Genomic DNA, 57,671 nt, shown 5'->3' with positions numbered 1-57,671 from the left:
TCGCGGTCGCTGAACCGCGGCCGGGCACCTCAGCGCGGTTGCAGCACCAACCAGGCAACCAGGCCGTGGTGATCGCTGCCGGGGGCACGGAAGGTGGCGGTGCGGGTGGCCCCGAGCTGACGGCTGATCAGAATGTGGTCCAGCGGCAGCACGGGCGGCAGGAAGGTCCACCAGTTCCAGGTCGGGGTGAAGCCCGAGCCGGCGTACTCCGGTGCGTCCCGCCAGCGGTTGCCCAGCAGCGCGCGGAAGGCCTGTTGGTCGCGACCGGCGTTGAAATCGCCCAGCATGATGGACGGCGTGGCGGGGTCCAGGGCGTGCGCCCTGGCGGTCACCTGTCGGTAGTCGCGCCGGTAGGCCGCGGCGCTGGACCGGCCGGTGCGGAACGGGTGCATGACGCGGACGACGACGTCCTGGCCGGCGACGCGAACGGTGGCGCCGGGCATGTGGTGCACGCCGTCCCAGTCGGGTCCGCGGCTCAACGGCCACCGGGACCACAAGCCGGACCCGTGCGCACGATCGCCCGGGCTGAGCACCTGATAGGGCAACATCGCGTTCAACCCCCCCGCCGCCAGCCGCGACACGGCCTCCGGGGTCAGTTCCTCCAAGGCCAGCAGGTCCACCCTGTCGGCGCGCACCCGGTCGATGATCTTGCTCGGCGCGGCCAACCCGTAGCGCATGTTCAGCGTCATCGCGACGATCTTCTGCCCGCTGCGTGGCGGCGGGTTGGAGATCCACAGGGGCGCCAACCACAGGGCGTTGACCAGCAGCACCACGCCTCCACACAGCGCGGTGCCGCGGTTGCCCAGCAGCGCCGCGAGCAGAGTGAGCACGACCAGCACCGGTATCAGCAGCGGCACCAGGACGGTGAGCATCACCGCCCACGGCGCTCCGTGGTCGCCGACCAACCGCACCACGCTGGGTACGGCCGCGGCGGCCAGCACCCAGGGCACCACCGTGCGCAGGGATCGAATCCCGGCACCGAGCCGGGCCCGCATCTCGTTCATCCGCGCCGCGGCGGCCAGGGCAGGAACGGCGAGGTGCGCGCGACGTAGGAATCGAAGCCGGGGCGACCCGCCATCCGCCGCTCGGTCAACGCTGCACCGCTGCCCTTGGTCAGGAACAGCGTCATGACGATCGGCGAGAGCACGGTGAACACGCCGGGCCGCGTCTCCGCCGCCACCAGCCAGATCCCCCACCACACGCAGGCATCGCCGAAGTAGTTCGGGTGGCGGGTGTAGCGCCAAAGCCCGCGGTCCATGACCGTGCCCTTGTTGGCCGGGTCGGCCTTGAACGCCTGCAGCTGCCAGTCCCCGACGGCCTCGAAGAAGATCCCGACGGCCCACAGCAACAGACCGAGCGCGGCGATCCAGCCGAGGCCGTTCTCGTGCGCCGTGACGCCGAACCCGTTGGAGCGCACGCCGAACGGGAGCTGGATACGCACCCCGATATTGAAGGACCGGTAGTACTGCGCCACCTGCACCGGCAACGAGATGAACAACACCAACAGACCCTGCAGGCCGTAGATCATCCGCAGTGCGTACCCGGTGCGCTGCTGCTCGGGCACCGTGGCCAACATCGCCGCGTACCGCGGGTCCTCGCCGTGCCCGGCGTTGCGTCGGCCGATGTGCCAGGCCAGCCGGGCGCCCCAGAGCACCACCATCGCGGTGATCAGTCGGCGCCGATCGGTGTTGCCCGCGTCCCCGGACACCGCCAGGCTCACCAGCGCGACGACGACGAAGCCCAATCCCCAGGCCACATCGACGACGCTGTGCTTGCCCAGCCGCCGCGCCACCGCGAAGGTAGCGCCCAGCAGTACCACCACGGCCGCGGCGCACGCCGCCAACCCGACGGCGAAACGGCTGCCGTCGAACGAGTGCATGCCCTCAGCGTGCCCCGGGCAGGTCGCGTCGAACGGGAGGCATGCCGGACACGCCGGCCGCGGAGCGCTTCACGCACAGGATCTGGTCGACACCCATGCGGCCTTCCTCGAACACCAGCGCGCCGCCCACCAGGTACAACCGCCACACCCGGGCGACCTGTTCGCCGACCAGGTCGACGACGGCCTCCCAGTTCTTCTCCAGCGTCTCCAGCCAGGCCCGCACCGTCCACACGTAGTGCTCCCGCATGGCGTGCACGTCGCGGACCTCCAGGCCCGCGTCCTCCAGCAGCCCGACGGTCTCCCCCACCGGGCGCATGTGCATGTCCGGCGCGATGTAGCTGGAGATGAACGCCCCGCCGCCGGGCCGGTCGCGCCGCGACATCTGCTGGACGAGCACCCGTCCGCCCTCGCGCACCGCGCGGTGCAGCACGGCGGCGAACGTCGGGTAGTTCTGCGCACCCACGTGCTCGCCCATCTCGATCGAGGTGACCGCGTCGAATCCCCCATACTCAGAAAGCACTGCCGGGATCTCGCGGTAGTCCTGCAACCGGATCTCCACCTGCCCGGTCAGCCCGCGCTCGGCGACCCGGGCCAACACGAAGTCCTGCTGCTCGCGGGACAGCGTCACCCCGACCACCCGGGCGCCGTAACACTGCGCGGCGTGCAGGGCGAGCGCTCCCCAGCCGCAACCGATGTCCAGCAGTCGGTCGCCCGGCGCCAGGCCGAGCTTGCCGCAGATCAGGTCGAGCTTGTCCCGCTGTGCGTCGGCCAGGGTGTAGCCGGGGTCGTCGGAGGCGAAATACGCGCAGGAGTAGGCCATGTGCTCGTCGAGCAGCAGCGCGTAGAACTCGTTGGACAGGTCGTAGTGATGGGAGATCGCGGCGCGATCGCGCAGCCGGGAGTGCAACACACCGGTCAGCTTCGCCTGCGACGCGGGTGCCACCGGGCGCGGTCCGATGGCGCCCAGCCGAGCCGCCGTGCCTGCCATTCCGGCAATCTGACGTGGACTCAGCTTCGGTTTGTTCAGCCCGCGGTCGCGGATCGCAGCCCAGAGCAGTTGGAAGCCCTCGGCGAGGTCACCCTCGACGTCGATCTCGCCGGTGATGTAGGCCTGTGCGAGCCCGAGTTCGCCGGGCTGCCAGAGCAGCCGCCGCAAGGCGCGCCGCGAGCGCACCACGACCGCGGGTGCGTGGGCCGGACCGACCTCGCTCCCATCCCAAGCGCGGATCCGGGTCGGCAACGGGCCGGCGAACAGCGGCTCGAGCAGCGCCGCGAGTCGTCCCGCCACGCCACCCCACGCCATCACCTCTCCCCCTCGGCCAGAACGAATTGATACACGTCCAGATACCGGGAACGGAAGCCTGCCTCGGAATAGGACAGGTAGAAGTCCCACACCCGGCGGAAGGTCTCGTCGAAGCCCAACGCCGTGACCTGCGCAGCCCGGGAGTTGAACGTCTCCCGCCACAGCCGCAGCGTTTCTGCGTAGTGCAGTCCGAATCCATGTCGGTCCACCACGTGCAACCCGGCCTCGGCTGCCGAATGCTCCACCGAGGTCACCGAAGGGATGAGCCCGCCGGGAAAGACGTACTTGTGGATCCAGGTATAGGTGTCTCGGGAGGGGAGCATGCGGTCGTGCGGCATGGTGATGGCCTGCAGCCCCACCCGGCCACCGGGCGCCAGGGTGCGGTGCAGGGTCGCGAAGTACGCGGGCCAGAACTCGAACCCGACCGCCTCGATCATCTCCACCGACACCACCGCGTCGTAGGTGCCTTTTACCGCGCGGTAGTCGCACAGATCCACCGACACCCGGTCGGCCAGGCCGGCGGCGGCGATTCGGCGCAGGGCCAGCGTTCGCTGTTCCTCCGACAGGGTGATCGAGCGCACGATGGCCCCCCGCGCGGCTGCGCGCAGGGCGAGTTCGCCCCAGCCGGTGCCGATCTCCAACACCAGGTGGCCCGCGCGGACCCCGGTGGCGTCCAGCAGTCGGTCGATCTTGTGCCGCTGCGCGGCGGCCAGGTCCGCGGGTCGGGCCGCGGCGGCCAGTTCGATCGAGCCGTCGCCGGGGCCGAACAGCGCCGCGGAGTAGGTCAGCGTCTCGTCGAGGAACAACATGAACAGGTCGTTGGACAGGTCGTAGTGCCGCGCGATGTTGTGCCGCGCGTTGGTTTCGGTGCCGCGGTCAGCCAGCGGATGCCGGTGCACCGCGATGTCACGCAACCGCTGCAGGGGCGGCGGGATCAGCGTGGCCATCCGTCGGCAGAACACGGTGAGCACCGCGGACAGGTCGTCCGCTGTCCAGTCCCCGGCCAGATACGCCTCGCCGAACCCGATCAGCCCGCTGTGGCCCAGCCGCCGGTAGAACGCGTCGGGCCGAACCAGCTCCATCACGGGGGTTAGCGATCCGCCGCCGCCGATGTTGCGGCCGTCGGGAAGCCTTACCCGAAAGGGCAAACGTGCTACCTGACGGGTAAACAGTTCTCGCGCAATGCGCGCCCGCAACCCGCCGGGTGGCACCGTTGCCACGTCCGGCCAGCGCACCGGGTCCACCGCCACGGGTGGGGCGAGTGACCGATAATCAGTCAGACTCATTGGACCTCCGGTTGTGCGTCGTGCTCCGGGCGCGGAACGACCGGCAGCCGCCGCGCCCACAACCTGATGCCCTGGTAACGGATCTGCACGGCCACGGTGAGCGTGGCCAGCGGTACCCGCAGCGCGGCGCGCAGCAACGTGGCGGTGCCGGCCGAGCGCCGCCGGCCGCGCACGGTGGCCACAAACGGTCGGTCGACGCCGCGACGAAGTTCCACCGAGATCGCCAACCGGTCGCCGGGTGCCGGCAGCCGCATCACGTACTGCCCGTCCACCGGGTAGAACGGCGAGACGTAGAACTTCTTGGGAAACTCCGCGCGCCCGGCGGCGTCCGGGCGGAGCAGGTAACAGTGCCGCTCGCCGTAGGTGTTGTGCACCTCGGCGATCACGCACCGCAGGCTGCCGTCCGGGGCGTGGCACCAGAACACCGACAGCGGGTTGAACACGTGCCCGCACACCCGGGCGTTGGCCAGCATCAGTACCCGACCGCCGTGCAGGTCGACGCCATTGGCCGCCAGATAAGCGTCCACGTTCGCCCGCAGCGTGCGATCCGGGCGGCCCAGGTGATCCGCGGCCCGGAACTCGGCCAGCCGCCACAGCGGCCGCGGTGGGCACGGCAGCTGGTCCAGGTCGACCAGCCAGCTGTAGCTGCGGTAGCGGAACGCATTGCGCAGCGGCGTCTGCCGCGCATGCGCGACCACCGTGTCGTAGATCGCCGCCCCACCCCAGCGCCCGCATTTCCTCCCCGAAAGCGCAGAAGCGCGCGGGGTACCCGTGAGTACGACGTACGCTTCTGCGCTTTCGGCGCAGGGTTGCGTCACCAGATCACCCCCAACCGGGCTGCGGCGCGCACGCCGGAGGCGGCGCCGTCCTCGTGGAAGCCCCAGCCGTGGTACGCCCCGGCGAACACCACCCGGTCGTCGTCGAGCTCCGGCAGCCGGGCCTGCGCGGCCACCGACGCGGGCGTGTAGATCGGGTGCTCGTAGACCATCCGCGCGATCACCCGGTCGTCCTCGATCGTCGGATCGTTCAGGCTGACCAGGTAGGACGTCGGCCCGGGCAGCGCCTGCAGACGGTTCATGTCATAGGTGACCAGCACCGCATCCACGCCATCGGCGCAGCCGGTCAACCGATAATTCCAGGAAGCGCGAGCCCACGGCCGGCGCGGCAGTGGCGACGGGTCGGTGTGCAGCACGGTGTGGTTCACCGAGTACGGGATGGCGCCGAGCACCGCGGTCTCCAGCGCCGTCGGGGCGGCCAGCAGATGCAGTGCCTGGTCCGGGTGGGTGGCGACCACCACCGCGTCGTAGTCGGCGACGGTGTCCGCGTCATCGCGCAGCTGCACGCCCCCGGCGGTGCGGCTCAACGCGCGGATCGGGGTGGCGGTGTGCACGGCGGTGAGGTCCTTGCCGATCGCCGTGACGTAGCTCCGCGAACCGCCGACCACGGTGCGCCACGGCGGCGAACCGGTGACCGTCAACATGCCGTGGTGATCCAGGAAGCGGAACAGGTACCGCGCCGGGTACTGCATGGCGGTGCCCGGCGCGCACGACCAGACCGCGGCCACCATCGGCGCCAGGAAGTGCGATACAAAATAGTCCGACCAGCCCTGCGTGGACACGAACTGACTCAGCGTCGGTTCCACAGTGGCGGGCGGCGTGCGCAGCAACGCGCGGGCGGCCCGATGAAACTGCGGCACCTCGGTGAGCAGGCGCAGGTAGGCGCCTCGACGCAGGTTCTGCGCAGCGGGGAACAGGCCGCGCAGCCCGCGCGCACCGGCGTACTCCAGCCCGCAGCCGTCGCAGCGCACCGACATGGACATGTCCGACGGCGCGGTCGCCACACCCAGCGCGGCGAACAGCCGCAGCAGGGTGGGGTAAGTGCATTCGTTGTGCACGATGAAGCCGCTGTCGACGGCGAGCGGGGCGCCGGTGGCCCGAGCCACGTCGTGGGTGTGCGCGTGCCCGCCGAGCCGGTCATCGGCCTCGTACAGCGTGACGTCCGCGGCGCTCTGCAGCACCCAGGCGGCGGACAGGCCGGAGATACCCGAACCGACCACCGCGATCCGACGACGATTGGCGCTGCGCATGAGCCCTTCCTGAACGGCGGTCGGTCTGTCAGTCGGGGTTCGGTGCAACCACGGGATCGGCTTGCCCGTGCAGGCAGTCCAGGCCGGCCACAAAATCCAGGATCACCCGACGCCACCGGTGCCGGGCGCGCAGCATGAAGTGCCCGACGTCCGGGATCGGCACCCAGACCGCCGGTGTGCCCGCCGCCGCCGCGGCCACGACGTAGGCCCGGGAGGCCACCGGATCGGTCCATCGGTCGTCGGTGCCGTGCACGACGAGCAACGGACGCGGCCCGAGCGCCGGGCGCGGCTCACCCGCGGGCAGCCACGGCGCCAGGCCCAACACGGCGCACACCGCGGGGTCATCGGCCACCCGCAGCGCGGTGCGCCCGCCCATGGAGTGCCCGATCAGCACGACGGGGACGTCGCCGTGTTCGACGCGGCTCCGGTTCAGTGCCCAGCGCGCGTCGGCCACCGGGGAGGCTTCGGCCCCGTTCCACCCGCGCAGCCGGTAGCGCAGGGACCACACCGCGATGCCGTTGCGGCGTTCCGCGCGGTGTACCCGGGCGGCGAAGAACCGCAGCCGAACCGCGGACAGGTGCCAGGCCCGGGCCGCCGCTCGACTCTCCGCCTTGCCGCCGGGCAGCATCAGCACCACGCCGCGGGTCCGCCCGGCCGCCCGCCGCACGTGCAACGCCGGCCCCGCCCCGATCCTCACGCCGTTAGTTCGGAGCCGAGGGCGTTATGGGCTGGGATCAGGCGTTGAGGCGTTGAACGTGCCAGACGGTGGCCAGCGTGCCGGCGGCGACGGCGGCCAGCGAGATGCTGCCGGTGAGAATCTCGACCGGTACCAGGTAGGGCGGCAGGTGCAGTACCCGCACCAGGTTCAGCCCGTGCACCGCACCGACCAGGCCGGCGCCGGCGATCGCCGCCCAGGCCAACCGGGCGCCCACGCTCGCGGGCGGCACTCGGGCCACCACCGGGGCACGGCGGTAGGTGGACGCCAGCGCGATCCCGATCACGACCAGTCCGAAAATGCTGCAGCCGACCTGGGCCACGGTCCACATGGAAAAACCGAGGTGGCGCTCCCGCAACAGGGCGCTGTGCTGCACGAACCAGCCGCCCTGGTGGGTGAACCCGTCCCAGAGGACGTGGGTCGCCGACCCCACCGCCAGCGCGGCCGGAAGCAGGAAGAAATCGCGCGGTCGACGCAGCCGAGCACGCGCGCCGATCGGAATGGCTCCCCACCGAGCGCGCACCCCCTGCGGGGCGGCGGCCAGGGCCGGACCGGACAACACCACGTGCCAGAGCAGCCACAGGGCCAACCCCAGTGCCACGTCCACGGTGAACACCCCCGTGGAGGAATGCGTGCCCCCGATGTGCGGCGCGAACGGCGCCGGGATGTAGCCGGGCGAATCCGGTGCCATCGATCCGATTACCAACGCCGATGCGGGCAGAGGCGTGCCAATCAGCGGTAGAACGGCCGCGGGATGACTCGCGGTGAATGGCATGCAACGGTCCGTTTCGCCGGCCCCCCGGCGGTTTCACCGTAAGGACCGGTTCTGGGTCGTCCCACACCGGATAGGCCAAGTTCTGCCCACGTTGTACGCGAAAATCTGGATCTTCACCGCGGTGGTGGATCTTCCCCGAATGCCTTCCCGTGCGGCTCCGCACACACCCTGTGACGGCACGATCACCCGGGGTGAGACGCATTCGGACATAGCGGAAATTCGGTCGCCAACTAGACAATTCGCCTATTCCGCATTTCGCGACCAGAATGCCAATATTTGATCTCGGCTGGTCAAAAAAATTTGCCATTTCAGGCCGTGAAATTTCGCCATCTCCCGCGTACACGCGCGAACCCTGCAACCCTTCTGGTTGAGTCAGAAGAAGTCCCGGCCGGCACCCGCCCGCCGGCCCAGGCCAGACCTGTCCGTGCCCGTGCTGATAAGGATCAGTGACCATGACCATGAACCCGAGCGCATCGACCTTCGACACCGCGATGCGCGGCTACGAGCGGACCGCGGTCGACTCCAAGGTGGCCGCGCTGGCCGCGGAGCAGGCGGCTTTCGAGCGTCGCGCCGCCGAGCTGGAGCGCGAGATCAACCGCATGCGCGGCGCGATGACCCGCGGCGAGAGCGCCCCCTACTACGTGACCCTCTCGCGCAAGCTCGAGGGCATCCTGCGGGAGGCCGACGAGGACGGTCGTCGCGCGTGCGACGAGGCCGCCGCCATGGCCCAGCGCGACCGTGACGCCGCCCAGGCCGAGTGCGAGGCCGGCTACGCGCGGATGGACGCGGAGGCGCAGCGCGCCGAGGCGACCGCCCGCGAGGCGATGGAGCGGATGATGGACGAGGCTCGTCGCGAGTCGGAGATGATCCGCCACCAGGGCGCCGAGAAGGCCTCGCAGACCGCGGCCGGTGCCGCCGAGGTTGTGGAATCCGCCCGCGCCCGGGGCGCGCAGCTGGCCACCGAGGTCGAGACCAAGATGACCGCGCAGCGTGAGCAGTTCGAGCGCGACGTGGTGACCCGTCAGGAGAGTGCGGAGCGTCGCCTGCAGGAGACCGCGCAGCTGGCCGCCCAGCTGAAGACCGAGTCGATCACCATCACCGAGGACTCGCAGCGCGCTGCCCAGGCGCTGATCGAGGCCGCGCGTGCGGCGGCCGTCGAGCTGGTCAGCGAGACCTGTGCCCGCGCCGAGAAGCTGCAGATGGAGGCGGAGCGTGAGGTGGCTGCGCTGACCCACCGTCGGGACAGCATCAACGCCCAGCTCCACGGTGTCCGCGAGACGCTGGCGAGCCTGTCCGGGGCGGCCAACATGGCTGCGCTGGGCCACGCCAACGGCAACTAGTACCTCCTAACGCCCGAAGGGGCGGCACCCGATACGGGTGCCGCCCCTTCGTCTTGTCGGTAAAACTCGATCTTCGACGGACATATGCGTCGATGTCGTAATAGCAACCCGTTAGCCCGGGAGAACAATGAGAATATGGCGTGGATCCGGTATGGCCACGTCAAGACGACGTTTATTCCACCTTCAGCCAAGCCCAGGATCTTCACCCTCGGATTGAACACAGCGCGCAGCGGCGGACGCGCATACCCCTGGGGAGGAGATCGGAATGCAAGACGTGCAACTAAAGGGGGCGGCGGTCGAAGTCCGCACCGGGCGCGGACGCAGCGGCGTGGCCCTGGGCGTGCGGGCAGGCCTCGTCCTGGCGGTGGCCGCGGGCACCACGCTCGCCGGCGGCACGGCGGCGCAGGCGAAGAGCAGCCCATCTTTGGCCGACCTGCAGATCGTCGGTCACCGCGGCGGCGACGACTACGGCACCGTCAACTCGTTGAACACGCTCCTGCACGCGCTCTCGGTCGCCGACGGTATCGAGTTCGACGTGATGTTCACCAAGGACCACCGCACGGTGGTGCTGCACGACGCGCTGCTGGAGACCACGACGACCAATTGCCACGGCGACGTCTCGAAGATCACCTACGCGAAGCTGCGCACGTGCAAGACCCAGGACGGCAGTCGGGTGCCGAATATCTACGAGGTGCTCAAGGCCGTCGCCAAGGAGCACAAGCAGGCCTATGTGCACGTGAAGGTCGCCGACACCCAGTCCGAGGCCAACAAGGTCATGCGCGCGATCAACAAGTACCACCTCAACGACGGCAAGACCGTCACCACGATCGCGTCGAACACGTCGATCCTGTACAGGCTCAAGAAAGCCGGCTCCCACCGTCGCGGCCTGGTGTTCAACGACCCCAAGTACTGGGACGCGAACTACTCGGTGCTGGTGCCGTACAACGTCACGGTGACTCCTTCGCTGGTGGCCAAGGCGCAGCAGAAGGGCCGGTTCGTGGTCGGCGTGGAGGGCCGCCCGATGAGCGTCGGCGACGTTCCTGCCCTGCACCTGAACGGCTTCATGGCCATGGACCTGTCCCGTGCCCTGCTCAAGCTCGAGGGCGCCCTGGCCGACGTCAACGACCAGCTCAAAAAGCTCACCCCCGGCTCCAGCGGCGACACTGCCACCGGCACCGGCGGCGCCTGACGCCACACTGCGCACGCGACGAGGGCCCGGTGGCAGCAGCCACCGGGCCCTGCTGCGTGCCGGGGGTGCGCCCGCCGCCCGATCATTCATGAGCGCAGCGAGTTCTCTCATACGCCAGGCGTCATCCGAAGGCCCAAATCCGCCCCGAGAATGACGCCCCGGGTATGACAGTGCGCGCTGCGCTCATGAATGAGCAACGGCACATGCCACGAGACGCGGGTGCCGAACCAGGGGCGACCGGGGGTCGCGCGCGAAGCGTCGCGACCCGTTCGCGATGCGGAGCATCGCGATGTGATCCGGAACGAGGTGGCTCGCGCTTTCCGCGAGCACACCTCACCCCGAGTGGAGGTGGCGGGAATTGAACCCGCGTCCTACGGCACCGATCCAGGCCTTCTCCGGGCGCATCCTGCCAACGATTTTCTCAGCCCCGAGGAGTCAGGCAGGCATGCTCCTCGACAGGCTCAGTCACTGTTTGATGTCCGCGTCCACCCCGTGACCGGGTGTCGGCGTGAGCCCTCTCGCTGATGCCAGACACCGGGTCGAAGGCACTCCCCGGGCTGACAGACCTCCTGTGGCTCTACTGACTAGGCAGCAAGAGCGAGGTCGCGCTGGTTATTAACCTTGGCGCTTATTTTTTTGCGAGGCATGGTTAACGAGATCGTCCCCGCATCCTCGGCCCGCTTCTCCTGCAACGACATCCGCAGTCGAAACCGATCACCCCCTGTTGAGTTGTGCAGTCAACGATAGCGCGTGGCGCCGGGTTGGGCAAACCGGCACAGGATCCGCATCTGCGCACGAATCCACCCACGGTGACCGCAAAATAATCGTCAGCAAATAGCTCGACGCATTTCCATTCCGCGCTCGGCGAATAACGTCGGATGGGCCGTGACCTGCGGCTTCTGAGTGCTAATCAGATGATGTGAGAAATGCATGTCGACTGATTATGAAATGCATGCGAAAAGGGCGATGGAATGAGCAAGCGCCAGCGGTGCCGACCCTGGGGCATGGGCTTGTTGGCCGGTGCGGTGATCACCACCACCGCGTTGGCCACCGGACCGGCGCAGGCGGTGCGTACTCACCGGATGTTGATCGTGGCCCACCGTGGCGGCGACGACTGGGGTCCGGAGTCCACGCTGGTCACCTTCCGGCACGCGATCGCCGCGGGCGCACAGGCCATTGAGTTCGACGTGTGGTGGACCGCCGACCACATCCCGGTGGTCATGCACGACCCCACCATGAACCGCACCACCAACTGCAGGGGCCCGATCGCCGACTACACATTGGCCGAACTCGAGCAATGCGACGCCGGTGGCGGCCAGAACGTGCCGACTCTGGACGAAGCCCTGCAGGTCATTGCGCAGGGCCACATCCTGGTGTTCGTGCACTGCAAGCTGGTCAACAACCAATGGCAGGCCGAGACCATCATGGGCGAGATCGACAAGTACGGTCTCAACGACGGCACCTGGGCGACCACCATCGCGGACAATCCGACGATCCTGCATCGGATGTACGAGGCCGGCTCCAATCACCTCGGACTGGTGTTCAACAACCCGGAGGGCTGGGATGCCCCGTACCCGGTCCTGCTGGCCTACAACACCGTGGTCACCCGCAGGCTGGTGGCCCGCGCGCACCGGCACGGCGCCTTCGTGATGACCGTGCAGAATCACGGGCTGACCCTCGACCAGCTGGTTCACCGCAACTACGGCCTGGATGGCTTCTTCGCCAACCACATCGACCAGGTGTTGGAACGGCTGGGCCGTTACCGACCCACCACGGACGGCCCGGCCGGGTACTCGCCAACGCTCAGCTCGAATTCCGACGACGGCGAGTCCTCGACCGGCACCGGCGACTCCTGACGGTACTCGCGACGTTCCGATAAGTCGCGATATCGGAGACAATCGCCCGTTGCGCCGTGACCGGCCGGAATTGGTTACGGCAAAAGGTCGAATTACTGCCGGCCACAGAGGGTTGATGACGGAATTCCCCTACGCACCCATTCGGTCCACATCAAGATCGTGGGGAGGCGATGGGGGGAGGGTCATGCGCCGGGGACCGCTGATCGGAACGAACTTGTTGGTCGCCGCGCTGGCGATGACTCCGCTGTTGGCATGGAACGCCTCGAAGGCCCAGGGCGGCACAGTGCCGGGCGCGTTCCACGCCGCCGACACCGGTCCCGTGGCCAAGCCGACCACCTACGACCTGTCGTACCTGCAGGTGATCGGCCACCGCGGCGGCAACGACTGGGCCCCGGAGAACACCCTGGCCGGCCTCGCCCACTCGTTCCAGACCGGCGCGCAGGCCGTGGAGTTCGACGTGCACTTCAGCTCCGACCAGGTCCCGGTGGTCATGCACGACGAGACGTTGGACCGCACCACGAACTGCTCGGGCGCGGTGGAGAAATACACCTACGCGCAACTGCGCCACTGCGTCTCCAAGCGCGGCGAGCCGGTACCGAACCTCTACGAGGCGCTGGCCGTGGTGGCCCGCGCGCACGGCAATGCGTACGTCCACGTCAAGCAGGCGGACACGGCGGCCCAGGCGCGCAGCATTGTGGCCGCGCTGAATCGCTACGGGCTCAACGACGGACACACCACGACCACCATCGCGGACGAAACCGCCATCCTCGACCGGCTGACGAAGGCCGGCTCCAAGCGCTGCGGGCTGATCTTCAGCCGGCCCAGCTACTGGCGGGCGAAGTACCCGGTGCTGATCCCGTTCAACACCCCGATCACCGCAGCCCTGGTCGCCCGGGCACAGCGCGCGGGGCACTTCGTGATCGCCGTGCAGAACCGCCCGATCCGGGTCGGCACGGTGCCCGGCCTGCACCTGAACGGCTACATGGCCAACTCGCTGGGCAAGGCCCTGTCGACGCTCGCCGACCACACCCAGAGCACCACGGGTTCGCGGGGGGCAGCGCCCGTGCCGCACAGCGACGGTTTCGGAAAGCGACCGGCCGAACGACGTGACAATGATCCGAGATCGGGTACTGCCGCGGCATGACCCGTCCCGGCTCGGATCAGATCACCTCTCACGTCTCAGTGCTCCCACAGGCCACAGGGGCCCTCTTTGTCCACGGGTGAGCCAAAAACCGGGCATTTTTCGCGAACCGGGCACCGCTCCCGCCGTGATTGGCCTCACCATCGACCTCACCGCGTCGCTGCATCGAGTCGAGTGAGGACGAAGAAGATGGCCATCAAGGGGTGGGGCGGCAAAGCCGCTCGTGGTTTGGCTCTGGCCGGCCTGGTGGCCGGTTCGGTGCTGAGTTTCGGCGCGGCCAACGCGTCCGCTTCGCACCACGGCGGGCTGGTCATCGCGCACCGCGGCGGCTACGACCGGGCACCGGAGTCCACCATCGCCGCGATTTCGCACTCCATCCGGGCGGGGGCCGATGGGGTGGAGTTCGACGTGCGGTTCACCAAGGACGGCGTCCCGGTGCTCATGCACGACGACACGGTGACCCGGACCACCAACTGCCGCGGCTTCGTGGACAGCTTCACCTATCGCGAGCTCGAGCACTGCGACGCGGGCAGCTGGTTCTCCGGCCGCTTCCGCGGCGAGCGGGTGCCCAGCCTGAACACTGCGATGGCGTTCATCCGCAGCCACTCCAACACGCTGCGCGCGTTCGTCCACGTCAAGGACTCCAGCCCGAGCGAGGCAGGGCGGATCGTCAACACGATCAGCGCCAACCGGATGGCCAACGACCGGACCACGATCATCGGCAGCACTGAGGCAACGCTGCGCACCATGCGGGCCGCGGGCGCGGGGCGGGTCGGCTACGTGTTCAGCAACCCCGACGGTTGGAACACCGACTGGCCGGTGCTCATCCCGTACAACGTCCCGGTCAGCAGCGGCCTGGTGGCCCGGGCCGAGCGGCGCGGCGCCGAGGTGTTCGCGGTGCAGGACCACCCGGACTCGATGAGCCGGATCTTCGGCCTGGGCCTCACCGGCCTGCTGGCCAATGATCTGACCGAGGCCCTGGACATGATGAACGGCGGCAGCGTGCCCGCGCACAGCTCGCACCGTTCGCATAGCTCGAGAGGGCACAGCCACTCCCACGCGGGCAGTGGCGGCGGCGACTCGCACGGCCACGGCGGGGGCGGCGGCGGTGGCGGCGGCTTCTAGTCGCTGAAGCAAGCAGCGCGACGGCCCGTCCGGATCACTGCGGGCGGGCCGTTCTCCGGCCCGGTCAGTCCTCGCGTTCCCGACCGCCGCGGTTGCGCCGGTTCAGTTCGCGGGCCATCTCCCGGGTGGCCTGCCGCTCGGCCAGCGCCTGCCGCTTGTCGTGCAGCTTCTTGCCCCGGGCCAGCGCGATCTCGACCTTGGCCCGGCCGTCGGAGAAGTACAGCGACAGCGGCACGACGGTCAGCCCCGAGTCCTTGGTCTTCTGCTGCCAACGATCGATCTCCGCGCGGTTCAGCAGCAGCTTGCGCACCCGGCGCGGCTCGTGGTTGGTCCAGGTGCCCTGGTTGTACTCGGGAATGTGCACCGCGTGCAGGAACATCTCGCCGTCGCGAAAGGTCGCGAAGCCGTCGACCAACGACGCCCGGCCGGCCCGCAACGACTTGACCTCCGTGCCGGTCAGCACCAGCCCGGCCTCGTAGACGTCCTCGATGTGGTAGTCGTGGCGCGCCTTCTTGTTCTGGGCGATCACCTTGCGCCCCTTCTCGCGTGCCATGGCGGGCAACTCTACGAGGGGCGAGGACCTAATGCAGCCAGCGCATGGGGTTGGTGAACTTGCCGTCCACCAGCACCTCGAAATGCAGGTGCGGACCGGTGGCCCAACCGGTGGCACCGGAGTAGCCGAGCACCTGTCCGCGCCTGAGGTGCTGGCCCTTGTGCACGATCCAGCGGCTCATGTGGTTGTAGGTGGTGACCAGGTAGACGCCGTTGACGAAGCCGTGGTCGACGATCACCCGGTAGCCGTAGGCGCGGTTGTAGTAGGCCTGCAGCACGACGCCATCCATTGCGGTGTGCACCGCGGTACCGGTGGGCACCCCGAAATCGGTGCCGGTGTGCAACTTCCAGCGGTGCAGGATCGGGTGGTAGCGCATGCCGAACGGCGAGGTGATCGGACCGATCACCGGGAAAGACAGGATGCCGTCGCCGAGCGGCAGACGCCCACCCTTCAGCGCGCGGCGGGCCGCCGCGGCGCGCGCGGCGATGATCCTGGCGAGCCGGTCGGATTCCGCCCTCTCCTCGGCGAACTCCGCCTCCAGGGCGGCCTTCAGTTTCTGCGCGTCGGACAGTGCCTGAGTGCGTTGTGCGACCAGCGCGTCCACCGCGTCGGAGGCGGCGGCGGCGGTGGTGGTGGCGGCCACGCTGCGGATCGCCGCATCGGCAGCGTCGTGCTGTGCGGAGCCGGCGGCGATCTTCAGCGCCGCGAGTTTGGCCTCGCGCATGGCCAGTTCACGCTGGTAGCCGTCGAGCGTCTGCAGAATGAGCCGCTCCGAACGGCTCACCGCCTGCACATAGGCCAGTCCCGAGGTGAAGTCCTCCGGCGAGCGGGCGCCCAGCACCATGCCCAGCCGCGCCATGTCGCCGCCCTCGTAGGCCTGGCGGGCCAGCGCACCGGCGGCGTCGCGGTGGCCGAGCAGGTCGGCGGAGATGTTGTCGTAGACCCGGGCGACCCGCAGCGTCTCCATGGCGGTTGCGGTCACTCTCGCGGTCGCGGCCGCCGCGGCGGATTGCGCGGCGACCTGCGCGCCGCGCGCCGAGGTCAACGCCGCGCGGGCGTGCGGCAGTTGGGCATTGGCTGTGGCCAGCGCGGTCGATGCGGAGGCGACCTTGGTGGCGCTGTCGTTGACCTGCTGGTGCAGCGTGTGCACCTTGGAGTCCACCTTGCGCTTGCGCGCGCCCGGGTCGCCGCCGTCGTGGGCCAGCGCGGCCGGGGCGCCCGTGGCCCCGAGGACCGCCATGATCAGCGCCGTCACACCTGCCCTTTGCCACTCCACTGCCAGCCCCCACCGCTCGTCACAACAGCCCCGCTATCCCCATTGGTAACAACGGAGGCTGTGCAGAACGCGCAGGCGCGCCGCGAGTTGAGAAAGCCCGAAGGTTCTACACGCGCAGGTAGCGACGCAGCGTGATCGCGGAAACGAGGGAGGACACCCCGACGCCGAACAGGAACAGCCAGGGCACCGTGGAGACCACCGCACTCCAGCTGATCCAGGCGGTGAACTGGAAGTTCGGCTCCAGGTAGTGGTCCACCCCGGCCCACTTGGCGAGCACCACCAGCACGGTGGCCAGCACCGCGCCGATCCCCCCGGCCACCGCGCCCTCGAGGATGAACGGCAACCGGATGGACAGGTTGGAGGCGCCCACCAGCCGCTTGATGCTGGTCTCCCGACGCCGGGAGAACGCCGATATTCGAATGGTGTTGATGATCAGCAGCAGCGCCGCGGCCAGGATGATGCCGGCCAGCAGCAGCGCGCCCACGGACACCGCGTGCAGCACCCGGAAGAACGGCTGCAGCACCTTGCGCTGGTCCTGCACCTGCTCGATGCCGGGTCGGCCGTTGAACGCGCTGTAGATGATGTCGTACTTGGTGGGATCGGACAGCTTCACCCGGAAGGACTCCGGCATCTGTTCCGGGGTGATGTTGTCGGCGATCGAGGAGCCCTTGAACTGCTGCTTGAACCGTTCGTAGGCCTGCGTCTTGGACTCGTAGAACACCTCGGCAACCAGCGGCCGCAGCTTGTCCAGATCCGCGCGGATCTCGTTGCGCTGCGAGTCGGTGACCACGCCGCTGCGACAACTCGCGGTGCCCGAGTCGGGCAGGCAGAGGAACAGCGAGACCTCGACCTTGTCGTACCAGTAGTCCTTCATGGTGTTGACCTGCTTGCCGGTCAACATGGCCAGGCCGAACAGCGACAACGCCACCGCGGTGGTGATCACCACGGCGATCGTCATGGTCAGGTTGCGCCGCAACCCCGTGGTGATTTCGCTGGTGACAAAGGAAACTCTCATGCGCTGTATCCGTAAACGCCGCGGTGCTGGTCGCGCACCATCCGGCCGAGTTCCAGTTCGATCACCCGCTTGCGCATCTGGTCCACGATGGCCTGATCGTGCGTGGCCATCAGCACGGTAGTGCCGGTGCGGTTGATCCGGTCCAGCAGCTTCATGATGCCCACCGAGGTGTTCGGGTCCAGGTTCCCGGTGGGCTCGTCCGCGATCAGGATCAGCGGGCGGTTGACGAACGCGCGGGCGATCGCCACCCGCTGCTGCTCACCGCCGGACAGCTCGTCGGGCATGCGGTCGGCCTTGTCGGCCAGGCCGACCAGTTCCAGCACCTCGGGCACCACTTTGCGCACCACGCCGCGGGACTTGCCGAGTACCTCCAGCGCGAAGGCCACGTTCTCGTTGACCGTCTTGTTCGGCAGCAGCCGGAAGTCCTGGAACACCGTGCCGATCTGCCGGCGCAGCGTGGGCACCTTCCAGTTCGACAACCGGGACAAATCCTTGCCCAGCACATGAATCGACCCGGTGGTGGGCCGCTCCTCCTTGAGCACCAGACGCAGAAACGTCGACTTACCCGACCCGGACGCGCCGACGAGGAACACGAACTCGCCCTTGGCGATCTCCAAGGAGACATCGCGCAGCGCAGGTTGGTCCTGGCTGGGATAGGTCTTGCTGACGTTCTCCAAGCGGATCATGCGCGCAACTACTGCCTTCCCCGGCGGCTGGTCTCGATAGTAGGTCGGACACGTTGCCGTCCGGGGAACAACGAACGGCGCGCCGCGAGATCCGCCCCGGGGGTCCGCTCAGCTGCCCAGCAATTGGGACAACAGGGTGTAGGAAGCTCCGTGCACGTCGTTGATGCGATCGGCGGCCGTCGGGTGGCTACCGACTGAGCCGCTCTCGAAGGCCGTGTACAGGGTGCCGTGGTCGAGCACCGTGCCCTCCCCGAGGTTGGGCATCGCGAAGCACCGGATCGACGCGTCACTCAGGTGGGCGTGCCGCCCGGTGATGGTCATGGTGCCGAAGGTGTCCGGGGCATCGGTGTGGCTGATGAAGATGAAGCGATCGCCGGTGACCACGACACCATCGGTCAACGGCGGGGACTGATACGTGTGCTTCTTGTGCAGGGTGCCGGTGGAGTCCACCGAGTACTCGTACATCAGGACGTCCTTGATGCCGTGGTGGCCGGTGTAGAGATGGCCGCCGTAGGAGCTCATGAAGCTGGCCCAGTACACCGGCTGCAGCGCACCGGTCTTGCCCACGTACGGGTAGACGCCGGTGTTGTGCGAGGAGAGAAACGCCTTCGCGAGCTTGCCCATGTCGTACTTGCGGACCTTTTCGTGGTTGGTGTTCGGCTTGTCCTGCGCGAACAGCCAGTTACCGACGATGGCGATGCCACCCAGGTGCGCCTCGGCGATCTTCACGGTGCCGTAGCTGTGCCCGGTGGAGGGGTCGATGGCGACCAGAAGCGAGTCGTGCTTCTTCTTGTACTCGCCGAGAATGAGCAGGCTCGACCCATTGGGCAGCGGCCAGGTGGTCATGCCCTGCGGCGTGTAGCCCGCGGGCAGATTCGGGATCGCGAAGGCGTTGTGGAACGCGTTGTCGTAGATCTCGCTGGCCGCCGGACCGTAGAAGGCGCTGACCGACGGGCGCGCGGAGTCACACCCGGTAGCGGCGGCGGCGGCGACCGTTTGCACCGGGTCGGCGAGGCTGACCACGGAGGCCAGGGCACCGGCAAGGGCGCTGGCCAGAAACCTGACGCGGCGACGACTCAACTGAACTCTCCTCCTCGCCGATCACGGTAAGGAGAACTGCACGTCCACAACTGCCACTACTCACGGTCATGTCGTGACCGTGGACCGGCGTTTGCGTTGCGCCCGAACGGATCCGCGCGCAAATCGTCCGAAACGGGGCGTCAGATTCCTAATTGCCCGCAGCAGATTGCCGGCGCCAACGGATTGCGGCCTCGATGAAGTCATCGATCTCACCGTTGAACACGGCCTGCGGATTACCCACCTCGTGCTCGGTGCGCAGGTCCTTGACCATCTGGTACGGGTGCACCACGTAGGACCGCATCTGGTTGCCCCAAGAACCCGACGAGTCGTCCTTCAGCGCATTGATCTTCGCCTGCTCCTCGCGACGGCGCACCTCGAGCAACTTGGCCTGCAGCACCTCCATCGCGCGGGCCTTGTTCTGCAACTGGGACCGCTCGTTCTGGCACGAGACCACGATGTTCGTCGGAATGTGGGTCAGTCGCACCGCGGAGTCGGTGGTGTTCACGCCCTGCCCGCCGGGGCCGGAAGAACGGTAAACGTCGACCCGGATCTCGTCGTCGGGGATCTCCACGTGGTCGGTCTGCTCGGTCACCGGAACCACCTCGACCCCGGCGAAGGAGGTCTGCCGACGGCCCTGGTTGTCGAACGGGGAGATGCGCACCAACCGGTGCGTGCCCTGCTCCACGGACAACGTGCCATAGGCGTACGGGGCGTGCACCACAAAGGTGGCGGACTTGATGCCCGCCTCCTCGGCGTAGCTGGTGTCGTAGACCTCGGTCGGGTAGCGGTGCCGCTCGGCCCAGCGCAGGTACATCCGGAACAGCATCTCGGCGAAGTCCGCGGCGTCCACGCCACCGGCCTCGGACCGGATGGTAATCAGCGCGTCCCGGCTGTCGTAGGGCCCGTTGAGCAGGGTGCGCACCTCCAGCTCGCCGATCTCCTTGGTGAGCGCGGCGAGCTCGACCTCCGCCTCGGCCCGGGTGTCCGCGTCATCGGCCTCGTCGGCCAACTCGAAGAGCACGCCGAGGTCGTCCAGCCGGCGACGCACGCCCTCGACCTTGTTGATCTCCGCAGCCACCGCCGACATCCGGCTGGTGACCTTTTGCGCCCGCTCCTGGTCGTCCCACAGGTCCGGGGCTGCGGCCTGGTTCTCCAGCTCCTGATGTTCCTTGCGCAGCTTGTCCAGGTCGACGACGTGCTCGACCGAGCTCAGCGTGCTGTTCAGCGCGCGCAGCGCCTCGGTCGGATCAATAACGGCCACGGGAGGGAAGGGTAGCCGGATGAGTAGGGTCGGGCTCGTGTCCGGTGCCACGCGCTCCTTCGGGGAGGAGGGCGCGCGCCTGACCTACGGGTCGTACCTGCGGCTGCCGGAACTGCTCGACCAGCAGCGCACGCTGGCCGACCCCCCGGCCCACGACGAGCTGCTGTTCATCACCATCCACCAGGTTTACGAGCTGTGGTTCGCCGAGATCCTGCACGAGCTGGAGGCGGTGCGGGCGGCGATGTTCTGCGGCCGGCTGTGGCAGGCCCGGCACCTGCTGGACCGGGTGGCCGCGATCGAGAAGGTGCTCATCTCCCAGGTCGAGGTGCTGGAGACGATGACCCCGCAGGACTTTCAGGTCTTCCGCGGTCGGCTGGCCCCGGCGTCGGGGTTCCAATCGGTCCAATTCCGGGAGATCGAGTTCCTGTCCGGCGCGAAAGACCCCGAGTTCGTGGAACGCTTCGTCGGGCTCACCGGCGCCGAGCGAGCCCGGCTGCAACGGCGGCTGGCCGAGCCCACCCTCTGGGACGGCTACCTGCACGTGCTGACCGATCTGGGGCTGGCCACGCAGGGGCCGGGGCTGACCGCGTCCCTGCGCACCGTGGCCGACGACCGCGAGTCCTTCGGCGCGGAGTGGGACCTGGCCGAGGCGCTGATCGCGCACGACGCCAACGCCTGGCTGTGGCGCTCCCGGCACGTCGTTATGGTCGAGCGCCAGATCGGCACCCGTTCCGGCACCGGAGGCTCATCCGGCGGCCCTTATCTACGCAGTCGGCTACCGCTTCGCTACTACCCGGCACTGTGGAACTTGAGGGACGAGCTATGACCTTTTCCGAGGACGAGTTCGCCGCCCTGCGTCAGGCCTACTGGAAGCACGTCGCGGCCGAAGACCTCCTCGGGCGCTCGGCCGCGGACCTGGAGGGCGCGGTCCGTTCCCACCTGGACGTGGCGCGGCAGCGGGCGCAGGGCACCGCGCGGGTGCGGGTGTTCACCCCGTTGACCGGCGAGGTGGGCTGGGACGCCGAGGGCCGTTCGGTGGTGGAGATCGTCACCGATGACATGCCGTTCCTGGTCGACTCGGTCAGCCAGGAACTGACCCGCACCGACCGGGCGATCTTCGTGGTGGTGCACCCGCAGATCGTGGTGCGGCGGGATGTCGCCGGCACCCTGCTCGGCCCGGCCGAGGGCAGCGGGAAGGACCTGGCGGACGCCCGCGAGTCCTGGATGCACCTGGAAATCGACCGGCTCTCCGATGCCGAGGCCGCCGAGGTCGAGGCCGACCTGCGCCGGGTACTCGACGACGTGCGCAGCGCGGTGGAGGACTGGCAGAAAATGGGCGAGGCCGTGCTGCGGGCGGCCGACGACCTGCTCGGCAGCGCGGGCACCCCGGACATGGTGGCCGACCCGGGGCTGACCGAGGCGTGGGACCTGCTGACCTGGCTGGCGGACAACCACTTCACGTTCCTCGGTTACCGCGAGTACAGCCTGGTCGAGGGCCCGAACGGGGACGAGCTGCGGGGTGTGGCCGGCACCGGCCTGGGCATTCTGCGCGGCGACTCGGCGATCTCGGCCTCCTTCGACACGTTGCCCGCGCCGGTGCGGGCCAAGGCCCGCGACCGCAACCCGCTGGTCATCACCAAATCCACCTCCCGCTCCACCGTGCACCGGGCGGGCTATCTGGACTACGTCGGCGTGAAGCGGTTCAACGACGCCGGCGAGGTGATCGGGGAACGTCGCTTCCTCGGCCTGTTCAGCCGCGACGCGTACTCCCAGAGCGTGGTGCGCATCCCGCTGCTGCGGCGCAAGGTCGACGCGCTGTTCGAACTCACCGGCTTCGAGCCGACCAGCTACTCCGGTCGGGACCTGCGGGAGGCGCTGGAGACCTACCCGCGCGATGAGCTGTTCGCCACACCGGTGCCGGAACTGCTGGAGATCCTCACCGCGGTGCTGCATCTGCGGGAACGCCGCCGGCTGCGGCTGTTCCTGCGACACGACGAGTTCGGTCGGTTCGTCTCCGCGTTGGTGTATCTGCCGCGCGACCGCTACAACACCGAGAACCGGCTGCGGATCCAGGGCGTGCTGGTCTCCGAACTGCACGGCACCAACATCGAATACACCTCCTGGGTCACCGAGTCGGTGCTGGCCCGGCTGCACTTTTTCGTCCGCATCGACCCCGAGCGCGCCGTGGCCGACCGGGAGGTGGACGCGGCGGCCATCGAAGCGCGGCTGGTCGAGGTCACCCGGACCTGGCGCGAGGAACTCGTCGAGGCCCTCGACGAGCGCTACGACGCCCACCGCACCGCGGAACTGACGACCTGTTACGCCGACGCGTTCCCGGCCGGATACCGCGAGGCGAACTCGGCGCGCGCGGCGGTGGACGACCTCACCCGGCTGGAGAAGCTGGCCCCGAATTCCCTCGCCGTGCGGCTGTATGCCGGGGCGGACCCGGCCACCCGCCGGTTCACCGTGTTCCGGCGCGGGCCCGCCGTGTCGCTGTCCGAGGTGCTACCGGTGCTGCAGCACCTCGGCGTCGAGGTCACCGACGAACAGCCCTACCGCATCGACGCCCCCGATCTCGGCGAGGCCTGGATCTACGATTTCGGCCTGTGCGCGGGCTCCGACGCGCAGCCCGTGGCCGAGGTGCGCGAGGCCTTCGAGCAGACCTTCCTCGCGGTGCGGGCCGGCCAGGCGGAATCCGACACGTTCAACCGCCTGGTGCTGTGCGCAGGCCTGGACTGGCGTCAGGTTGCCGTGCTGCGCGCGTATGCGAAGTACCTACGGCAAGCCGGCACCACGTTCAGCCAGGATTACCTCGAGCAGGTGGTCACCGGAAATCCGCAGATCGCGCGCACCCTGGTCCGGCTGTTCGAGGCCCGGTTCGACCCGGCGTTGGGCGACGCGCACAACACCGCGCGCACCGACGTGGTAGACGCGTTGCGCTCGGACGTGCTGGCCGCGCTGGACGAGGTAACCAGCCTGGATGCCGACCGCATCCTGCGCTCGTTCCTCACCCTGATCGCCGCCACGCTGCGCACCAACCACTGGTTGCCGCGGGCGAGCGACACCGAGCCCACTGCGGACGTGCGTCCCGCGTTGGCGTTCAAGCTGGACCCACAGCAGATCCCGGACCTGCCCGCGCCCCGACCCCGATTCGAGATTTGGGTGTACTCCCCCACCGTCGAGGGCGTGCACCTGCGCTTCGGTCCGGTGGCCCGCGGCGGTCTGCGCTGGTCCGATCGGCGCGAGGACTTCCGCACCGAAATCCTGGGCCTGGTCAAGGCGCAGATGGTGAAGAACACGGTAATCGTGCCGGTGGGCGCCAAGGGTGGCTTCGTGGTCAAACGCCCGCCGGTCCTGTGCGGGGTGCCGGAGACGGACCGCGCCGCAACCATGACCGAGGGGGTCGCCTGCTACCGCAGCTTCATCGGGGCACTGCTCGAGCTCACCGATGACCTGCGCGGCGGCTCGGTGGTGCCCGCCGCGCACGTGGTACGACACGACAACGACGACGCCTATCTGGTGGTGGCCGCGGACAAGGGCACCGCGACGTTCTCCGACATCGCCAACGCCATCAGCACCGAGCGTGGTTTCTGGCTGGGCGACGCGTTCGCCTCCGGTGGTTCGGCCGGCTACGACCACAAGGTCATGGGCATCACCGCCCGCGGCGCGTGGGAATCGGTCAAGCGGCACTTCCGCGAGCGCGGCATCGACTGCCAGAGCACGGATTTCACCTGCGTCGGCGTCGGTGACATGTCCGGTGACGTGTTCGGCAACGGCATGTTGCTGTCCCGACACATCCGCCTGGTGGCCGCCTTCGACCACCGACATGTGTTTCTGGACCCCGATCCGGACGCGGAGAGCTCCTGGCACGAGCGGGCCCGGATGTTCGCGTTGCCGCGCTCCTCGTGGGCGGACTACGACACCTCACTGATCTCGGCCGGCGGCGGGGTGTACCCGCGGGGCCTGAAGTCGATCCCGATCAGCGACCCGGTCCGTGCCCGGCTCGGCCTGCCCACGGGCATCACCGCGATGACCCCGAACGACCTGCTGCACGCGATCCTGCTGGCCCCCGTGGACCTGCTGTGGAACGGCGGCATCGGCACCTATGTGAAGGCCGGCGATGAATCGCACGCCGAGGTCGGCGATAAGGCCAACGACGCCATCCGGGTCAACGGCGGCGACCTGCGCGCGGCCTGCGTCGGTGAGGGTGGCAACCTGGGCGCCACCCAGCGCGGCCGCATCGAGTACGCGCTGACGGGTGGTCAGATCAATACTGACGCCATCGACAACTCCGCCGGGGTGGACACCTCCGACCACGAGGTGAACATCAAGATCCTGCTCAACCACGCCGGCTCCGCCGGCCCGGACCGCGACGCTCTGCTGGCCTCGATGACCGACGAGGTGGCCGCGCTGGTGCTGGCCGACAACTACGCGCAGAACGTGGCGCTGGCCAACGCCGAGGCACAGGCCGCCCAATTGCTACCGGCGCACAACCGGCTCATCCGGCACCTGGAGTCCACCGGCGACCTCGACCGGGCCCTGGAGTTCCTGCCGTCGGATAAACAAATCGCGGCGCGTGCGGCCGCCGGCCGCGGGCTGACCGGGCCGGAGCTGTCGGTGCTGCTGGCCTATCAGAAGATCACTCTGGACCGGGAGCTGCTGGACAGCGACCTCCCGGAGTCCGCGGCGCTGCAGCGCGTCCCGGTGGAGTACTTCCCGATACCGCTGCGGGACCGATTCGCTCAAGCCATCGCGGAACACCCGCTGCGCCGGGAAATTTTGGTCACTTCCGTGGTCAACGACCTGGTCAACGACGCCGGGATCACCTTCGTGCACCGGCTGCGCGAGGAGACCGCGCAGCCGGGCGTGGACATCGCCCGCGCCTACCTGGTCGCCCGCGACGCGTTCGACCTGGAGCAGTTCCGCAACGACGTGGCCGCCCTGGACGGCACGATCCCCGCCGAGGTGTCCACCCGGATGCGGTTGCAGGCCCGGCGCCTGGCCGAGCGGGCCACCCGCTGGCTGCTGGCCAAGCGCCGCTCGCCGCTGGACATCGACGCCGAGGTGGACTTCTTCAGCTCCGGGGTCACCGAGGTGTTGGGCCTGGTACCGGAACTGGCCCGCGGCGCCGACGCGGCAGGCTTGGCCGAGGGCCGCGACGCACTGGTCGCGGCCGGGGTCCCGCACTCACTCGCGCAGCGTTGCGCCGCACTGGACCTGGCCTTCGCCTCGCTGGACATCGTGGAGGTGGCGACCAACTCCGGGTGCTCCCGAGCACTGGTGGCCGAGGCGTTCTTCCTCATCGCCGACGAGTTGGAGATCAGCGAACTGCTGCACGCCGTCAACGCGCTGCCGCGGGACGACCGGTGGCGCACCATGGCCCGGGCCTCACTGCGCGAAGACCTTTTCGCGGCGCACGCCGCGCTCACCGCGGAAGTGTTGGCGGCCGGCGACGGCCCGGTGGGCGACCGGTTCAAGACCTGGCGGGAGGCCGCCGGGCCGGTGGTCGAACGCACCAATCGGGTGATCGGCGAGATTGTGTCCGCGGACCACCTGGACCTGGCGATGGCCTCGGTGGCACTGCGGAACTTCCGCGCGCTGCTCACCGGACCGCGCTCCTGACTGCCATCATCTCCCCACCGCCGTCCCCGGAGGACCCTCATGACCGACCAGGAAAAGCTCACCTCCACCATCGAGATCGCCGTCCCGCCGGAGAGAATCTGGTCGATGGTCAGCGACCTGCCGCGGATGGGTGAGTGGAGTCCGGAGAACGTTGGCGGGAAGTGGGTGGGCGGGGCCACCGAGGCCGCGCCGGGGGTGAAGTTCAAGGGCACCAACAAGAACGGCTGGCACCGCTGGTCCGGCGGCGTGGTGGTCAACCAGGCCGAGGCACCCAAGCACCTGTCGTTCACCGTGAAGATCGCCGGGTTGAACGGCGCCACCTGGGGCTACGACATCGAGCCGACCACCGAGGGCTGCCGGGTCACCGAGAGCTGGACGGACACCCGCAGCTCGATCTTCAAGGTCGGGCTGGTGACCAAGCTGGCGACCGGCGTCGCCGACCGGACCGGCTACGCCCAGGAGCTGATGGACACCACGCTGGCCAACATCAAGAAGGCCGCCGAATCCAACTAACCCATGTACTCCTCGCTGCGCTCGTCAACATGTGCCATCGCCTCGGGCATACGAGCAAGCTCGCATGCCGCTCGGCTCAGTTCATGTGCGGGTAGCGCCAGTCCGTGGGCGGCACGAAGGTCTCCTTGATCGCCCGCGGACTGGTCCAGCGCAGCAGGTTCAGTGCGGAGCCGGCCTTGTCGTTGGTACCGGATGCGCGGGCGCCACCGAACGGCTGCTGGCCGACCACCGCGCCGGTCGGCTTGTCGTTGACGTAGAAGTTCCCGGCAGCGAAGCGCAGGGCGTGCCCGGCTCGGGCCACGGCCGCCCGGTCGGTGGCGAACACCGCGCCGGTCAGGGCGTAGTCGGTGCCGCGGTCGACGGTGTCCAGCACCTGATCGAAGTCGGCGTCCTCGTAGATGAACAGCGACAGGATCGGGCCGAAGTACTCCGTGCGCATGGCCTCGTCGGCCGGGTCGGCGCAGCGGATCACCGTCGGTCGCACGAACCAGCCAACGGCTTCGGTGTAGCTGCCGCCGACCAGGATGTCGGTGCTGGCCCGCACCCGGGCGCGTTCGATGGCGTCGCGGTGGGTGGCGAAGGCCTTGCCGTCGATGACCGCGCCGAGGAAGTTGCCGAGGTCCGTCACGTCGCCCATCGGCAATTCGGCGGTCTCGGCGAGGAAGTCCGGGCCCATGCGGTCCCAGACCGAGCGGGCGATGTACGCCCGCGACGCCGCCGAGCACTTCTGACCCTGGTACTCAAACGCGCCGCGGATCAGCGCGGTGCGCAGCGCGGCGGGGTCCGCGGACGGGTGGGCAAGCACGAAGTCCTTGCCGCCGGTCTCCCCGACCAGCCGCGGGTAGGTGCGGTAGCCGGCGATGTTCTCCCCGACCGTGCGCCACAACTGCTGGAACACCTTCGTCGAGCCGGTGAAGTGAATGCCGGCCAACGCCGGGTGGGTCAGCGCGACCTCGGAGGAGGCCTTGCCGTCGCCGGGCAGCATGTTGATCACGCCCGGCGGCAGACCCGCAGCCTCCAGGATCTGCATGATGACCCGCGCGGCCAGCGTCTGCGTGGTGGCGGGCTTCCACAGCACGGTGTTGCCCATCAGCGCCGGGGCGGTGGGCAGGTTGCCCGCGATCGAGGTGAAGTTGAACGGGGTGATCGCGTAGACGAAGCCCTCCAGCGGGCGGTGGTCGAGGCGGTTCCACGCCCCGGGCGGGCTGATCGGCTGCTCGGCGTGAATGGTCCGCGCGAACCCGACGTTGAACCGCCAGAAGTCAATGAGCTCGCACGCCGCGTCGATCTCGGCCTGGTAGATCGTTTTGGACTGGCCGAGCATGGTGGCCGCGTTCATCGTTTCCCGCCACGGGCCGGCCAGTAGGTCGGCCGCGCGTAGAAACACCGCGGCGCGCTCATCGAAGGTCAGGTCGCGCCAGACGGGGGCCGCCTGCAACGCAGCCTCGACGGCGGCGGCGGCGTCCGCGTGGTCGGCGCCCCGGCCCATGCCGAGCAGCAGCCGACGGTCGTGCGGGGCCCGCACCTCGAACTCCGGCCCGTGACCCGAGCGGGAGACCCCGCCGATGGTGACGGTGAGGTCAGCCCGTTCGGCGGCCAGCGACTTGAGTTTGGCCTCCAGCCGGGCGCGCTCCGGGCTGCCCTGCACATAGCCGGACACCGGTTCGTTGCGCGGCGGCGGCACTCGGGTCAGCGCGTCCACCTGATCGCCTCCGAAACTCACCAGGGCATGATCATTCCCCGCTCGACCATCGTGACACGCGATTGAGGCGAGCGAAGGACAAGCACGCAACCTGGTGCTTTACGACTGCGGCCCGCTTGTCCTGCCGAGCCGATTGAGCGTGTGGAGCGAAGCGCACACGCGATTGAGGCGAGCGAAGGACAAGCGCGCAACCTGGTGCTTTACGAGGTCGTTGGTGGACGCGGGGGCAGGGTTGGATCCGCGCCCCGCAGATACCCAGAGGTGCAGCCCCGGTCGAGGGGTTCCCCCGTACCCCCGCCCTGACCTGCAGCAGCTCGCGTCCGGTACGCCCCTCGTGCCCGAACGCCTGCCCACCCCCCGTGGATCCGTGCGAATGCGAATTCGTTGCGCCCCCGCGTCCGTTCTCAGGTCTAACGGTGGGTCAGTGGTCGGTCAACGCACGTTCCCCCGTTCGGGCAGAACTCAGCCCGCGGCGAGCAGCCCCGCGATCTCCTGCACGGCGTACCACTGCAGCGCGTGGTCGGCAGCGCCGTCCACGGTGAACTGCGCGTCGTCGTCGCCGCGATCGGCGGCCACGATCGCTTCGGCGGCGGCGGTCACGTCAGCGACGGCGGACGGGTCGTCGACGTGCACCGAGGCCCAGATCCGCATCGGCACCGCGGCGCCGATGAGCACGACGGCCGGGTGTCGGTCCGGGGCGGGCAGCACGTCGGGGTCGGGGACGTCCGCGGCCACCACCACGCGGCGGCGCGGCACGGTCGGGTCGGCAGCGAGCAGTCGCAGGCACTCCTGCGCGGCGTCGCCCATCGCGGCGAACTCCAACTCCTCCGCGTCACCCGACGCGTACCACTCGCGCAGCGCCGGGGTGACCGCGAAGCCGGTGCCCGGCGGCAGCCCGCCACGCTGCGCAGCGCCCGCCAGGCCCGCCCAGGTGAGCGGCAGGTACACGCGCACGGCGCCCTCCGATCCGTTCGGAGCCAATTCTGTCGGTTGGCGATCCGGACGTATCAGCGCGCCCGTTCGTGGCTCTGAACGGGCGTGCAGTCATCGATCCTCCCCGCCGCCCCGCTGGCCGCCGCGCTCCCCCTCGCGCGGGTCGAGCCAACCCATCCGCACGCGTGGGCGACCGCGTTCGCCCGCGCGGTCGCCGAGACGCTGGTCGGGCAACGCCCGGCGGGCACCCTCGCCCCATTCGTCAGCCGTGAGGTGCGCGAGGTACTGCACCGCCGCCCGATGCCGGGGCCCCGGCGGCCGCATGCGGGCCCGCGGCCGGCGCCGCACCGGGTGCACGTGCGGCGGGTGGCGCCGGACGTGGTCGAGGCGAACACCGTGCTGCGCGGCGAGCGGGTGCGGGCCATGGCATTCCGGATGGAGGCCAGGCGCGGCCGGTGGATCTGCACGGCGCTGGAGATCGGCTGACGGCTGACCCCAGTACGCTCGTCCGGCCGTGACCACCGATGCCCGCCGCACGCACCCGCTGCCCGCAGGGGTGCTGTGGGACATGGACGGCACGCTGGTCGACACCGAGCCGTACTGGATCGAGTGCGAGTTCGCGCTCGTGGAGTCATACGGCGGCACCTGGTCCGCCGCGCACGCCCACGAGCTGGTCGGCGGGGACCTCATCGAATCCGCCCTGTACATCGCCGAGCACGGCGGTGTGCCGCTGTCCGCCGAGGAGATCGTCCACCGGCTGCTGGACGGCGTGGTCTCCCGGGTGCGCGCGCACATCCCGTGGCGACCGGGCGCGCAGGAGCTGCTCACCGACCTGCGTGCGCGCCGCGTGCCCTGCGCCCTGGTGACCATGTCCTGGCGGCGGTTCGCCGAGGCGGTGCTGGACGGGTTGCCGGATGGCACCTTCGCCGCGCTGGTCACCGGCGACGAGGTCGCCGCCCCGAAACCGAACCCGGAGCCCTATTTGTTGGCCGCTCGATTACTGGGCGCCTCTCCGGCGCGCTGTATCGCGATCGAGGACTCCCCACGGGGTGTCACGTCCGCGGTGGCGGCCGGTGTGCACACCCTGGCCGTCCCGCACGTGGTGCCGCTGACGCCCGGCCCGGGCCGCACCCTGACGAACAGCCTCGTCGGCTGGACCGCCGCCGATCTCGCCGAGCTGCTCGCCAACGTCCGGCTCTGACAGCGTTCTTACGCGGCGAGAGCCGGACGTTGTGAGGGGGAGTCAGCCCTTGTCGCGCTTGGCCGCGCGCCGCTCGGACCGGTTCATCTTCTGCGCGGGCAGGTCCGGCCCATCGTCGTCGGAGTCCAGGTCGAGGTCCATCTCGCCGTTGAACTCGATCGTGGCCTGGTCGCCGTCGATGGTGGGCGCGCTGTAGTGCAGCTCGCTGCGCCGCTCCGGGGTGTCCAGGCCGCGGGCCAGGATGTGCGGCGGCTCCTCCTCGCTGGCCGCCTCGGTGGCCTCGTCGGCCTGATCGACCTGCACCTCGACGTTGAAGATGAAGCCGATCGATTCCTCGCGGATCGCCTCCATCATCGCGGTGAACAGCTCGAAGCCCTCGCGCTGGTACTCCACCAACGGGTCACGGGCGGCCATGGCGCGCAGGCCGATGCCCTCGCGCAGGTAGTCCATCTCGTAGAGGTGCTCGCGCCACTTGCGGTCCAGCACGGAGAGCACCACGCGTCGCTCCAGCTCGCGCATGACCTCCTCGCCCAGCGCCGCCTCGCGCTCGTCGTACCGGTCGAACGCGTCGTCCTTGATGGCCTCCATGACCATCTCGATCTCGAGGCTGGCCTTGTCCCCGTTGACCTGTGCAAGCACCTGCTCCGGCGCCAACTGGATCGGGTACAGCTGGCGGAAGGCCGCCCACAGCTTGTCCAGGTCCCAGTCCTCGGCGAACGCATCGCCGGTTTCGGCGTTGACGTAGGCCTCGACGGTGTCCTCCAGGAAGCCAAGGACCTGGTCGCGCAGGTCCTCGCCGTGCAGCACCCGGCGCCGCTCTTGGTAGATCACCATGCGCTGCTTGTTGAGCACCTCGTCGTACTTGAGCACGTTCTTGCGGATCTCGAAGTTCTGCTGCTCCACCTGCGACTGCGCGGACTGGATCGCGCGGGACACCATCTTCGACTCGATCGGCACATCCTCCGGCACGTTGAGCCGGGTCAGCACCTGTTCCACGACCTGGGACTTGAACAGCCGCATCAGGTCATCGCCCAGCGACAGGTAGAACCGGGACTCGCCGGGGTCGCCCTGCCGACCTGACCGACCGCGCAACTGGTTGTCGATGCGCCGCGACTCGTGCCGCTCGGTGCCCAACACGTACAACCCACCCAGCTCGGACACCTCGTCGTGCTCCGCCTGCACGGCCGCCTTGGCCGCCTCCAGAGCTCCGGGCCAGGCGGCCTCGTAGTCCTCCGGGTTATCCGCCGCGATCAGGCCCTTGCGCTCCAACTCGGCGTGGGCGAGGAACTCCACGTTGCCGCCGAGCATGATGTCGGTGCCACGCCCGGCCATGTTGGTGGCCACGGTGACCGCGCTCTTGCGTCCGGCCTCGGCGACGACCGCCGCCTCCCGGGCGTGCTGCTTGGCGTTGAGCACCTCATGGCGCACGCCACGCCGCTTGAGCAGCTGCGACAGGTGTTCGGACTTCTGCACCGACACCGTGCCGACCAGCACCGGTTGGCCGCGCTCGTGCCGGGTGGCGATGTCCTCGACCACCGCGTCGTACTTGGCCGCCTCGGTCTTGTAGACCAGGTCCGCCTGGTCCTTGCGGATCATCGGTTTGTTGGTCGGGATGCTCACCACGCCGAGCTTGTAGATCTTGTCGAACTCGGCGGCCTCGGTCATGGCCGTACCGGTCATGCCGGACAACTTCTCGTAGAGCCGGAAGAAGTTCTGCAGGGTGATCGTGGCGAGGGTCTGGTTCTCGTCCTTGATCTCCACGCCCTCTTTGGCCTCGATGGCCTGGTGCATGCCCTCGTTGTAACGGCGACCGGCCAGCACGCGGCCGGTGTGCTCGTCGACGATGAGCACCTCGCCCTCGACAACGATGTAGTCCTTGTCCCGCTTGAACAACTCCTTGGCCCGGATGGCGTTGTTCAGGTAGCCGATCAGCGGGGTGTGCACCGACTCGTAGAGGTTCTCGATGCCCAACCAGTCCTCGACCTTGCTGATGCCCTGCTCGTGCACCGCGACGGTGCGCTTCTTCTCGTCGAAGGAGTAGTCGTTGGTCTCCGGGACCTTGCCCTCGCGGATGTTCTCCTTGGCCGCCTCGCCCGCGCGCAGCATCAGCGTCAGGCGGGCGAACTCGTTGTACCACTTGGTGGCCTGGTCGGCCGGGCCGGAGATGATCAGCGGCGTGCGGGCCTCGTCGATCAGGATGGAGTCGACCTCGTCCACGATCGCGTAGTGGTGGCCGCGCTGCACCAGTTCGTCGGCGGTCCAGGCCATGTTGTCGCGCAAGTAGTCGAAGCCGAACTCGTTGTTGGTGCCGTAGGTGACGTCGCAGTTGTACTGCGCGCGGCGCACGTCCGGCGGCTGCTGGGCCAGGATCGTGCCCACGCTCAGCCCGAGGAAGCGGTGCACGCGGCCCATCAGGTCGGCCTGGTACTCGGCCAGGTAGTCATTGACGGTGATCACGTGCACGCCGTCGCCGGTCAGGGCGTTGAGGTAGGTGGGGCAGGTGGCGACCAGGGTCTTGCCCTCGCCGGTACGCATCTCGGCGATGTTGCCCAGGTGCAGCGCGCCGCCGCCCATGATCTGCACGTCGTAGTGTCGTTGGCCGAGCGTGCGCTTGGCCGCCTCGCGGACCGTGGCGAAGGCCTCGGGCAGGATGTCGTCGAGGGTTTCGCCGTCCTCCAGGCGCTTGCGGAACTCGTCGGTCATCTCGCGCAGTTCCGCGTCGGACATCTTCTCGAAGTCCGGCTCCAGGGCGTTGACCTGCGCAGAGATACCGGCCAGCTTGCGCAGGATCCGGCCCTCGCCGGTACGCAACATCTTGTCGAAGAGATTGGGCACGCTGACGAACTCCCTGCCGGTCGGCACGCGAAACGCGACGGCGCGACACCACGCCGTAGCTCTCATCGTAGGGGGACAACGTGTCTGCGCACGGTTCTGCACCCGCCGGTGGGCCCCCGTTTGGAGGCGAAAGTGATCGAACGGCCGAGCGTCGATTTCGACTGGGAGCTGCCGCCCGAGCCGATCGAGATCGTGGCCGGTCCGGTGCAGTTGCGGCCGTGGGAGGAGCGCCTGGTGGGCGAGCTCGCGGCGCTGCGCGGGTGCGAAGAACTCGACGCGGTCGACCGACGGTTGCGGGAGTGGCGGGAGGGGGTGGCGTTGTCCTTCGCGGTGCAGGAGATCACCACGGCTCGACTGCTGGGTGAGGTCGTGCTGCACCCGCTGCCGGACCGGGTGGCGGCGCTGTCCTGGTGGGGATTGCCCGAGGCGGCCGGCGAGGTCGCCGAAACGGCGCTGGGCGCGCTGACCCGGTGGGCGCTGGGAGCCCTGGGTGCACAGCAGGTGCGACACCACACCGACCCGGAACCGGGACATCCTCTGGCAGCTCAGTAGAGTTCGCTGCGATCAACCGAACAGCTTCGAGGAGCGAACGTCATGGCGCAGCAGGCGCACGCGGGCGGCGGGCACGGCGCGCAGGGCCGACCCATTTCCTGGGTGGCCGTGCTGATCATTTGCGTCGGCTTCACCGTCGGGGGGCTGGGTCTGTGTCTGACACCCACCTGGTGGCTGTTCTGGACCGGCGTGGCCGTGACCGTCGTCGGCGGGATCCTCGCCCTGGCTTGCGGGATCATGGAGGACTACAGCACCGAGGAGCACTGAGTTCCGCGGTGCCCGCGCCGACCGCGCTGTCGGCGGATGACGCGCGCCGCCTCGTGCTGCGCGCCCAGGGGTTTCTGGGATCGGAACTGCGTGGACGCGGGTCACGGGCCGTGCTCGCCATGCTGCACCGGCTGGGTGCGGTGCAACTGGACACCATCTCGGTGCTCGCCCGTTCGCACGAGCTGATCCCCTGCGCCCGGCTGGGCCCGGTCGCTCGGGCCGCGATCGAGCAGGCGTACTGGTCCGGGGCGGCGGTGGAGTACTGGTCGCACGCGGCTTGCATCCTGCCGGTGGAGGCCTGGCCGTATTACGCGTTCCGCCGCCGGCACTTCCGCGAGCGGGGCATGCGCTGGCACGACCGGCCCGCGGACTCGGTGTTCGCCGAGGTCCGCGCCAAGCTGAGGGACGGCGGCCCGATCACCACCAAGGACCTCGGCGGAGCGCGAACCGGCGGGGTGTGGTGGTCCTGGGGCGCGCACAAGGTGGCCATCGAGTTCCTGCTGGACACCGGCGAGGTGGTGTGCACGCGTCGGGTGGGCTGGCGGCGGGTGTACGACCTCGCCCAACGGGCGCTGCCCGCAGAGGTACAGGCCGCCGACACGTTGTCCGACGCCGATTGTTTCCGCGAGCTGGTCAGCCGGGCCGGGGCCGCGTTGGCCGTGGGCACGGTGGCGGATCTGGCCGACTACCCGCGGATCAGCCGGGCCCGGGTCGCCGCGGCGCTGCCGGACACCGGCTTGGTACCGGTGCGGGTGGCCGGTTGGAAGGACGACGCCTGGGCCGACCCGGCGGCGCTGGCCACACTCGGGACGCGCGGTCGGCACCGGACCACGCTGCTGTCCCCGTTCGACTCGCTGATCTGGGACCGCGCGCGCACCCGGCGGGTGTTCGGGTTCAGCCATGCGCTGGAGGCCTACAAGCCTGCCGCCCGGCGCGAGCACGGGTACTTCGCCATGCCGCTGCTCACCGGCGGCCGGTTGCGCGGGCGGGTGGACCCGAAACGCGACGGGCAAACGCTCGTCGCGCAAACGGTGTCGTTGGACGCCGCCGCCGCGGTCGTCCCGATGGCGGCAGCCCTGCGGGAGGCCGCGACGTGGGTCGGCTGCTGCGAGGTGCGTCTGAACAGGGTGTCACCGGCGGAACTGGCCGGGCCGCTGAGCGACGCCCTGGTCGGTTGAGGGCAGAATCTGCGGATGCGCTACTCGCACACGATGACGTACGACGCCCCGAGCCCCGCCGTCTATTCGATGCTCGTCGACCCGGCGTTCCAGGAGCGCCGCGCCCAGTGGGGTCGCCCGGTGGCCGCGGATTCCTCGGTGACCCCCGGCCCCGGCGACGGCGCGAAGATCTCGTTGTCCCGGACGCTGCAGATCGACCCGCCCTCGTTCATCAAGGCGTTGGTCGGGAACAACATCACCATCCTGGAATCGCAGACGTGGGCCGATGGCGACGGAGCAAGTGACCGCACCGGATCGTTGATCGTCGAGATCAAGGGTCAGCCGGGCGGAGTGAACGGCACGCTGCATCTGTTCGAGGACGGCGGCAAGACCACGGTGGACCTGGACGCCGAGATCAAGGTGAGGGTGCCGCTGATCGGCGGGAAAGTGGAGAGCTACATCGCCGGGATGCTCGACAGGCTGCTCAACAAGGACGCCCAACTCGGCCAGACCTGGCTCGCCGAGCGCTAACCAATATCGAGCAGTTTCTCCCGCACGGCGTAAAACACCGCCTCCATCCTGGAGTGCAGCTGCAGCTTCTCCAGAATGTTGCGCACGTGGTTCTTAACGGTGTTCTCGCTGATGAACAGGTCGGCGGCGATCTCCCGGTTGTTCCGGCCGCGGGCCACCTGGCGCAGCACTTGGAGCTCGCGGTCGGTGAGCACCGGCGCGGGTACCCGGTTCCGGCTGGGCTGTTTGTTCACCAACGCGGCGAACTCGGTCAGCAGTTTCGACGCCATCGCCGGACTGATCAGGGATTGGCCGCTGTGCACCGCACGGATGCCGTCGGCCACTTCCTCGATGGAGATCTCCTTGAGCAGGTAGCCGTTGGCGCCGGCCTTGATGGCGGCCAACAGGTCGGTCTCCTCGTCGCTGATCGTCAACATGATGATCTTCGCGACGGGCGCGACCTCCTTGATCGCCGCGGCGGCCTCGATGCCGGACAGTCGGGGCATCCGCACATCCAGCAGCACCACATCGGGCAGCAGGTCGGCCGCGGCCGTCACCGCCTCCGCCCCGTCGGCCGCCTCGCCGATCAATTCCAGGTCGGCCTCCTGGGCCAGCACCATCTCCAGGCCACGGCGGAACAGCACGTGGTCATCGGCGACCAGGACCCGGATCGGCTCCGATAGCGGCCGCCCCTGGCGCGGGATGGCCTCGGAACCGTTCTCGCTCATGGGGTCCAAGCTAACCCGCCGCGCGGGCCGCGGTCCCCGAAATCGATGCGCCGCCGGTTCCCCAACGGGTGATCCGGCGGCGCGATCGACGCAGGGTCAGCTGCTCAGCCGAATCACCCCATAGTCGTACCCGTGTCTGCGGTACACCACACCCGGGCAGCCGGAGTCGGAGTCCATGAACAGGTAGAAGTCGTGCCCGACCAGCTCCATCTCATAGAGCGCCTGATCGAGCGTCATCGGCTGCGCCCGGTGCGTCTTCTCGCGCACGACAAACGGCCCATCGGCCGACGTTTGGGACATGTCGGACCATTCCTCGCTCAGCGCCCCCGTCGCCACGGCGTGACCGTTGCGCGCCGGGGGTGCGGCGAACTGACCGGTGGCCGCGGCCACCGAAACCGGCGTGCGCGCCCCGTGGTGCACGCGGCGACGGTCCGCGGACTTGCGCAGCCGGACCTCCAGCTTGCTGCATGCGAGGTCCAGGGCCGCGTAGGGATCTGCGGCGGCCGCCTCGGCCCGGATCACCGGACCCCGAGTGCGGCAGGTGAGTTCGATGCGGTCACACACGTCGGACTGCCGCGGGTTACGTTCCCGGCAGACCTCGACGTCCAGGCTGATGATCTTTCCGTCCCACTTCTCCAGCTTCGCCAACTTCTCCGTGGCGTGCTGCCGGAACCGGTCGGTCACCTCGGTGCGGCGACCCTTGACGACTATCTCCACGCGTTTCCTCCCTGATGAGGGCGGATCTGCCGTTCAGTCATCTGATGTGCCGTCAGGATGGCTGTTGGGCTTTGGCATGACACCTACCCGGCCGACCTGGCCTTCTACCCCACATTCGCCTGCTGAGGGATTCGCAGCGCTGTGCGCCACTGACGCCCTTCTCCCGATTCGGTGGCCATCGGGACCACCGGCGGGGCAGGACTTACTTCTAAACCGCACCGTGATCGGACGACGAGAAGTCGCCTTACGTGGGCCGTTTCGCCTGCGGCTGGCATCGGCTTGCCAGGGCGGAGCCCCGGCGCAACCACGGACCCGGGCAGGTGCCATGTGGCGACGTTAATGCGTCACAGCGCTCCCGGCCAGGGCCGGAGTTCTCAGATTTCATCGAGGCGGCCGGGCGAAACCGAGCACAACCGCCCCGATCGGGTGGGCGCCGACCGCACGCAGTGCCCGGGCGGCCTCGGACAGTGTCGCGCCGGTCGTACACACGTCATCCAGCAGCACCACCCGGCTGGGCAGCGCGCCGAACCGCCCGGCCTGCATGGCCCCGGCGAGGTTGGCCCGACGCGCCACTGCGGTCAGACCGGTCTGGTCGCGCACGTCCCGAATGTGCGTCAGCACCGGGGCCAGGTGGACCATCCGGCCCCGCCGGCGCAGTGTTCGCGCAGCGCAGCCCGCCAACCGGGCGGTCGGATCGTGGCCGCGGGCGCGCCGCGCCGCGGGACGGCTGGGCACCGGCACCAGACTCAACGCCCCGGGCTCGAGGTCGAGCGCGGCGACCGCCCCGGCCAGCGCGGCGCCGAGCGGGGCGGCCAGCCCGCCCCGACCGCGTTCCTTGAAGGCCAACACCATGCGGCGCAGCTCACCGTCCCAGTCCGCGCAGCTGGCCAGCACGGCCACGCCGGACGGGCCGGCTGCGACCCGTGGCGGACCCAACCGCGCCCGGCAGCCGACGCAGATCGCGGACTCGGCGCGACCCCCACACCCTGCGCATTCGCCAGGCAGCAGCAGATCCAGGCAGGCGCGCAGCATCTGCGCAGCGTGCCCCGGACGTGCCGGTGCGCGCAGCGCATCGCGCGGGCTGTGCACAACCTGGGTTGTCAGCCGGGGTAGGTCGCCGCGATCCCGGTACCGACCCGGAACCAACCGCCACCCGGGCGCAGCCGATAGACCACCTTCTTGCTGGTGGTGGCGATGATCGCCTGGTTGGGGGCGACGGCCAGGCCGGAGATGTCCGCCAGTGACGGGGCCACATCGGAGACGACGCCGCCCATGGACAGCGCGAACGGTTGCGGCGCGGCGTTCTTCTCCGCGGCCAGCACCACCAACCGGTCCGGGTCGGCCCAGCCGATGTCCACCGGGTCGGACAGCGGGAATCCCAGCCGGCGCAGCGAGCCCACCGCCAGGTCTGACCCGGTGCCGGTGGCCAGCCCCAGATAGACCTGGGAGCCCTCCACGGTGTCCAACACCATCGCCACCCGGGTGCCGTCCGAGGACACCCGCAGGCGCATGATCTGCCGGGCCACGAATCCGCCGAGGGACACCGCAACCGCGTCACCCTCGGCCGAGATACGCCGCAACACGGTGTCCGGCGAGGCGCCGTCCAGCACCCACAGATTGCCGTCCTGGTCGAACGAGGCCGAGCGCAGGTCGTCGCCCTTCAACCGCACGGTCAGGTGCGAGGGCTGATCACCTGGCGCGGTCGACAACGTCTTACGGTCCTTGGCGATGCCCGCCAACAGGTTGCCTCCCGGCGCGACCGCGATCTCGGCGAGCTTGGTGGACGGCGCGAACGGGCCCTGCGCGCCCGGCGGACCCACCATGTAGGACACCCCGTCGCGCAGGTAGTACGCGGACGGGCCGGGCGGGCGCAGATCGGCGGGGGAGAAGATCGCCACGTCGGAGCGGGCCAAGCGGGTCGAGCCGCGCCCGCCCAGGGTCACCGGACTGTCCCCGGCAGTCACCTCGACCGCGGTGATGTCCGGGTCCTCGGTGAGGGTGAGCACGATCTGGCCGAGCAGGGTGTCCCGGGCCACGCTGTTCGCGGGCACCGAGTCGGCGGTCAGCCGCACATAGGCCACCCCGGAGACCACGTCCACCGGGCCGGCCAGGGCCGCGTGGTCGGGCAGCGCACTGCTCACCGCGGGCTTCAGCCAGCGCGTGGGTCCGGCCAGCAGCGCATTCACCAATGCGGTCGGCAGCCCGGTCACCCGGCGCAGGTAGATCGGGTCCGGCACCAGCACCGGGGAATGCCCGCCGCCGGCCAGGAAGTACATGTCCTGCCCGGCGTACTCCCGGTCAAAGTCCTGCTTGGAGATGAACAACCCGGCGGGCACGTCGTCGATGCGCCAGTTGCCGTCGACCTTGACCAGGTCGAAGTCGGCCACCGCCTGCTTGCCGGGTAAAGCGGCCAGGTACACGCCCTGGTCGTCCACCGTGCCCTCCGCGGGCGCGGTGAACTGCAGCCGGTCGGTGGACTTCGCGGCGATGCGCACCGCGGTGTGGTCGTAGACGGTGACGCCCACGTCCGGCCGCCACCGCGCGGAGGCCGAATCGGTGAGGTACTTCCGCGCGGTGCTGACGTCGTCCTCGACCGTGCTGGAGGCCTCCAGGAACCCGGACACGATCGAGTACACGCTGTCCCCGTCGTGCGGCCCTTCCGCGAACACCCGCACCACCGGGTTGCGCGCGGCCGCTTGGTCGACCTGCCGGACGCTGCCACTGCTCGACGGGCTGCCCGAGGACGGAATCTGCGCGCAGCCGGTCAGCAGCCCCACGGCGAGCAACGCCACGGACACCCGCCGCGGAGCCGAGACCTCACGCATCGCGACCCACTTTCGGGTCCTGCTCCGGGGCGTGGTGCGGCCCGGGCACCGGCGGGCGCCGCGGCCCGCGCCGGTCCACCGGTTCCAGCGGGATCGGCGATTCGCCCAGCGTGGCACCGGCGGTGCGGGGCAACGTCAAGCGGAACTGTGCGCCGGCCCGCGGTTCACCCCAGGCCTCCAGCCACCCACCGTGCAGGTGCGCGTCCTCCAACGCGATGGACAGGCCCAGGCCGGTGCCGCCGCTGACCCGGGCCCGGGCCGGGTCGGCCCGCCAGAACCGGTTGAACACCAACGCCGCCTCCCCGGAACGCAGGCCGACACCGTAATCCCGCACGCTGACCGCGACCGCCTCGTCGTCGACCGCCACCCGGATGCGCACGTCACGGCCCTCGCCGTGTTCCAGCGCGTTGAGCAGCAGGTTGCGCACGATGCGTTCGATGCGGCGGGGGTCGATGTCCGCCACACACTCCCGGTTCGGCTCCTCCACGCGAATGTGGCTGCCGTACTGCGCGGCGGCCATCGCCTCGATGCCGTCCACCACCCGGCGCACCAGCGTGCGCAGATCGGTCGACTCGGCCTCCACCACCGCGGCGCCGGCGTCGAACCGGGAGATCTCCAGCAGTTCCCCGAGCAGCGCCTCGAACCGCTCCAACTGATCGTGCATCAGCTCGGCGGACCGCGCGGCCGGCGCCGGATAGTCCTCGCGGCCGTCGTAGAGCACGTCCGCGGCCATCCGCACCGTGGTCAACGGGGTGCGCAGTTCGTGGGAGACGTCGGAGACGAACCGCTGCTGCAGCCGGGACAGGTCTTCCAGCTGACGAATCTGGCGCTGCAACGCCGAGGCCATGCCGTTGAACGAGCTCGCCAGCTTGGCGAAGTCGTCCTCGCCGCGCTCCACCATGCGTTCGGCCAACGCACCCGCGGCCAACCGTTCGGCCACCCGGGCCGCCGAGCGGACCGGCTGCACGACGCTGCGGGTGACCAATGCGGCGATCGCGCCGAGCAGGACCAGCAGCGCCACCGCGGCCACCGTCAACCGGGAGCGGACCAGGTCCAGCGTCTTGGCCTCCCCGGTCATCGGGAACAGGAAGTACAGCTGGTAGGCACCCGCCCCGGAGATGTTGTACTGCGTGCCCACCACGAACGCGGGCACCCGCGGCGCGTTCGGTGGACACGGGTCATCGGTACCGCCGAAACAGATCGAGGCGAACCGGTCCGCGCGCGAGCCGGGTTCCTCGGCCAGCGCATCGGCCATCGCGGTCGGCACGCTGGCCGGGCGCACCCCACCGGTGGCGATGCGCAACCGGCCGGCGGGCACATCGGCGTCCACCGTCGGTGAGGGCACCAGCACCAACTCATACAGGCTGGACGAACCCGCCTGGTCGCGCAGCGCGGTCACGATCTGGGTGAGCAACTGCCCCACGTTGGCCCGCTGCGGCGTACCGGCGGCCTCCAATCGGGACTGCGCTGCGGCGAACCCGGCGGCGGCCTGCGCCCGGGAGGCGGACACCTTGGAGTCGACCAGACCGTCGCGCACCCCGCGCATCACCAACTGGCCCAACAACGCGAGCACGGTCACCGACAACACCAACGTCGCGGTGACCACGCGCAGCGTGATGGACCGGCGCCAGGAGCGCACCAGGCCGCGCAACAACCGCCCGGGCAGCCGCGCCACGCGCCGCAGGAACCGGCCGATCACGGCCTGCTACCTCTCAATCGTTGCCAGAGGCAAACCCACTAGGCGGGCCCCGCCTTGTAACCGACCCCGCGCACGGTGACCACGATCTCCGGGTGCTCGGGGTCGTGCTCGATCTTCGAGCGCAGCCGCTGCACGTGCACATTGACCAGCCGGGTGTCCGCCGCGTGTCGGTAACCCCACACCTGCTCCAGCAGCACCTCGCGGGTGAACACCTGCCAGGGTTTGCGGGCCAACGCGACCAGCAGGTCGAACTCCAGCGGGGTCAGCGAGATCGCGGTGCCGTCGCGTTTGACCGAGTGCCCGGCCACGTCGATGTCCAGGTCCGCGATCTGCAGCGCGGCCGGCGTCGGCTCCTCCTGCCGGCGCAGCCGGGCGCGAACCCGGGCCACCAGTTCCTTGGGTTTGAACGGCTTGACCACGTAGTCATCGGCGCCGGACTCCAGGCCGAGCACTACGTCGACGGTGTCGGACTTGGCGGTGAGCATCACGATGGGCACCCCGGACTCGGCCCGGATCGCCCGGCACACGTCGATCCCGTTGCGTCCCGGCAGCATCAGATCCAGCAGCACCAGGTCCGGTTTGCGCTCCCGGAACGCGGCCAAGGCGCTGTCCCCGTCGCCACACACGATCGGCTCGAACCCCTCGCTGCGCAGCACGATGGTGAGCATCTCGGCCAGCGCGGTGTCGTCGTCCACCACCAGCACACGCGACTTCATGGGGTCATCGTTGCACTTCGGCGCCATGATGACGGCTCACCGGGCGACAAGTTCTGCGATCCCGGCGCGGTCGGGGTGGCGCAGCACCCCGCGCTCGGTGACCAGCGCGGTGATCAACCCGGCGGGGGTGAGGTCGAACGCCGGGTTCCAGGCCGGGCTGTCGGCCGGGGTCACCAGCTGCCCGGCGAAGGTGGTCACCTCGGTGGCGTCGCGCTGCTCCACGGTGATCGCGGCAGCCTGCGGGGTCGCCAGGTCGATGGTGCTGCACGGGGCAACCACCACGAACGGGATGCCCAGGTACGTCGCGACCACCGCAAGGCCGTACGTGCCGACCTTGTTCGCCACCGTGCCGTCCTCGGCGATTCGGTCGGCCCCGACCAGCACCAGGTCAACTTGGTCGGTGGACATCAGCGACGCGGCGGCCCCGTCGACCAGCACCGTGTGCGGGATGCCGTGGGCGGCGGCCTCCCAGGCAGTCAGCCGGGCGCCCTGCAGCAGCGGACGGGTCTCGCCCACCCACAGGTGCGCCAACTTGCCGGCTTTGTGCGCGGCCAGCGCCACCCCGAACGCACTGCCCGCACCGCCGGTGGCCAGCGCGCCGGTGTTGCAGTGGGTGAGCACCCGCGCGCCGGGCTCGATGAGGGTCAACCCGTGCGTGGCCAGGGCCTCGGCGGCCGCGTCCTCCTCGGCGTGCAACGCCCGCGCCGCGGCCAGGGTGGCTGCCGGGTCGCCGCCGCTGTCGCGGTACGCGGCGAACACCCGGACCACCCCCTTGGTCAGGTTCACCGCGGTGGGCCGCGCGTGCGCCAGGTCGTAAGCGGCGGTCTCGACGTCCTCCCCGCGGGCCACCGCCAGAGCTATCCCGTAGCCGCCCGCGATGCCGAGCAGCGGTGCGCCGCGGACGGCCAACCGCTTGATGGCATCGACCAGGCTCGCCACGTCGGGGCAGCTCAGTTCGACGCTTTCGGCCGGCAGGCGGGTCTGGTCCAGCAGCATGACCGCGGGCTCATCGCTCCAGTACAGGGCTCGGTACACGCCCCGATCCTGCCCGACGGCGAGCGCATGACATGCGTCGTGGGGTCTTGTCAGGCGTCCAGACGCCTGACAAGGCCCTATTGCGCATGACATGCGCAAGCGCGGGCCACCACCCGCAGCATCGGGGGGCCGGGGCCGAGCCGGGTCCGTGGCACGATGATCGCCATGGCTGAGGACCCGGCGGCGGAGTCCACATCGCCGGCCCAGCCGGCTGCGCCGAGCGGCGCCTGGGCCGGCGTGCAGCCGCCCGCGTGGGTGCTGCCCACCCCCGCCCCGGAGCCGCCGGCACCCGCCCCATCGGCGCAGACCCCGGCGGCCGGCTGGGGCGCTCCCCCGGTCTATCCGCCTGCGCCCCGCCCCGGACCGGGCTACGGTCCACCGCCCCCGCCCGGCGGGCCCGGCATGTCGCTGCCGCCTGGCTGGGTCCCGCCGAGCGCGCAGCCGGCACGGCCCGGCGTGGTCCCACTTCGGCCACTGGGCATCGGGGAGATCCTGGACGGCGCGTGGTCCACCATGCGCCGCTACTGGCAGGTGCAGTTGGGCTTCGCGGCGGCCGTGGTCACCGTGGTCACCGTGCTACAGGCGGCCGCGCTGTATCTGGTCCTGCGCGACACCTCGGCGCTGGGCAACAACAGCGTGGATACCTCGGGCGACGCGGCCACCCAGTCCGCGCAGGCTGTGGCGACCGTCATCGGGCTGCTCGCGCAGATCGTGCTGCAGGGCGTGTTGACGGTGGTGATGTCCCGCGCAGTGCTCGGCGAGGAGATCACCCCTCGGGCGGCGTGGACGCAGGCCCGCCCGCGGTTGTGGCGGCTGGTCGGATTGTCGTTCTCGGTGCTGACCCTGGTCGCGGCGATCCTCGCAGTGCCGGTGCTGCTCGGCCTCGCGATCGGATTGAGCACCAACTCCGACGCCGGTTGGGGAATCGGCTTCCTCGGCGAGTTGGCGGCGGTGCCGTGCGCGGTGCTGCTCTTCGTGCGACTGGGCGTCGCCGCCCCCGCGCTGGTGTTGGAGAAGGCGACGATCGGCACGGCGATTCGCCGCTCGCTGCGATTGGTGCGCGGCAGCTTCTGGCGCGTGCTGGGGATCCTGCTGCTCACCCAGGTGATCACTCAAATGGCCACCGGCATGCTCGCGTTGCCGTTCCTCGGCGTCGGGCTGGCCGTCTCCGGCACCGCGGGTCATCCGGGGGTGGCCTTCTACCTGTTCATGATGATCGGCGTGGCGATCGCCGGGGTGGTCACGTATCCGTTCAGCGCCGGGGTGACCGCGCTGCTCTACGTGGACCTGCGGATGCGCCGCGAGGGCCTGGACCTGACGCTGGCCCGCGCCGCGGCAGCGCAGATCGCCCGATGATCGTTGTCGATATTCCGGTGGTGCCGGACCCCGACGTCGCCCGCGCCGCCGCGCACAGCGAACTGACCAAGCCCGCCTATCACGCCCACGACCCCACCTTGTTCCAGCGGTTGGCCACCCGATTGGTCGACTGGGTGCAGGGGGCCTTCGACCGCGCCTCCGGTCCGACGCCGGGGAATCGGTTGGCGATCCTGCTGCTGATCGGCCTGGTGGCGCTGGTCCTGATCGGGATCCGCACGCGGCTCGGCCCACTGCGCAAGGCGTACCGGCGCTCCGCCCCGGTCTTCCACAGCGAGCTCCGCAGCGCGGCCGACCACCACGCCGCCGCCGACGCGGCCCTGGCCGCGGGAGACCTCAGCGCCGCGACCGTGGAACGCTTCCGGGCGTTGGTGCGCGGCTGTGAGGAACGCGGGCTCCTGGTGCCGCGGCCCGGTCGTACCGCGAACGAGGTCGCCGCCGAGGTGGCCGGTCTGCGACCCAGCGCGGCCGGCCCGGTGCATGCGGCCGCCGGGGTCTTCGACGAGATCCGCTACGGCGGCCGGGTCGGTGACCGGGCCGGGCACGACGTGGTGGCGGCCGCGGACGTCACGGTGCGCGGGGCACGGGCGAGCGAACCGGTGCTGCGATGAGGGCGTCGGATGCCGCCCCCGACGTGACCGTTACCGCCGCGCGCCGGTCGGCGCGAGTGCCGTTGTTGTTGCTCGTGCTGCTGGTCGCGGTGACCGCGGGCATCGCCACCCTGGCCGCGCGCGGCAACGCCGGTGACCTGGACCCGGATTCCTACGAACCGGGCGGTGCGCACGCCGTGACGCAACTGCTCACCGACGCCGGCGTCCAGGTACATGTAGCCCGCTCGGTGGCCGCCGCGCGCAGCGCCGAACCCGGTGCCACGTTGCTGATCACCGGCCCGGATCTGTTGCCCGGTAAGGCATTGCGGGACCTGGTGGACGGTGCGCCGGGGGTGCTGCTCATCGCGCCCGGTCCGCAGTCGCTGTCCGCGGCGATGCCGGAGCTGACCGCGGTGAGCATGTCCGACGTGGGAATCCGGGATCCGCTGTGCACGCTGCCCGCGGCGGTGCGCGCGGGGCGGGTTCAACTTGGCGGCTTCGGCTACCGGGCCGGCCCCGGCATCGCGGGCGGCGAGTTGTGTTACGCCAACGACCGGGCCGCCCCGTTGGCCCGGATCGATACGCGCACCGCGTTGGGCAGCGGCGCCCCGCTGACCAACGCCCGGCTGGACGCCGCGGGCAACGCGGCGCTGGCGCTGGCCTTGCTCGGCGAACGCCGCGACCTCGTGTGGTTCCGCCCACAACTGGACGACCCGGCCCTGGCCGCCGGCGGACGCAAGCCGCTGACCGCCTTGTTGCCCACCCCGTTGAAGTGGGCCGCTGCGCAACTGGCGGTGGCCGTGGGGGTGCTCGCGCTGTGGCGTGCCCGGCGGTTGGGGCCGGTGGTCACCGAACCGCTGCCGGTCACTGTGCGCGCGGCGGAGAGCACCGAGGGCCTGGCGCGGCTCTATCGCCGGACCGGGGCGCGGCAGCGCGCGGCCACGGCCCTGCGCGAGGCCGCGGTGCGCCGGTTGTCGGCCCGGTTCGGGCTGCACGGTGGGCAAACCGAGCCGCGGGCGCTGGTCGAGGCCATCGCCGCACACACCTCTCGTCCGGCAACCGACGTCGGCGCCCTGCTGTTCGGTCAGGCGCCGGACTCCGACGCCGAACTGGTGGCGTTGGCCGATGCCCTGGACGGGATCGAGCACGATGTTCGCGACGGCAGGAGGCCGCCCGGTGGATGAACTCGACCTGCGCCCCGACACCCAGCGTGCCGCGGCCGGCCGGATTGATGAGGTGGCCGCGGCCCATCAGGCTCTGGTCGCGGTCCGCGCCGAGGTGGCCAAGGCCGTGATCGGTCAGGACGCCGCGGTCACCGGGCTGGTGATTGCATTGGTCTGCCGCGGCCATGTGCTGTTGGAGGGCGTGCCGGGCATCGCCAAAACCCTGCTGGCCCGGGCTTTCTGCCGGGCCCTGGACCTGCGTACCACCCGCGTGCAGTTCACCCCGGACCTGATGCCCGGCGACGTCACCGGGTCGCTGGTCTACGACGCCCGGACCGCGGAGTTCTCCTTCCGGCCCGGTCCGGTGTTCACCAATCTGCTGCTCGCCGACGAGATCAACCGCACCCCGCCGAAGACGCAGGCCTCGCTGCTGGAGGCCATGGAGGAGCGGCAGGTGTCGGTCGACGGCACCCCCCGCGCGCTGCCCGACCCGTTCCTGGTGGCCGCCACCCAGAACCCGGTGGAGTACGAGGGCACCTATCCGTTGCCCGAGGCGCAACTGGACCGCTTCCTGCTCAAGCTGGTACTGCCGTTGCCCAGCCGCAGCGAGGAGATCGCGGTGCTGGCCCGGCACGCGGGCGGTTTCGACCCCCGCGATCTGGCCGCGGCCGGGGTCGGCCCGGTGGCCGGGCCGCAGCATCTGGCGGTGGCCCGCGACGCCGCCCGCGCGGTCACTGTGCGCCCGGAGATCCAGGGCTACATCGTCGACGTGTGTCGGGCCACCCGTAGCTCGCCGGCGGTGCGCCTGGGGGTCTCCCCCCGCGGGGCCACTGCACTGCTGGCCGCCGCCCGCGCCTGGGCCTGGTTGTCCGGGCGGGACTACGTGCTGCCCGATGATGTGAAGGCATTGGCCCGACCCGCGCTGCGTCACCGCATCGGGCTGCGCGCCGAGGCCGAACTGGAAGGCGCCACCGCGGACGGGGTGCTGGACTCCGTCTTGGCCGCCGTGCCGGTGCCGCGCTGAGATGGCGCTGACCGGACGCACCGCCCTGCTCGCCGCACTCGGCGCGGCGGTGGTCTGGGTGGTCGGGTCAGGCACCGCGGTGCTGGGCGTCGAGGCCGTGTTGGTGTGCGGGGTGCTGCTCGATCTGCTGGTTGCAGCCCGACCGCGCGATCTGCGGTTCGACCGGGACGGTCCGACCGCGCTGCGCCTGGGTGAGTCCGCGACGCTCACCCTGCGGGTCACCAACATCGGCCCGCGTCGGCTGCGCGGGCGACTGCGGGATGCCTGGGCGCCCAGCGCCGGTGCAAATCTGACGTATCATCAGCTCGATCTACCGCGCGGCGAGGGCCGGCTACTGACCACCACGTTGCACCCGACCCGGCGCGGCGATCGCCATCCCGACCGGGTCACGGTGCGCTCGGTGGGCCCCCTGGGATTGGCCGGGAGACAACGGGCCCACCGGGTGCCGTGGACGCTGCGGGTCCTGCCGGAGTTCGGCAGCCGCCGACATCTGCCGTCCCGCCTGGACCGATTGCGGGTGCTCGACGGACGCAACGCGGCTCGGGTCCGCGGGGCCGGCACCGAGTTCGACTCGCTGCGCTCCTGGGTGGACGGCGACGACGTGCGCTCCATCGACTGGCGGGCCAGTGCGCGACGCACCGAGGTCGCGGTGCGCACCTGGCGGCCGGAGCGCGACCGTCGGGTCCTGGTGGTGCTGGACTCCGGACGCACCGCCGCCGGCCGGGTCGGCGACGCCCCCCGACTGGACGCCGCGATGGACGCCGCGCTGCTGCTGGCCGCGTTGGCCTCGGCCGCCGGGGACCGGGTCGACCTGCTCGTCTACGACCGGCGGGTGCGGGCCGCGGTCACCGACGCCCGGCCGGGTCGGTTGCTGCCGGATCTGGTGTCCGCGCTGGCCGGGGTCGAGGCCGATCTGGTGGAGACCGACATGCGCGGACTCGCGTCGGAGGTACTGCGTCGGGCCGGCCGCGACGCGCTGGGGGTGCTCATCTCCACGTTGGACGCCGCCCCGGTCACCGACGGCCTGCTGCCGGTGCTGCCCGCGCTGCTGGCCCGCCACCGACTGCTGCTGGCCGCCGTCGATGACACCCGGGTGGCCCAGTTGGCCGCGGGACGCGGGGACGCCGAGGCGGTGTACGCCGCAGCCGCCGCCGAGCGCACCCGCTCCGAGCGCGCGGCGACCGGAGCGCTGCTGACCCGCCGGGGCGTGCGGGTGGTCGCGGCCGGTCCCGACGAACTGCCACCGGCACTCGCCGACGCGTACCTTGCACTGAAGGCAGCAAGCCGTTGAGGGACGAGGGATGAGGACCAGCCGAGCCGGGTACACGGCCGCCGCCGTCGCGCTCGTCGCCGGTCTGGCCGCCTGCGGTGGCGGCGGCAACACCAACAACAGCAACGTCGCGCCGGGCCCGGTATCGGCACCGCCGAGGACCATCGTGTTCGCCGACTTCGCGTTTCTCCCGACCACGATCACCGCCATGCCCGGTGACACCTGGACCGAGGAGAACGACGACGTCGCCACGCACAACATCAGTACCGAGGCCTATTTGCGGGCCAATCCCAACTCCAGCGGCGGGGACATCGCCCCGGACGTGGACGCCGGCCAGAAGAAGACATTCAAGATGCCCACCAAGCCGGGCACCTACAAGGTCGTTTGCTTCTATCACCGGAAGATGACGGCAACGATCACAATCAAGAAATAACTGAGCGACGACGGGGTGTCCGCCAAGGCTCGGCCGGCATGATCCCTGCGTGAACCGAACGCCCGCCGCTGCCCATATGTCCCGTTCTGTCCGCGGGATCGCCGCCGCCACGGCCCTGGTCGCCCTGTTGGCCGGCTGCGGGGTGACCCACAACACGAACGTCGCGTTACCGCCGGCGTCCTCGCCCACCCCAGCGCTCGGCGTGATCCCGTCGGTCACCCCGATCCCGCTGGACACCCCGGCCGTGGCGCCGGACACCGCGGATCTGGAGATGGTCGACGAGTCGTTCAGACCCTCGACGTTGTACGTCACGCCGGGAACGGTGATCACCCTGACCAACAAGATGGACTTCATCTGCGGGGTCACCGACGAGGCCAGCGGGCTGCGCAGCGGCGACGTGGGTCCGGGTGCCTCGGTGCACTTCACCGCCCCGGATACGCCGGGCACCTACAAGTACGAGTGCATCTACCTGGACCCGGGGCAGATGAAGGGCAAAATCATAGTGACCCAGGACCCAGAGGCGGCCCGGACAAAGGCCGCCGAGGACGAGGCCGCGCGCAGCGCATCGCCCACGCCGACCTCGACCCCGACCGCCACCAGCGACGCGTCCTACAACGGGTTCAACTCCAACCCGTCACCGAGCGCGTCAGCGAGCCACACCCATGACTCGATAGTTCGGGCTCAGTAGGAGCGACCGAACAGGATCCGCTTGCCGTAGGCCGACGGGGCGTTGCAGCGGATGCACGTCCCGGTCTCCGGCGCGCCGGCATTCGGGATGCACCGCGGGGTTGCCGCGGCGCTGGCCGCCTTGATCTCGTCCTCGCAGGACGGTTGGCCGCAGTGCAGCACGCTTGCCCACCCGGTGTCGGTCGCCGCCACGAAGGCGTCCCAGTCGTCGACCGAGGTGATGTTCGAATCGCGGAACTCCGTGGCCCGGGCGAGCAGCGCCGCCTGGATCTCCTCGAGCATGCCGGGCAGCGCCGCGCCCAGCCCGGCCAACGGGATCGACTCCTTCTCGCCGGTGATGCGACGGGCCACCTCGGCGACGCCGTTGTCCAGGTCGCGGGGGCCGATCGCGATCCGCACCGGGACGCCGCGCATCTCGTGGTCGTTGAACTTGAAACCCATCGACACCTGCGGACGGTCATCGACGTGCACCCGCACGCCGAGCGCCTTCAGCTCGGCGACGAGCGCGTCGACTGCCGCCATGACGGGGCCCAACGCGTCGCCCTTACCCATCGGCACGATCACGACCTGATGGGGTGCCAGTTTCGGCGGCAACATCAGACCCTTGTCGTCGCCGTGGGCCATGATGATCCCGCCGATCATGCGGGTGGACATGCCCCAGGACGTGGTGTGGCAGTACTGCTGCCCACCTGACGATGCGTCAGCATACTTGATGTCGAACGCCTTGGCGAAGTTCGTGCCCATGTAGTGCGACGTGCCCGACTGCAAGGCCTTCCCGTCGCGCATCATGCCCTCGATGGTGAACGTGCGCAGCGCGCCCGCAAACCGCTCGCCCGCGGTCTTCTCCCCCGGCACCACCGGGATCGCAGCCCAGTCGCGGGCGATCTCGGTGTACACGTCGAGCATCTGCAGGGTCTCGCGCATGGCGTCGGCCTCGTCGGCGTGCGCGGTGTGCCCCTCCTGCCAGAGAAACTCGGTGGTGCGCAGGAACATGCGGGGACGCAGTTCCCAGCGCACGACGTTGGCCCATTGGTTGAGCAGCATCGGCAGATCCCGGTGTGAGGAGATCCACTTCGCCATCATCTCGCCGATGATCGTCTCCGAGGTGGGCCGGACCACCAGCGCCTCCTCGAGCTCCTTGCCACCGGCGTGGGTGACCACGGCGAGCTCGGGCGCGAAGCCCTCCACGTGTTCGGCCTCACGCCGCAGGTAGGACTCCGGGATGAACAGCGGGAAGTAGGCGTTCTCGTGGCCGGTCTCCTTGATCCGCGCATCCAGGGCGGCCTGCAGCAACTCCCACATCCGATATCCGTACGGCCGGATGACCATGGTGCCCTTGGCCGGGCCGCGGTCCACCAACTGCGCGCGCAGGACAACGTCGTTGTACCAACCGGAGAAGTCCTCGCTCTGTGCGGTGACCGCGCGTTCATCCTTTGCCATGGGCTAAATCTATGGGGGCGCGCCTCTTGGACTTTGCTCCGCATCGGGGCGACCGTGGTGTCCATGCGTGGATTGCTGGTATCCGTGGTGGCCGCGGCCCTGGTGTTGGGGCCTGCCTACAGCGACAAGAAGCCGAAGCCGCCGGTCGATGGCAAGGTGCCCTGGGGCATGTGCTCGGTGGTCGACATTTTTGTGAAGTCCCAGCAGCACCCCTGCCCGGACGACTGAGGACCGCTCAGCCCACGGTCGGCAACACGTCGCCGGCCCGACTCGCGTCCACGTCGCCGGTCTCCCCGGCGCGCGCGGCCCGGCCGCCGAGTAGAAACACGTAGAGCAGGAACACCAATTCGGCGGCTGCCCCGATGCCCACCCGCACGGCAGTGGGCAACCCGGACGGGGTGACGAAGGCCTCCAGCACCCCGGACACGGCGAGCACCGCGATCAGGCCCAGCGCGACGCCCATCGCGGCGCGGCCCTCGACCGCCAATGCCGCGCTGCGGGTGCGCGGGCCCGGGTCAATCACCGTCCACCCCAGCCGCAGCCCGACCCCGGAGGACACGAACACCGCGGTCAGCTCCAGCAATCCGTGCGGGGCCAGCAACCCGAGGAAGATTCCCAGCCGACCGGCCGCACCCATCAGCCCGAGGCCCACCGCCAGGTTCGTCGCGTTCTGCCAGAGCAGGTACACCACCGGCACGATCAGCACCCCGAACGCCAACCCGGCCGCGGCCACCCAGACGTTGTTGGTCCAGACCCGGGCCGCGAACGAGGTCGCCGCGTGGTCGGAGTAGTAGGACTCGAACTGCCCACCGGGGCGGGTCAACTCGCGGACGTAATCGGAAGACGCGATCGAGCCCTGCACCCGAGGATGTTGCCCGACCCAGATCGCCATCGCGGCCACCACGGCGTAGAACGCCGCGCCGACCCCGACCCACCACGGCCAGGCCCGGTACACCGCGGCCGGGAAGCGGCGCAGGAAGAACTGCGCCACGTCGCGCCGCGCGGGCGAGGAGGTGCCGGTGACCGCCGCGCGCGCCCGGCCCACCAACGAGGACAACCGACCCACCAGCGCCGGGTCCGGTGCCGCGGACTGCACAGTGGACAGATGGGTGGCGGTGCGCTGGTAGAGCGCGACCAATTCCTCGGCCTCGTCGCCGGACAATCGCGAGGCTCGACCCAGCAGCTGCTCCAGCCGCGTCCATTCCGCGGCGTGCACCGCCACAAACGCGTCGACGTCCACGACCGGCACACTAGTTCGGTGAGCTCCCCGTCGCCCGGTGCCCGGGATGTGATCACCGGCGAGGCGGTGGCGCTGGAGCTGCGGTTGGCCAAGGTGCCCAGCCGCGCCCTGGCCCTGCTTCTCGATCTGGCGTTGCTGTCGATCCCGCTGATCGGCGTCGGGATCCTGGCGAGCGTGATCGGGGCCAGTACCGATGACGCGTTGGCCGCGGCGATCGGCCTGTCCACCGGGGTGCTCGTGGTGCTCGGCTACCCGGTCGCCTTCGAGACGCTGAACCGCGGACGCAGCCCGGGCAAAATGGCGCTGGGCCTGCGTGTGGTGCGCGACGACGGTGGCCCGATCGGTTTCCGGCACGCGTTCACCCGCGCGCTGATCGGGGTCATCGTGGACTTCGACCCGATTGCGCTGGGCTCGGTGGCACTGATCAGCTCGCTCTGCTCGACCCGCGGCAAGCGGGTGGGTGACCACCTCGCGGGCACGGTGGTGATCCGGGAACGCATCCCGGTCGCGGTCACCCCCCCGGCCTACATGCCGCCACAGCTGGCCGGCTGGGCCGCCGGGCTGCCCGTCGATCGGATACCCGACGACCTGGCTCTGCAGGCCCGGCAGGTGCTCGGCCGGATCGGCGAGTTGGACCCGACCATGGCCGCGCACTGGACCACCCGGCTGGCCGGGGAGTTCGTCGCGGTGCTGGGCCACCCCGCTGCACCCGGCACCGACCCGGCCGCACTGCTGGGCGCCGTACTTGCCGAACGCCGCAACCGGGAGCTGGCCCGGGCGGGCTGGACGCCCCACCAGCAGGCGGCGCAGCAGCCGCCCTACCCGTCGCCGCCGCAGGCACCGCCCCCCGCGCCCGACCCGCCCCCGCCCCCGCCCGCTGGACCGTTCACCCTGCCCGGCTGATCCGCGCCGCGGCTGGGTCGTCCGACCGAGGGCACCTCCCCCGTTCGGCTTGGATGTGGCGTCGAACGACGGATTCCGCCCCCGGCGCGGAGCTGAGCGAACCGGCGTCGCGTCGAAGGCACCATGGGGACATATCTGGACACTCGTGCGACGGACTTCGCCAACGCGAGCGCGCACATGTCGTTGAACGATCTGGCCGAACTGCTGTTCTGCAGCACGCTGCAGCCGTCGCAGCGCGTTGACGCCTCCGCGGTGCACTCCGCGCTGGCGCAGGCCCTGCACAGCCACCACGGCCTGGTGGTCGAATGCGCCGCCGAGCTGGCCGCCAGCTACGGCAAGGACCCGGAGGTCACCTGCCTGCGCATGCGGTGGGCCCGGGATCTGATCAGCGCCACCTACCTGGCCGTCTGATCACCACGAGCGGCGCCCGGCCGGCCTGCCCGCTGGCCGGCCGGGCGTCAGCCACAACCCGTCGAGTGGGCAGCTGAGCACCGGATATCCCGCCAGAGCCGGTGCTGAGCTGCGCACTCGACTTACCCCATGTCGCACAGGAAAGGATCTGGTCCGGTGCCGTTTTTTGGCGAGGGTGACATCGGGTTCGCCCGCATCGTCGAGGTGCAACGCATGCGGGCGGCCACGGAGGGCTGGGACACGTCTCCGCGATCAGGCCCGGCGGATGACGGGGCCCGGTTCTGGTGGCAGGTTCGCCGGCTGCGTCAGGCGACGACGCGCCTGCTCCCCATGGCTACCGGTCCGCTGGTGCCGGCGCCGGTCCTGGCCGCAACGCTGGGGCGCTACTGGTGGATCGCGGCGGCGGCCGGGCTCGCCGTGGGAATGGTCGAGGCGCTCTGGCTGACCAGAACCCCGCGCCGACTGTTCGCGGTTCGCAAGCAACAACCGCGTCCCTGGCGCTACGTCAGATTCGTTGATGCAGCAGGGAATCCGGGCCTGCTGCTGTTCTCTCATTTCGACGACGGTGCCCCGGCGGCGTTACTGCCACTGCCGTCCCGCACCGCGGCCGATGGTCTACCCGTCGACGGCGTCGCCCACGTACACGGCAGTGTGCGCGCGGGCGAGGCAGTGCTGCCGGTGATCGGCGGACGGGCATACTGGCCGGCCACGCCCGCGCAGGCGGTGCCGCCGGCGGTGGTGCGCAATGTGCTCAACAGCCACAACCACACCGCGCCCCGCAGGGCGGCTTAGCCCGGCAGTTGGTAGACGTGCCAGCGGACGGCCCTTGCGCCGACGGTGACCGCGGTCAGGTCGCCCCAGCGCTGCCGGGCCGCGGACCGGACCTGCTCGGCCGCGACCCCAACCCGCTCGGGGTCCACTGACCAGGTCCAGGAGTAGCAACCCTCGGCGACCTGGTCGAGGAATTCTGCGACCGTCCGCGCGGTCGGGTTGTGCAGCTCGGGCAACTCACGCACCGTCGCCCCGCGGCCGGCCAGGTACGTGTCCAACTCGGCGCGGTCCTGCAGCCCCACTCGGTGGTCCCCGGTCAGGCCCGCCGCCGCGGCCAGCTCCGCGCGCAGCGCCGCGAGCCGCGCCTCGTCGCCGGGCGAGCCACCCTGGGAGACGAGCAGCCTTCCGCCGGGCCGCAGCACCCGCATCGCCTCGTCGACCACGTCGGCCCAGAACTCGATCAGGTGCAGCACGTGGCAGGCGAGCACGGCGTCGAAGACGCCACCGGGAAACGGCAACGCGCGGGCGTCGGCCACCGCCACTGGCACCGCTGTGGCGTCCTTGCCCAGCAGCCGGGCCAACATGGCGGGCGAGAGATCCACGCCGACCACCGGTATCCCGGCGTGCGCCAGCGGCAACCCGATGCGCCCGGTGCCGACGCCGATCTCCAGGCAGCGGGAGGCGCCGGTCAGCTCGCCGGCCAGCAGCTCGGTCTGCGCCTGCTCCAGCTCCGGTGACAGTCCGCGAGTGCGGTCGTAGAAATCAGCGGCCCTGTCGAAGGAGACCGCCCGGCCCGCCAGAGCCATGTGGTCTCCCCCGATCAGTACCGGTAGTGGTCCGACTTGTACGGGCCGTCGACCGGCACGCCGATGTAGGCGGCCTGTTCCTCGGTGAGCGTGGTCAGCCGCACGCCGAGGGCGTCCAGGTGCAGCCGGGCCACCTTCTCGTCCAGGTACTTGGGCAGCGTGTACACGCCCAGCGGGTAGTCCGCGGTCTTGGTGAACAGCTCGATCTGCGCGATCACCTGGTTGGTGAACGAGTTCGACATCACGAAGCTGGGGTGACCGGTGGCACAGCCCAGGTTCATCAGTCGGCCCTCGGCGAGCACCAGAATCGAGTGCCCATCGGGACTGTGTTCATTGGGAGGGAAGGCCCACTCGTCGACCTGCGGCTTGATGTTGATCCGGGTGATGCCGGCGGTCTTCTGCAGGCCGGACATGTCGATCTCGTTGTCGAAGTGGCCGATGTTGGACACGATCGCCTGGTGCTTCATCGCGGCCATGTGTGCCGCGGTGATGATCATGAAGTTGCCGGTGGTGGTGACGAAGATGTCCCCGGTGGACACCACATCGTCCAGGGTGGCGACCTGGAAGCCGTCCATCGCGGCCTGCAGCGCACAGATCGGGTCGATCTCGGTGACGATGACCCGGGCGCCCTGCCCGCGTAGTGCGTCCGCACAGCCCTTGCCGACATCGCCGTAGCCGCAGACCACCGCGACCTTGCCGCCGATCAGCACATCGGTGGCCCGGTTCAGACCGTCGATCACCGAGTGCCGGCAGCCGTACTTGTTGTCGAACTTGGACTTGGTGACCGAGTCGTTGACGTTGATCGCCGGGAACAGCAGCGCACCCGCCTTGAACATGTCGTAGAGCCGGTGCACGCCGGTGGTGGTCTCCTCGGTGACGCCCTTGATCTCGCGGCCGATGTTCGACCAGCGGGTGGCGTCCTCGTGCAACGACGTCGCCAGCAGCGCGAGAACGACCCTGAACTCCTCGTTGTCGGTTGTCTCGACACCGGGCACCTTGCCGGCCTTCTCGAACTCGGTGCCCTTGTGTACCAGCATGGTGGCGTCGCCGCCGTCGTCCAGGATCATGTTGGGCCCGGCGAATCCCGAGGCCATCGGCCACATCAGGGCGCGGCGAGTGCACTCCCAGTACTCCTCGAGGGTCTCGCCCTTCCAGGCGAACACCGGCACGCCGCGAGGTTCGTCGACGGTGCCGTCGGGGCCCACCGCGACGGCGGCCGCGGCGTGGTCCTGGGTGGAGAAGATGTTGCAGCTGACCCAGCGCACGTCGGCCCCGAGCGCCACCAGCGTCTCGATCAGCACCGCGGTCTGAATGGTCATGTGCAGCGAGCCCATGATCCGCGCACCGGCCAACGGCTGTGCCGCTGCGTACTCGGCGCGCACCGCCATCAGGCCCGGCATCTCGTGCTCGGCGAGCCGGATTTCCTTGCGGCCGAACTCGGCCAGCTTCAGGTCGGCGACGGCGAAGTCGTCGGCGCTCAGCACAGGTCGGGTCATCGGGTCTCCTCGGCGGGTGCGCGGGTCGGCCCCTCAACCCTAAACGGTGTCAGGGCGTCGGCGTTCCGCTCGCCATTGCGCCGGGCGCCGAGCTCGGCGCGGACGACGACGCCGGGGTGGAGCCCGCCGACGGTGCCCGGATGTCGCCCACGTCACCGGAACCCGGACCGTCGGTCGCGTCGTCGGTCGGCTCGGCCGTCGGCTTGGCGCTGGGGTCGTAGTCGATGCTCAGGTTGCCCTGGTTCTCGGCGTCCCGCTCGGCGGCGTCCGCCGCCGCCTTGTCCGCAGCGGCCTTGCCGGAGAGCATGTCCACCAGCTGCGGCACGATCTTGTCCAGCGCCCAGGGGATGCTCATCGGACTGGCGTAATACAGCGCCTCGGCCACATCCGGGCCCAGGATCAGGACATGGCTCTTCTGCACCGCGCTGAGGTTCTGATAGGCCGCGGTCGCCTTGAGCTTGTCCATCGCGGCCTGACCGTCCGAA

Annotated in this window: 55 protein-coding genes and 1 other RNA gene (1 of these 56 running past the window's edge); 26 read left to right on the top strand and 30 right to left on the bottom strand. The window is 69.9% G+C overall.

What is annotated here, in order from left to right; all coding sequences use genetic code 11:
- Positions 1-13, top strand: the 3' end of a protein-coding gene (locus VGJ14_18920; protein ID HEY2834500.1) for a hypothetical protein. 503 nt of this gene lie to the left of the window's left edge; 13 of the gene's 516 nt are visible here — the last part of the coding sequence; the start codon falls outside the window, past its left edge; the stop codon is at positions 11-13.
- A gap of 16 nt (positions 14-29) precedes the next feature.
- Here VGJ14_18920 and VGJ14_18915 read toward each other — a convergent pair whose 3' ends face one another.
- From VGJ14_18915 to VGJ14_18880, 8 genes are all read right to left on the bottom strand, one after another.
- Complete coding sequence (locus VGJ14_18915) at positions 30-1,004, bottom strand: endonuclease/exonuclease/phosphatase family protein (protein ID HEY2834499.1); 975 nt, start codon at positions 1,002-1,004, stop codon at positions 30-32.
- Positions 1,001-1,879, bottom strand: coding sequence for a DUF1295 domain-containing protein (locus VGJ14_18910; protein HEY2834498.1), 879 nt, complete (start codon positions 1,877-1,879; stop codon positions 1,001-1,003). Before VGJ14_18910 ends, VGJ14_18915 begins: the two co-directional genes overlap by 4 nt.
- A 4-nt stretch (positions 1,880-1,883) precedes the next feature.
- On the bottom strand, positions 1,884-3,182 hold the full coding sequence (locus VGJ14_18905; protein ID HEY2834497.1) for a cyclopropane-fatty-acyl-phospholipid synthase family protein: 1,299 nt from the start codon (positions 3,180-3,182) through the stop codon (positions 1,884-1,886).
- A complete protein-coding gene (locus VGJ14_18900; GenBank protein HEY2834496.1) occupies positions 3,182-4,264 on the bottom strand; it encodes a class I SAM-dependent methyltransferase in 1,083 nt (360 codons plus the stop codon). The genes VGJ14_18905 and VGJ14_18900 overlap by 1 nt, the downstream gene beginning before the upstream one ends.
- 200 nt (positions 4,265-4,464) lie before the next feature.
- A complete protein-coding gene (locus VGJ14_18895) occupies positions 4,465-5,166 on the bottom strand; it encodes a DUF1365 domain-containing protein (GenBank protein ID HEY2834495.1) in 702 nt (233 codons plus the stop codon).
- Positions 5,167-5,282: 116 nt separating this feature from the next.
- Complete coding sequence (locus VGJ14_18890) at positions 5,283-6,554, bottom strand: FAD-dependent oxidoreductase (protein ID HEY2834494.1); 1,272 nt, start codon at positions 6,552-6,554, stop codon at positions 5,283-5,285.
- A 28-nt stretch (positions 6,555-6,582) separates the two neighbouring features.
- Positions 6,583-7,251, bottom strand: a complete 669-nt coding sequence (locus VGJ14_18885) for an alpha/beta fold hydrolase (GenBank protein HEY2834493.1) — start codon at positions 7,249-7,251, stop codon at positions 6,583-6,585.
- 37 nt (positions 7,252-7,288) lie between these two features.
- Positions 7,289-8,044, bottom strand: coding sequence for a DUF4184 family protein (locus VGJ14_18880; protein HEY2834492.1), 756 nt, complete (start codon positions 8,042-8,044; stop codon positions 7,289-7,291).
- A gap of 452 nt (positions 8,045-8,496) precedes the next feature.
- Here VGJ14_18880 and VGJ14_18875 point away from each other — a divergent pair, with 452 nt between their 5' ends.
- Both VGJ14_18875 and VGJ14_18870 read left to right on the top strand, forming a co-directional pair.
- Entirely contained in the window at positions 8,497-9,384 is an 888-nt protein-coding gene (locus tag VGJ14_18875; GenBank protein HEY2834491.1) for a cellulose-binding protein, read from the top strand.
- Between the two features lie 265 nt (positions 9,385-9,649).
- Positions 9,650-10,573 carry a glycerophosphodiester phosphodiesterase family protein gene (locus VGJ14_18870; GenBank protein ID HEY2834490.1) on the top strand — a complete coding sequence of 308 codons (924 nt, stop codon included), beginning with the start codon at positions 9,650-9,652 and terminating at the stop codon, positions 10,571-10,573.
- A gap of 340 nt (positions 10,574-10,913) precedes the next feature.
- On the opposite strand, the gene ssrA is transcribed toward VGJ14_18870, so the two are convergent.
- Positions 10,914-11,295, bottom strand: a transfer-messenger RNA (tmRNA) gene (gene ssrA, locus VGJ14_18865).
- Positions 11,296-11,544: 249 nt separating this feature from the next.
- On the opposite strand from ssrA, the gene VGJ14_18860 reads away from it, so the two are divergent.
- From VGJ14_18860 to VGJ14_18850, 3 genes are all read left to right on the top strand, one after another.
- A complete protein-coding gene (locus VGJ14_18860; GenBank protein HEY2834489.1) occupies positions 11,545-12,429 on the top strand; it encodes a glycerophosphodiester phosphodiesterase family protein in 885 nt (294 codons plus the stop codon).
- A gap of 184 nt (positions 12,430-12,613) precedes the next feature.
- Positions 12,614-13,573, top strand: a complete 960-nt coding sequence (locus tag VGJ14_18855) for a glycerophosphodiester phosphodiesterase family protein (protein HEY2834488.1) — start codon at positions 12,614-12,616, stop codon at positions 13,571-13,573.
- 186 nt (positions 13,574-13,759) lie between these two features.
- Positions 13,760-14,695 (top strand): glycerophosphodiester phosphodiesterase family protein, encoded by a 936-nt coding sequence (locus tag VGJ14_18850; protein HEY2834487.1) that lies wholly within the window; start codon positions 13,760-13,762, stop codon positions 14,693-14,695.
- A 64-nt stretch (positions 14,696-14,759) separates the two neighbouring features.
- On the opposite strand, the gene smpB is transcribed toward VGJ14_18850, so the two are convergent.
- The 6 genes from smpB to prfB form a co-directional block, all read right to left on the bottom strand.
- Entirely contained in the window at positions 14,760-15,248 is a 489-nt protein-coding gene (gene smpB, locus VGJ14_18845; GenBank protein HEY2834486.1) for an SsrA-binding protein SmpB, read from the bottom strand.
- 28 nt (positions 15,249-15,276) lie between these two features.
- Entirely contained in the window at positions 15,277-16,503 is a 1,227-nt protein-coding gene (locus VGJ14_18840; protein HEY2834485.1) for a M23 family metallopeptidase, read from the bottom strand.
- 127 nt (positions 16,504-16,630) lie between these two features.
- A complete protein-coding gene (gene ftsX / locus VGJ14_18835; GenBank protein ID HEY2834484.1) occupies positions 16,631-17,539 on the bottom strand; it encodes a permease-like cell division protein FtsX in 909 nt (302 codons plus the stop codon).
- Entirely contained in the window at positions 17,536-18,225 is a 690-nt protein-coding gene (gene ftsE, locus VGJ14_18830; protein ID HEY2834483.1) for a cell division ATP-binding protein FtsE, read from the bottom strand. The genes ftsX and ftsE overlap by 4 nt, the downstream gene beginning before the upstream one ends.
- Before the next feature lie 108 nt (positions 18,226-18,333).
- Entirely contained in the window at positions 18,334-19,305 is a 972-nt protein-coding gene (locus VGJ14_18825) for a hypothetical protein (GenBank protein HEY2834482.1), read from the bottom strand.
- A gap of 148 nt (positions 19,306-19,453) precedes the next feature.
- Positions 19,454-20,566: a peptide chain release factor 2 gene (prfB, locus tag VGJ14_18820; protein HEY2834481.1), complete on the bottom strand. Its 1,113-nt coding sequence runs from the start codon at positions 20,564-20,566 to the stop codon at positions 19,454-19,456.
- Positions 20,567-20,603: 37 nt separating this feature from the next.
- On the opposite strand from prfB, the gene VGJ14_18815 reads away from it, so the two are divergent.
- The 3 genes from VGJ14_18815 to VGJ14_18805 are packed head-to-tail and all read left to right on the top strand — an operon-like array spanning position 20,604 to position 26,701.
- Positions 20,604-21,392 (top strand): tryptophan 2,3-dioxygenase family protein, encoded by a 789-nt coding sequence (locus tag VGJ14_18815; GenBank protein ID HEY2834480.1) that lies wholly within the window; start codon positions 20,604-20,606, stop codon positions 21,390-21,392.
- Positions 21,389-26,188 carry an NAD-glutamate dehydrogenase gene (locus VGJ14_18810; protein HEY2834479.1) on the top strand — a complete coding sequence of 1,600 codons (4,800 nt, stop codon included), beginning with the start codon at positions 21,389-21,391 and terminating at the stop codon, positions 26,186-26,188. Before VGJ14_18815 ends, VGJ14_18810 begins: the two co-directional genes overlap by 4 nt.
- Before the next feature lie 39 nt (positions 26,189-26,227).
- Positions 26,228-26,701, top strand: a complete 474-nt coding sequence (locus VGJ14_18805; protein ID HEY2834478.1) for an SRPBCC family protein — start codon at positions 26,228-26,230, stop codon at positions 26,699-26,701.
- 76 nt (positions 26,702-26,777) lie between these two features.
- Here VGJ14_18805 and pruA read toward each other — a convergent pair whose 3' ends face one another.
- Positions 26,778-28,424, bottom strand: a complete 1,647-nt coding sequence (gene pruA, locus VGJ14_18800; GenBank protein HEY2834477.1) for an L-glutamate gamma-semialdehyde dehydrogenase — start codon at positions 28,422-28,424, stop codon at positions 26,778-26,780.
- Positions 28,425-28,865: 441 nt separating this feature from the next.
- The gene (locus tag VGJ14_18795; protein HEY2834476.1) at positions 28,866-29,357 is read right to left on the bottom strand and encodes a hypothetical protein; all 492 of its coding nucleotides are present in this window, start codon (positions 29,355-29,357) and stop codon (positions 28,866-28,868) included.
- A gap of 84 nt (positions 29,358-29,441) precedes the next feature.
- On the opposite strand from VGJ14_18795, the gene VGJ14_18790 reads away from it, so the two are divergent.
- Complete coding sequence (locus VGJ14_18790) at positions 29,442-29,822, top strand: Rv3235 family protein (GenBank protein HEY2834475.1); 381 nt, start codon at positions 29,442-29,444, stop codon at positions 29,820-29,822.
- A gap of 28 nt (positions 29,823-29,850) precedes the next feature.
- A complete protein-coding gene (locus VGJ14_18785; protein ID HEY2834474.1) occupies positions 29,851-30,537 on the top strand; it encodes an HAD family phosphatase in 687 nt (228 codons plus the stop codon).
- 42 nt (positions 30,538-30,579) lie between these two features.
- On the opposite strand, the gene secA is transcribed toward VGJ14_18785, so the two are convergent.
- Complete coding sequence (gene secA / locus VGJ14_18780; protein HEY2834473.1) at positions 30,580-33,372, bottom strand: preprotein translocase subunit SecA; 2,793 nt, start codon at positions 33,370-33,372, stop codon at positions 30,580-30,582.
- A gap of 132 nt (positions 33,373-33,504) precedes the next feature.
- On the opposite strand from secA, the gene VGJ14_18775 reads away from it, so the two are divergent.
- From VGJ14_18775 to VGJ14_18760, 4 genes are read left to right on the top strand one after another with little or no spacing between them, the layout of a single operon-like run.
- Complete coding sequence (locus VGJ14_18775; GenBank protein ID HEY2834472.1) at positions 33,505-33,924, top strand: hypothetical protein; 420 nt, start codon at positions 33,505-33,507, stop codon at positions 33,922-33,924.
- Positions 33,925-33,966: 42 nt separating this feature from the next.
- Positions 33,967-34,191 carry an HGxxPAAW family protein gene (locus tag VGJ14_18770; protein ID HEY2834471.1) on the top strand — a complete coding sequence of 75 codons (225 nt, stop codon included), beginning with the start codon at positions 33,967-33,969 and terminating at the stop codon, positions 34,189-34,191.
- Between the two features lie 8 nt (positions 34,192-34,199).
- Complete coding sequence (locus VGJ14_18765; GenBank protein HEY2834470.1) at positions 34,200-35,369, top strand: crosslink repair DNA glycosylase YcaQ family protein; 1,170 nt, start codon at positions 34,200-34,202, stop codon at positions 35,367-35,369.
- Between the two features lie 15 nt (positions 35,370-35,384).
- Positions 35,385-35,879: a DUF2505 domain-containing protein gene (locus VGJ14_18760; protein HEY2834469.1), complete on the top strand. Its 495-nt coding sequence runs from the start codon at positions 35,385-35,387 to the stop codon at positions 35,877-35,879.
- Here the strand turns inward: VGJ14_18760 and VGJ14_18755 are convergent.
- The 7 genes from VGJ14_18755 to mtnA all read right to left on the bottom strand — a co-directional run bounded on the left by VGJ14_18755 (position 35,876) and on the right by mtnA (position 43,578).
- Positions 35,876-36,586, bottom strand: coding sequence for a response regulator transcription factor (locus VGJ14_18755; protein HEY2834468.1), 711 nt, complete (start codon positions 36,584-36,586; stop codon positions 35,876-35,878). The genes VGJ14_18760 and VGJ14_18755 overlap by 4 nt on opposite strands.
- A gap of 96 nt (positions 36,587-36,682) precedes the next feature.
- A complete protein-coding gene (gene raiA, locus VGJ14_18750; protein HEY2834467.1) occupies positions 36,683-37,303 on the bottom strand; it encodes a ribosome-associated translation inhibitor RaiA in 621 nt (206 codons plus the stop codon).
- Between the two features lie 381 nt (positions 37,304-37,684).
- Entirely contained in the window at positions 37,685-38,392 is a 708-nt protein-coding gene (locus VGJ14_18745; GenBank protein ID HEY2834466.1) for a phosphoribosyltransferase family protein, read from the bottom strand.
- Between the two features lie 11 nt (positions 38,393-38,403).
- On the bottom strand, positions 38,404-40,128 hold the full coding sequence (locus tag VGJ14_18740; protein HEY2834465.1) for an LpqB family beta-propeller domain-containing protein: 1,725 nt from the start codon (positions 40,126-40,128) through the stop codon (positions 38,404-38,406).
- Positions 40,121-41,827: an MtrAB system histidine kinase MtrB gene (mtrB, locus tag VGJ14_18735; GenBank protein ID HEY2834464.1), complete on the bottom strand. Its 1,707-nt coding sequence runs from the start codon at positions 41,825-41,827 to the stop codon at positions 40,121-40,123. Before mtrB ends, VGJ14_18740 begins: the two co-directional genes overlap by 8 nt.
- Before the next feature lie 38 nt (positions 41,828-41,865).
- Positions 41,866-42,543: an MtrAB system response regulator MtrA gene (gene mtrA / locus VGJ14_18730; protein HEY2834463.1), complete on the bottom strand. Its 678-nt coding sequence runs from the start codon at positions 42,541-42,543 to the stop codon at positions 41,866-41,868.
- A 36-nt stretch (positions 42,544-42,579) separates the two neighbouring features.
- Entirely contained in the window at positions 42,580-43,578 is a 999-nt protein-coding gene (mtnA, locus tag VGJ14_18725) for an S-methyl-5-thioribose-1-phosphate isomerase (protein HEY2834462.1), read from the bottom strand.
- Between the two features lie 165 nt (positions 43,579-43,743).
- On the opposite strand from mtnA, the gene VGJ14_18720 reads away from it, so the two are divergent.
- From VGJ14_18720 to VGJ14_18690, 7 genes are all read left to right on the top strand, one after another.
- Positions 43,744-44,934 (top strand): glycerophosphoryl diester phosphodiesterase membrane domain-containing protein, encoded by a 1,191-nt coding sequence (locus VGJ14_18720; protein HEY2834461.1) that lies wholly within the window; start codon positions 43,744-43,746, stop codon positions 44,932-44,934.
- The gene (locus VGJ14_18715) at positions 44,931-45,563 is read left to right on the top strand and encodes a DUF4129 domain-containing protein (GenBank protein HEY2834460.1); all 633 of its coding nucleotides are present in this window, start codon (positions 44,931-44,933) and stop codon (positions 45,561-45,563) included. Before VGJ14_18720 ends, VGJ14_18715 begins: the two co-directional genes overlap by 4 nt.
- Positions 45,560-46,726, top strand: coding sequence for a DUF4350 domain-containing protein (locus VGJ14_18710; GenBank protein ID HEY2834459.1), 1,167 nt, complete (start codon positions 45,560-45,562; stop codon positions 46,724-46,726). Before VGJ14_18715 ends, VGJ14_18710 begins: the two co-directional genes overlap by 4 nt.
- Entirely contained in the window at positions 46,719-47,729 is a 1,011-nt protein-coding gene (locus tag VGJ14_18705) for a MoxR family ATPase (GenBank protein ID HEY2834458.1), read from the top strand. Before VGJ14_18710 ends, VGJ14_18705 begins: the two co-directional genes overlap by 8 nt.
- A gap of 1 nt (position 47,730) precedes the next feature.
- Positions 47,731-49,020, top strand: coding sequence for a DUF58 domain-containing protein (locus tag VGJ14_18700; protein HEY2834457.1), 1,290 nt, complete (start codon positions 47,731-47,733; stop codon positions 49,018-49,020).
- Between the two features lie 10 nt (positions 49,021-49,030).
- Positions 49,031-49,432: a plastocyanin/azurin family copper-binding protein gene (locus VGJ14_18695; protein HEY2834456.1), complete on the top strand. Its 402-nt coding sequence runs from the start codon at positions 49,031-49,033 to the stop codon at positions 49,430-49,432.
- Between the two features lie 76 nt (positions 49,433-49,508).
- Positions 49,509-50,120 carry a hypothetical protein gene (locus VGJ14_18690; protein HEY2834455.1) on the top strand — a complete coding sequence of 204 codons (612 nt, stop codon included), beginning with the start codon at positions 49,509-49,511 and terminating at the stop codon, positions 50,118-50,120.
- On the opposite strand, the gene proS is transcribed toward VGJ14_18690, so the two are convergent.
- Positions 50,114-51,559: a proline--tRNA ligase gene (gene proS, locus VGJ14_18685; protein ID HEY2834454.1), complete on the bottom strand. Its 1,446-nt coding sequence runs from the start codon at positions 51,557-51,559 to the stop codon at positions 50,114-50,116. The two genes, VGJ14_18690 and proS, sit on opposite strands and share 7 nt — an antisense overlap.
- 63 nt (positions 51,560-51,622) lie before the next feature.
- On the opposite strand from proS, the gene VGJ14_18680 reads away from it, so the two are divergent.
- The gene (locus tag VGJ14_18680) at positions 51,623-51,787 is read left to right on the top strand and encodes a hypothetical protein (GenBank protein ID HEY2834453.1); all 165 of its coding nucleotides are present in this window, start codon (positions 51,623-51,625) and stop codon (positions 51,785-51,787) included.
- 7 nt (positions 51,788-51,794) lie between these two features.
- On the opposite strand, the gene VGJ14_18675 is transcribed toward VGJ14_18680, so the two are convergent.
- Positions 51,795-52,799 carry a stage II sporulation protein M gene (locus VGJ14_18675; GenBank protein HEY2834452.1) on the bottom strand — a complete coding sequence of 335 codons (1,005 nt, stop codon included), beginning with the start codon at positions 52,797-52,799 and terminating at the stop codon, positions 51,795-51,797.
- An 18-nt stretch (positions 52,800-52,817) separates the two neighbouring features.
- On the opposite strand from VGJ14_18675, the gene VGJ14_18670 reads away from it, so the two are divergent.
- From VGJ14_18670 to VGJ14_18660, 3 genes are all read left to right on the top strand, one after another.
- On the top strand, positions 52,818-53,702 hold the full coding sequence (locus VGJ14_18670; protein ID HEY2834451.1) for an RDD family protein: 885 nt from the start codon (positions 52,818-52,820) through the stop codon (positions 53,700-53,702).
- Positions 53,703-53,825: 123 nt separating this feature from the next.
- Positions 53,826-54,113, top strand: coding sequence for a hypothetical protein (locus VGJ14_18665; protein ID HEY2834450.1), 288 nt, complete (start codon positions 53,826-53,828; stop codon positions 54,111-54,113).
- A 156-nt stretch (positions 54,114-54,269) separates the two neighbouring features.
- Entirely contained in the window at positions 54,270-54,905 is a 636-nt protein-coding gene (locus VGJ14_18660; GenBank protein HEY2834449.1) for a hypothetical protein, read from the top strand.
- Here VGJ14_18660 and VGJ14_18655 read toward each other — a convergent pair.
- From VGJ14_18655 to VGJ14_18645, 3 genes are all read right to left on the bottom strand, one after another.
- On the bottom strand, positions 54,902-55,690 hold the full coding sequence (locus VGJ14_18655; GenBank protein ID HEY2834448.1) for a class I SAM-dependent methyltransferase: 789 nt from the start codon (positions 55,688-55,690) through the stop codon (positions 54,902-54,904). The genes VGJ14_18660 and VGJ14_18655 overlap by 4 nt on opposite strands.
- A gap of 14 nt (positions 55,691-55,704) precedes the next feature.
- Entirely contained in the window at positions 55,705-57,186 is a 1,482-nt protein-coding gene (ahcY, locus tag VGJ14_18650; protein ID HEY2834447.1) for an adenosylhomocysteinase, read from the bottom strand.
- Positions 57,187-57,235: 49 nt separating this feature from the next.
- Positions 57,236-57,671 (bottom strand): hypothetical protein (locus tag VGJ14_18645; GenBank protein ID HEY2834446.1); only part of this gene is annotated, 436 nt, incomplete at its 5' end.

This window comes from Sporichthyaceae bacterium, assembly GCA_036493475.1.
GTDB lineage: Bacteria > Actinomycetota > Actinomycetes > Sporichthyales > Sporichthyaceae > DASQPJ01.
This window is presented reverse-complemented; position numbering and strand designations above follow the sequence as displayed.

Bases quoted from the DNA above. Each gene is read 5' to 3' on its own strand.
- VGJ14_18915 (HEY2834499.1), bottom strand. From the start codon at position 1,004: ATGAACGAGATGCGGGCCCGGCTCGGTGCCGGGATTCGATCCCTGCGC.
- VGJ14_18910 (HEY2834498.1), bottom strand. From the start codon at position 1,879: ATGCACTCGTTCGACGGCAGCCGTTTCGCCGTCGGGTTGGCGGCGTGC.
- VGJ14_18905 (HEY2834497.1), bottom strand. From the start codon at position 3,182: ATGGCGTGGGGTGGCGTGGCGGGACGACTCGCGGCGCTGCTCGAGCCG.
- VGJ14_18900 (HEY2834496.1), bottom strand. From the start codon at position 4,264: ATGGAGCTGGTTCGGCCCGACGCGTTCTACCGGCGGCTGGGCCACAGC.
- VGJ14_18890 (HEY2834494.1), bottom strand. From the start codon at position 6,554: ATGCGCAGCGCCAATCGTCGTCGGATCGCGGTGGTCGGTTCGGGTATC.
- VGJ14_18880 (HEY2834492.1), bottom strand. From the start codon at position 8,044: ATGCCATTCACCGCGAGTCATCCCGCGGCCGTTCTACCGCTGATTGGC.
- VGJ14_18875 (HEY2834491.1), top strand. From the start codon at position 8,497: ATGACCATGAACCCGAGCGCATCGACCTTCGACACCGCGATGCGCGGC.
- VGJ14_18870 (HEY2834490.1), top strand. From the start codon at position 9,650: ATGCAAGACGTGCAACTAAAGGGGGCGGCGGTCGAAGTCCGCACCGGG.
- VGJ14_18860 (HEY2834489.1), top strand. From the start codon at position 11,545: ATGAGCAAGCGCCAGCGGTGCCGACCCTGGGGCATGGGCTTGTTGGCC.
- VGJ14_18855 (HEY2834488.1), top strand. From the start codon at position 12,614: ATGCGCCGGGGACCGCTGATCGGAACGAACTTGTTGGTCGCCGCGCTG.
- VGJ14_18850 (HEY2834487.1), top strand. From the start codon at position 13,760: ATGGCCATCAAGGGGTGGGGCGGCAAAGCCGCTCGTGGTTTGGCTCTG.
- smpB (HEY2834486.1), bottom strand. From the start codon at position 15,248: ATGGCACGCGAGAAGGGGCGCAAGGTGATCGCCCAGAACAAGAAGGCG.
- ftsX (HEY2834484.1), bottom strand. From the start codon at position 17,539: ATGAGAGTTTCCTTTGTCACCAGCGAAATCACCACGGGGTTGCGGCGC.
- ftsE (HEY2834483.1), bottom strand. From the start codon at position 18,225: ATGATCCGCTTGGAGAACGTCAGCAAGACCTATCCCAGCCAGGACCAA.
- VGJ14_18810 (HEY2834479.1), top strand. From the start codon at position 21,389: ATGACCTTTTCCGAGGACGAGTTCGCCGCCCTGCGTCAGGCCTACTGG.
- VGJ14_18805 (HEY2834478.1), top strand. From the start codon at position 26,228: ATGACCGACCAGGAAAAGCTCACCTCCACCATCGAGATCGCCGTCCCG.
- VGJ14_18770 (HEY2834471.1), top strand. From the start codon at position 33,967: ATGGCGCAGCAGGCGCACGCGGGCGGCGGGCACGGCGCGCAGGGCCGA.
- VGJ14_18760 (HEY2834469.1), top strand. From the start codon at position 35,385: ATGCGCTACTCGCACACGATGACGTACGACGCCCCGAGCCCCGCCGTC.
- VGJ14_18755 (HEY2834468.1), bottom strand. From the start codon at position 36,586: ATGAGCGAGAACGGTTCCGAGGCCATCCCGCGCCAGGGGCGGCCGCTA.
- VGJ14_18740 (HEY2834465.1), bottom strand. From the start codon at position 40,128: ATGCGTGAGGTCTCGGCTCCGCGGCGGGTGTCCGTGGCGTTGCTCGCC.
- mtrA (HEY2834463.1), bottom strand. From the start codon at position 42,543: ATGAAGTCGCGTGTGCTGGTGGTGGACGACGACACCGCGCTGGCCGAG.
- VGJ14_18720 (HEY2834461.1), top strand. From the start codon at position 43,744: ATGGCTGAGGACCCGGCGGCGGAGTCCACATCGCCGGCCCAGCCGGCT.
- VGJ14_18715 (HEY2834460.1), top strand. From the start codon at position 44,931: ATGATCGTTGTCGATATTCCGGTGGTGCCGGACCCCGACGTCGCCCGC.
- VGJ14_18710 (HEY2834459.1), top strand. From the start codon at position 45,560: ATGAGGGCGTCGGATGCCGCCCCCGACGTGACCGTTACCGCCGCGCGC.
- VGJ14_18700 (HEY2834457.1), top strand. From the start codon at position 47,731: ATGGCGCTGACCGGACGCACCGCCCTGCTCGCCGCACTCGGCGCGGCG.
- VGJ14_18695 (HEY2834456.1), top strand. From the start codon at position 49,031: ATGAGGACCAGCCGAGCCGGGTACACGGCCGCCGCCGTCGCGCTCGTC.
- VGJ14_18690 (HEY2834455.1), top strand. From the start codon at position 49,509: ATGTCCCGTTCTGTCCGCGGGATCGCCGCCGCCACGGCCCTGGTCGCC.
- proS (HEY2834454.1), bottom strand. From the start codon at position 51,559: ATGGCAAAGGATGAACGCGCGGTCACCGCACAGAGCGAGGACTTCTCC.
- VGJ14_18680 (HEY2834453.1), top strand. From the start codon at position 51,623: ATGCGTGGATTGCTGGTATCCGTGGTGGCCGCGGCCCTGGTGTTGGGG.
- VGJ14_18665 (HEY2834450.1), top strand. From the start codon at position 53,826: ATGGGGACATATCTGGACACTCGTGCGACGGACTTCGCCAACGCGAGC.
- VGJ14_18655 (HEY2834448.1), bottom strand. From the start codon at position 55,690: ATGGCTCTGGCGGGCCGGGCGGTCTCCTTCGACAGGGCCGCTGATTTC.
- ahcY (HEY2834447.1), bottom strand. From the start codon at position 57,186: ATGACCCGACCTGTGCTGAGCGCCGACGACTTCGCCGTCGCCGACCTG.